We start from the raw sequence: 57,671 nt of genomic DNA, 5'->3' as shown, positions 1-57,671 counted from the left end.
TGTTCGATGACTTCATCTTCATTTTCTTTTTTCTTCAATGAGCCATTTGGTTGCTTGGCACCTTCTTTATTCTCAGTTTCCCCATCTGCCTCTTCCGTTTGTCCAAGCCCTTGCAAGATACCTCCAATGGCTTGCACTGATTCCCCAACAATCGTTAATGCATCCTCTACGTTTTCCTCACCAATAAATGCCCTTGTACCTCCAATGGCCGATATAATATTTCCACCAGCTTGAAACCATGCTCCTGTAATTTCTAAACTTCTTGAACTCATAATTTTTCATCCACCCTAAACAAATCACCCTATAATTTATTATGATATTCGGGGTCCTTGCCTATTGTTTATATACAAGTTCAATCAAATAAAAAAGCATTGAAATCTCTCATTTCAATGCTTTTTTATTATTTGTGAAAGAAATTTGGAGTAAGAATATCGTTTGGATAAGGCTTATGATAAATATGAGTCGTCGCCGGTGACAATGGTGGAGTCAGCCAGACCCAATTCCCTGTTACAACACGGCCACAAGCAGCTTCCTGCTTTTCAAATTGCTGAAATTGTTGTGCTGCTGTATGATGATCCACAATACTTACTCCATTCTTTTTGAAAGAATATAAAACAGCTACATTTAATTCAACTAATGCTTTATCTTTCCATAATGTACTATTTCTAGACGTATCCACATTCATTATTTCCGCAACAACTGGCAGTAAATTATAACGATCATGATCTGCCAAGTTACGAGCCCCTATTTCTGTTCCCATATACCAGCCATTGAAAGGAGCAGCTGTATAAGAAATGCCCCCAATTTCTAGGCGCATATCTGAAATCATTGGTACTCCATACCATTTTACGCCTAAAGATGCAAATTGATATTCTGGATGCTCAATCTCAACCTCTTTTATCTCGTATTTAGGAATTTCTCTATATACAGGTTCTCGTCCGTCAATAGAAAATACAAGTGGCAATACATCAAAATTTGTACTTTCTCCCTTCCAACCAAGCTCCTGGCAAAACGCTGTAAATGGAACTGAATGAGAATCACCAACCATTCCCATTTCTGTTTCATATCCCGCATAACGAATCAACTGATGGTTATAAATTCGAATACTATTTTTTTCGCCATTATACTGCTTAAAGATTGTAATTGTCGGCTTAATTTTCCCATTATTCGTTGCATATCGAATATGATGAATCAGTGCGTTATATACACCTTCCTCATCATTCACTTCACGAGCATCTAATATATGCATTTTATTCCAAAATAATCTTCCAATACATCGATTACTATTTCTCCATGCCATCCGTGCACCATGAACAAGTTCATCAAAAGTGTGTTCATACGTTCCTGTCATTTCTATTTCCGATACAATTTGGGTGAGACGTTCTTCTATTTGCTGATCTTTGCCTAGTTCTTCATAACAAGTTGTAATAAACTTCCTTGCTTCATCTATTAATTCTTTCATTTTATTCATAAATAATCTCCTTCTACTCCAACAAGACGCTACTACTTTACAGTATAAGCAAAAAGGAGTGTAGTAACAAACCTTTAGAAGATGGTCTATATAAAAGCAACTAAAAAACAGCATAAACCCTTTCTTTTTAGGCAGAAGAGAGCATTCGGTCATGCATAGAGGTGATCAGAACATCTTCCTACTCCACGCCAAGTGAAAACAGAAAGAAAAAACGAGTGCAGTTCACCTTTTTCTTCATAGCAACGACTTATATATCAAAAGATCAAAGTGGCTTTATATACCTTTTCCATTACAGTTCATATTTTCAGAAGATTAATATAATTATACGTTTTATTGTTGACTTATGGAAAAAATAGGTGTAATTTTGTGTTAGGTAAATTATTTTCACCTTATGCAACTTTTTTAAAAAAGGAGGTGAACCATATGTCTTCATTTTATGTGCCTAAACTTTCATATAACTATGATGAGCTAGAACCATATATTGATAGTGATACTTTGGTACTTCATCAATGAAAAGTATTTACAAGCAATTCAATCACAAAAACATTAATTATGCGTAGAAGGTAAATTTGGTAATATAAAAGTAGTATCGTCGAAATCCTCCAAAATCCCCCGGATTGCCACCGGGGGATTTATGAACAAACATCAAATTACTTCAATATAGTTTTTCAATATATTATGTATATCTACCTTTAATTCTTTAAACTGAAATCCTAGCTCTTTCGCTCTCGTATTATCTATCGTACAATTTGTCATTCCATTATACGGAGCCATGTTCTCTCCCTTCGCTCCGATACAAGCTTTCCTTCCTGTATTCTCTTCTACAAAACGGATAACTTCTCTCATGGAAATAACGCCATTACTACATGCGTTAATTGTGCCACTTACATCTATCGTACTTAGCCAAGCTAGAAACTCTCCTGCCTCTTTTTCATGGATAAAAGACATTTCTCCTTCTATATCCTCTACTACAAAAGACTTTTCCATTACAATATTTTCAACATAAAATTGCAGTCTCTTTGTATAATCATTTTCACCAATAACAACCGGAAAACGTACTACAATTACAGGAAATGTTGCATATTTAAATAAAACGGCCTCTGCTAATCTTTTTCCTTCACTGTAAGAAAAATCTTTCCTATCTCCATAAACAATCGGATACTGATATGGATTGAAATCCTCTTCTTTTAAAGATAGCGCTGGTTCATATACAGCCATTGAGGATATAACGATATACTTCTTTACTTTATTATGCAGTACATTTCCTATAATTTTCGCTGCATTAGGACTATAGCATAGGTTATCATATACAACTTCATAACTTTCCCCTACTAACGCTTCCTGAAGTGCCCCTTCATCTTCTCGATCTACAACAATCCTTTTAACAGCACTGCCAAACGAATCTTTCGTAATTCCTCGCGTTGCAATTGTCACATCATTTCCGGCTTCCAAAAGGCTTTCAACTAATCGTTTTCCAAAAAATCTAGTTCCGCCTAGTACTAATACCTTTTTCATATTCACCATTCCCTAATTATTTTAATTTCTTATGATGACTGAATTACTACGTGTTATCTTTATTATACTCGTTAATGTATGTAAAAAGCAGGGAGTCTCCTTATGGATTCCCTGCTTCTCAAATCAAAACAATTATCATACTCGATATTTAAAAATGCAGTAGCAAAAATATAAAACAGAAAGTACTGAGACATAAGTCCATATCTGATATGCCACCGGAGTTCCCCATACCCCCATGAAATAAAGAAGAGAAGGAAGCGTAAGCGTTACCCATGATTGTACAAATGCTATTCTGCCAAGATATTGATTTATATTCTTTTTTTGTACATTTAGTACAAAGAATAAGTACCAAAGAAGCGCCCACATAAACCAAGTCAGTGCGTTAACAATGTCTTGAAATTGAACAAATGACACAACCATATAAAATAATGCAACAATGGCCACCCATAAACAAAACCATCCTAGCCCATTACCACTCATTCCTGTAATAAAGGTGATACCCACATATAAATACGTCAAGCCAAATAGAAACGTAGCTGCATATGAATACACCGTCCAGTTACTTTGATCGGAAATCATAATGAGATAAAACGGAATTACAATTTGTAGCACCCCTACAAATAAGTTAAAAACACCCGCACTTTTTTCTTCTGCCTTCCCTAATATAACAAGGCTATTTAAAAATAGTGCTGCACCTGAAAGTAATAATCCAACATAACCCATATATTTTGATGTGAAAAGTCCCTCCTTTCCACAAACTATCCTCCTCATATCATAAAATTATATTAGTAGTATTCTTCTTCTTATTTTGAACGGAATACATAAAATCAAAGTAATATATCAATAACTTGTGCCTCTATATTTCGTGAAAAATAAGTCAGACTTCCTACTTCTAAAGTTGAAATAATACAAAATATAAATATAATCCAACAATATTTAAAACGCTTTCAATAAAATGTATCTCTTTCGATGAAACAAATAGATTCTCCTACTATAACACTTACCTTGAAAACGATAACATCATCATAACAGTATTACTCCAAAAAATAAATGAGGAAAATTATGTAAACAAAGTCAAAACCTATTTCTATTAAAAAGACCACATATCTCACGATATGTAGTCCTTATATAGATAGAATATATTCATTTTTTCTTAAATTACATAACAATATACACATACAAAGTGAGCCAGACTACCTAATAACACAAAAATATGAAAAATTTCATGATGCCCCATATATTTAAATTCTAACCATTTTGGTTTAGCTCCATAAATAAATCCACCAATCGTGTAAAAAACACCACCAAGTACTAAAAATAAAATACCCTCTATACTTAGATTTTCCGATAATGGTGGGAAAAATAAAACAATTAACCATCCCATCATAAGATAAATTGCTGTTGATAACCACCTTGGACAGTTAAACCAAAACATTTTAAAAATAATACCACACAAAGCAGTTACATACACTAACCCAAATAATAATAAACCATTTGCATATTCTAATGTAATTAAACAAAAAGGTGCATATGTGCCTGCAATTAAGATGAAAATCATCGAATGATCCAGTTTTCTAAAGAAATAAATAACACGCTCGCTTGCTACAACACTGTGGTACACGGCCGAAGCTGCATAAAGTACCATCATCCCTACTCCAAATAGAATAACAGCTGAAATTGTAGAAACAGATGGCATTTTTACAGAGACCTTAACAAGCATAGCTAGCAAAGCAATAAATGATAAAATAGCGCCTCCTAGATGGGTAAACGCATTAACCGGTTCTCTTACATAAGCATTCATATTAACAACCCCTTATATAATTACATGTAGTTTTAATAACTACATGTAATTATATATACAATTCACCTAGAGGTCAACATTTACATTTTATTTGTTTCGTAATACCATATTTAAAGATAAATTGTACATTATTCTTATAAAGGTGAGGGTTTATATGGAAAACATACAGAACTTACTCGAAACACTACACTTAGAAAAAAATATTACACTTGAAGATATCCCTAATGTAGATTTATACGTAGATCAAGTGGTTCAATTATTTGAAAATAACTACGGTGATACAACACGAACAGAAGATGAAAAAGTACTTACAAAAACAATGATTAATAACTACGCAAAGGGAAAATTATTTATCCCTATAAAAAATAAGAAATACTCAAGAGAACATATGATTTTAATTAGTTTAATTTATCAATTGAAAGGAGCTCTCTCAATTAATGATATTAAAAGTTCTTTAGCGAACCTCAACGAGAGACTAATAAACGAGGATACTTTCGAGCTAGATACCCTCTATAAGGATTATCTTGAACTTACAGAAACAAATGTTGAGAATTTTAAAAGGGATGTAGATAACCGAGTAGCTGAAGTAACCACTGTTGCTTCATGTAAAGATAAAGAGTTAGAAAAATTTTTACTGCTAACTTCATTTGTAACAATGAGCAATATGTATAGACGTTTGGCAGAGAAATTAGTTGATGACTTGAAAGAATCTTAACCATAAAAAAAACTACCCACTTGTTAGAGTGGGTAGTTCTTTTACTTAATTGCCTCATGAACCTTTAACCGCTTACCTTTTATCGTTGTATTTTTCATTACTTTTAAAACAAGTGGACCTTTACCATTTAATATATCAACATAAGAAACATTATCTTGTATCGTAATAATTCCTATATCATCCGCTGTGACACCTGGAATTTTAGCAATCGTACCGACAAAATCTACTGCACGAATCTTCTTTTTCTTTCCACCATTAAAGTACAACTTCATAATATCTTTATTTAAACCTGCACTTTTCTCTTTTTTCATAATTGGTTTCGTGTTTATTTTCTCTTCAAAGGCTGCCTTTTTCTTTGCAACACCCTCTTTTGACGGAGCTTCTATTTTCTGAATTTCAAAACCAATATATTCTTCAATTTCTGCTAGAAATCTCTCTTCATATGGCGTTACAAATGTAATTGCTTTCCCACTATTACCAGCACGCCCCGTCCTTCCTGTCCGGTGTACATAATTTTCCTTTTCTAATGGAATATCATAGTTAATGACATGGGTAATATTTTCAATATCAATTCCTCTCGCTGCCACATCTGTCGCTACTAAATAACGGAATTTCCCTCTTTTAAAATCATTCATTACCGCAAAGCGATCTTCTTGTATCATACCGCCATGAAGTTTATCACAAGGGTAACCAGAACGTTTTAACTGTCTAAATACATGGTCTACATTTTCTTGTGTACGGCAGAAAATAATACAGCTATCTGGATTTTCGACAGTTGTGATATCTTTCAGAAGCGAAAACTTCTCTTCTTCTCTTACCTCTAAAAGCCTATGTTCAATTTTATCTGTCGTAATGCCAGATGCCTTTATCTCAATATTGATGGGTGATTTCATATATGTGCTTGATAAATTCTCAACGTCCTCTGGTAATGTCGCAGAAAATAACATTGTCATCCGATTTGTAGGTAATTCATCAATAATTGCCTCTACTTGATCAATAAAGCCCATATTTAACATTTCATCTGCCTCATCAATCACTAAATACTTTAATTTCTCTAAGCATAGGGTACCTTTTTCAATATGATCTAACACGCGTCCAGGAGTTCCGACAACAATATGTGTTTTTTGCTTTAATTCTAATTTTTGTCGTGCAAACGGTGATTTTCCGTAAACAGCTGTTGCCTTAATTCGTTTAAATCTTCCTATATTCGTGATGTCCTCTTTCACTTGCACAGCAAGCTCCCTCGTTGGCGTAAGTATTAATGCTTGCGGCTTATTTTCTTCCCATTTGACCATTTCACAAAGTGGAATCCCAAAAGAAGCTGTCTTTCCACTTCCAGTTTGCGACTTCACAACAAGGTCTTTCTTTTCTAGTGCAACTGGAATTACTTTTCCTTGCACTTCTGTTGGATTCTCATACTTTAAACTAGTAAGTGCTCTTATAATTTCCTTACTCAATGCATACTCTTTAAAACTTTTTCCACTCATGTACTAACCTCATTTTGTTATGTATTTTCTTTTATTTATTATTTAACCATAATCTAAATATTATATTTATCATTGCTCGCACTTCATTATACTGAAATTATGTCCCTAATCAAAAGCCATGTTCACCATTTGATAAAAATGAAGTTAATATAGTTATATGGACACAACTTTAGTTAAGTCCTTACAATGGATTTCAAGGAGGGAGTATCCGTATAACAAATAAAAAGGTTAATGAATAATTTAAATATGCCATTCCGGGCAATCTGTTAAAAAACTAAATAGCGAGTATGTTGTATCAGAAGTAACAATTTATACACGGATTTAAAAAAGTAAACCTTTACAAAACCCATCCAACTTACATTAATCATACCAATATTATGATGATTCCCTATGAAGGAAGTTTATCATCCTATGCACTTCAGGAAGCAATCCTAATATCCAACAAATAACTCAGTGAACTACCCACCACTTAACAACCTTACAATCTGTTTGAAGCAGGGACTTCTTTTCGGAAAATATGCTAAACTTCAGTGAATGCCCCCTTTAACACTCTTATGAGTTGTTTGAAGAAGGGGACTGAAGGTGCTGTTAAAATTATTAACGTTAATAACGAAATAAGAGGCCATTCAACACGTAATAATGTTGAACAGCCTCTTCTCCGGCAACCTATATAAATACTAAACTTATGAAATGCTTACAGTTCTTTTCTCCTCGGAAAGGTTATCTTTTTTCTCATAAGCCATCCTTATATCTTCTTCCTCAATATTCACTGTTTCTTTCACTATATAAATTGGACGATTTTTACTCTCATCATAAATACGCGCAATATATTGCCCAACAATACCGAGCCCTAGTAATTGAATACCACTGAAGAATGTAATAGCTACCATGATAGATGCCCAACCTGTTTGGATATCTTCCCCAATTACCTTAATTACAAAGGAATATAGCAATACTGCTATGGAAATAAAAACTGATAACAAACCTAGTGTCATTACAATTCTTAGTGGTTTCGTAGAGAAAGCAAAAATCCCATCTGATGCAAATTTAATCATTTTCTTTAATGGGTATTTTGTTTCACCAGCAAAACGCTCCTCGCGTTCATACTCTACATATGTTTGACGGAATCCAATCCAAGACATCATGCCTCGTACAAATCGATTTCGTTCTGTCATTTTCTTAAACACATCTGCTACCTTGCGATCAATGATTCGGAAATCACCTGTATCTTTTGGAATATCAATATCAGACATATAGTTTAAGAAACGATAGAAATATTTTGCTGTTAAAAGCTTAAACCACGTCTCACCCTTACGTTGTTTTCTTTTTGCATAAACAACTTCATAGCCTTCTTGCCATTTTGCAATTAGTTCAAGAATTACCTCTGGCGGATCTTGTAAATCTGCATCGATAATAACAATTGCATCTCCACTTGCACAGTCAATACCTGCTGTTACAGCGGTTTGATGACCAAAGTTACGTGCGAAGTTCACGACCTTTGCACGATCATCCCCGGCGGCAATTTCTTTTAAAATATCCATTGTACGGTCTGTACTACCATCATTTACAAAAATGAATTCATAGTTAATATTGTTTTGAACCATAACAGATTTCAATCGATTATAACACTCTTGTGCAACTTCTTCTTCAAAATACATAGGAACTACAACTGAAATTAGCTCTTTCATTCTTTATATCCACCTATTTCCACATCATAAAATAACCTCTATATTTATGACATACAAATTTATTTTAATACATATCTTATAAAATTATCCTTTGTTGTATTTGGTTATTAAGGATTCTATGTTATCACTATAATCTTTTAATAACGCTTTACCCATAGAATAAAATACAAAACAGTTTAATGTTGCTATGAACATTGCCATATTATTCTCACGTGAATAAAGAACAAATATTAAATTTAAAGAGATTGCAAAGGTTAATCCAAGGGTTATGCCTGTCCATTTTATATCATATAATAATACAAATATCACAAAAATTAATGTTGGGAAACTATATCTCTCATGCATTTGAGTAGGTAACATATAAAATGCAAAACATATAAATGTTGAAGCTTTCAATAACACCACTGTACTGCATTTACGGTTAAAGAAAACATACAGCCATGCCAAGAATACTGCTACAGCTAGAATCAATAATCCAACCCTCTTTAAACTTAAATGTGGCAAGATAATAATTGAGTCACTTACATCAGGTGTGATTCCAATTATATAATACCAAATATTCATTGCATTTAAAGTTACGGTTGGAAAAGTTCCTACTGCACTTAAATACCCTTGCTGTAACATATCATAAAATGTACCATGAACTACAAAATAAACCCCAAATATTAATAGTGGTATACAAAATCCAAGTATATACTTAAACAGTGGTTTAAATTCTCTTTTTTCCCACATTACCTTTAGGAAATAAATAGCAAAAACAGGAGCAATTACAATAGATTGAAATTTTGCTAGTAATGCTATAGCGAAAATAACACCAGATAATAGCGGATTAGAAACAAGTAATAATATTGAACAAACCATTAGTATAGCATGTAACATGTCTATTTGACCCCAAATAGGTCCATCTAGTAATACTGCAGGATTTAATGCCAAAAATGTTACCAATATCGCTCTTATAAAAGGATTTTCTATTTTTTTAGAAGCTATAGCCAAGATAATTATAGCCACCATATCAAATAAAATAGGTGGTATACGAACTAAAACATCACCAGCTACTGCCTGTAAATTAAAAGCAGCTAGTACTTTTCCATATATACCTAAAATCGCTAAAAAGAATGGTGGGTAATTTACACCATAACCGTATCCATAAACATCGGCTAGACCGTATTTCCCAACGGTTTCCATCCAGTTAACAAAAAAGTCTTGATCCCCAAGAAATCCTGGTAAGTTTGAAGCTAAATATATGCGTATTAAAAACGAAAATACAATTAATATAAGGAAATAGAAATGAAGCCAACTTAAATTTTTTAAGCGAAAGCCTCCTTCTCTACTACTTAATATATTCATATTTCCCCTCCTTTTTTTATATTTCATCACGATATTATTAATTAAAATCACAATTTAAAATGATATCATACGATTTAAATACCGTCAATTTTTACCAATCAAAAGAAAAAATGGGATAATATAAATTCTAATTATTCATACTTAATAATGTTTAAAAATAAAATGTAAATTGATAGGGTTGGCCTCATTTACCGTTAATTATTAGTTGAACCAATTGGACTTTTTTGAATAAATAAAAAAGGGCTATCTTCTCTCTAGAGTAGATAGCCCCTTTTTATTTATAGATTCATATCCCTTTAAATTCCCCTACATTATATCTACATAAGAAACTTTATCTTGCATTAGAATAATTCCGATATTTATACAGCTTCCCTTGTCTCTTTTAGCATTTTCATATTAGAAACCGCTTCTTCATGCTTCATTTCATCAAATTCATTTTCACTCTTTGCAACAACGATTGTAGCAATTCCATTGCCAATTAAGTTTACGATTGCTCTTCCCTCACTCATAAAACGATCAACACCAAGAAGTAATGCTAATCCTTCTAAAGGAATAACCTTTAGTGCCGCTAACGTAGATGCTAATACAATAAACCCACTTCCTGTTACGCCAGCAGCGCCTTTAGACGTTAACATAAGTACTAAAATAATTGTAATTTGCTGTCCGATTGTTAAATCAACACCAAATACTTGCGCTAAAAAGACAACTGCCATGGATAAATAAATAGATGTACCATCCAGATTAAAAGAATAACCAGTCGGAATGACAAGGCCAACAACAGATTTTGAACAGCCATATCGTTCCATCTTATTCATCATTCTCGGAAGTACGGATTCCGAAGAACTTGTTCCTAATACAATTAATATTTCATCTCGAATAAACTTTAAATAATTCCATAAGCTAAATCCGTATATCTTACAAATAATATTTAAAACAACAAACACGAATAGGAACATCGTAATATATACTGACATCATCAATTTTCCAAGTGGTACGAGTGAAGCCAGCCCAAAATGACCAATTGTATAAGCCATTGCTCCAAACGCACCAAGCGGAGCGGCTTTCATTACATAGCCAATAATTTTAAAGAATACGTGTGAAAGTTTGTCTAAGAAATCAATCACTGAATTTCCTTTTTCACCAAGCGCAGCTAAACCTACCCCAAATAGAATTGAAAAGAATAACACTTGTAAAATGTCACCCTTAGCAAACGCATCAACCATATTAGAAGGGACGATGTGAGTAACAAAATCAATCCAATTAATACCCTGTCCCCCGCCTTGTGTATATTTAGATACATCTCCTTTGGCAAGTTCATTAAAGTTAAGACCTGAACCTGGTTTCATAACATTTACAACGATTAATCCAACAATAAGTGCGAATGTTGTCACAACCTCAAAGTAAATAAAAGCTTTTCCACCGACCTTACCAACCTTCTTCATATCTCCCATTTTGGCAATACCAAGTACAATTGTTAAAAAAATAATTGGTGCGATTACCATTTTTACAGCATTAATAAATGTATCACCTATCGGCTTCATTTCCTTCCCAACACTTGGCCACATAAGCCCGACCAATACGCCTAGCACAATAGCTGTTAATACTTGAAAGGTTAAATTTTTAAATAATCGTTTCACCTTCATTTCTCCTCTCCTTTTTGAAAGCTTTCTCATCCTTATGTTTTTACATAATGATAGCGTTTTCAATAAGAGGTGAGAAGTTTATGGTCATAACGAATATTTTGGTCATTTTGGTCTCACTTTTTTACTTCACGATATACATAACGATTGACTGGCCTTCCAACTCCCCCATACTGTACTGCCAAACGAATGAATCCCTCTTTTTCCAAATAATCTAAGTAACGCCGAGCCGTAACTCTAGCTATCCCAATCGCACTAGCTACCTCTTCTGCAGAACGAGATTCATCTTGTTTTTTTACATACGCCTCAATTTCATTTAATGTAAATTCATTTAATCCCTTTGGCAAATTGCTTACTTTCTTCTTAGAACGTCCAGCATATAATAATACATCCAGTTGTTCTTGTGAAATTGCCCCGGATTCCTTCAAACTCATTCTATATTGTCGATACTTTTCTAAAGCTTGCTGAATTCTGTATAACTTAAAAGGCTTAATAATATAATCCATTGCCCCATTTTGAAGCATGAGTTTAATTGTTTCCCTATCCTTTGCAGCTGAAACAACGATTACATCTGTTTCTAACTCTTGTTTTCGAAATTCCTGCAATACCTTAATACCATTCTTTTTCGGCATAAAAATATCTAAAATAACAAGATCTGGATTTATTTTTTTTGCAAGATGGACTCCCTCCTCACCATTATTAGCGACAGCAACTACTTGAAATCCCTTTACGCTTCTAATAAATTCTTTATTTACTTCTTGAACCATTGGATCGTCTTCCACTAATAGTACCTTGATCTCCTCTTTATAGTTCATACAATTCCGCCTCCATCTTCATTGGAAAAGTAATGATAAAAGAAGTTCCTTCACCTTGAAAAGATGAAATGTTAATTTCCCCTCTTCCCTTTTCAATAATTTGCTTTACTAAGAAAAGTCCATAACCTGTCCCGCTAATTTTATTTACAGTAAACCCTTTCTCATACACTTTTGGTAAATGCTCTTCTTTTATTCCGCATCCATTATCCTCAATCAATATCGCACATACATCTTCAGACTGTTCAATACTAATATCAATTCTTTTATTCTTTACATCCGTTTGTTCAAATGATCCAAACGCATTTTCAATTAAGTTACCTAGTAATACAACAAAATCATGTTGATCTAATTGATAAGGAAATTCTTCTAAATAACTATTTTGATCAATTACAACTTGTATCCCTAATTCCTTTCCGCGGCTTATCTTGCTCAAAAGAAGACCTGCAATCGCATCATTTTTTATCGTTTCATTTAAAAAATTTGTTACACTACCCTGTTCTTCTGAAGTGTGGAAAGCAAGTTGTAATGCCTGATCTGCTTTACCAAGTTGAATTAAACCTGCTATTGTATGAAGTTTATTCATATGCTCATGGCTTTGTACACGCAGTGCCTCTACAAAGGTTTTCACTCCTGTTAATTCCTCTGCAAGTTTTGTAACTTCAGTACGATCTTGAAAGATTGCCACAGCACCAATTAATTCATTATCTTTCTTGATTGGTATACGATTACTTAAAATTACCTTTCCACTTACTTTTATCTCTTCATTATATACTGCCCGATTCCTCTCCACGATTTCTGGAAGTCTCGTATCCTTTAAAACTGCACGAATAGGCTTCCCTACAACATTTCCCTCTACTCGAAAAACTTGCTTTGCTTTTTCATTAAAAATAGTAATAATTTCTTGATTATCAATTGCAATCACACCCTCATTAATCGAATGAAAGGTTGCTGTTCGTTCTTCTAACATTCGTTTAATTTCATAAGGTTCTAACTGAAACATCTGTTTTTTAATATGATTGGCAAGCATCAACGAACCACTCAAACCAAATATTAAAGTTAATATAACAATAAAAGTAATCTCTTCTGCTAATCCAAGCATAATTTCCCAAAAGTTTGGTATTTTGTTCCCTACTACAACAACACCAATTTGATTTAAATTTTGATCCTTAATAGGCATAAAAGCACGAATTACAGTACCTATCTCTCCTTTTGCTTTTGAAAAGTAAATATGCTCCGCAAATGCTGGTTCTTCGTCCGTCCCTTTTGATGGTCTCCCAATCATTTCTTTTACAGGATGAGAATATCGAATTCGCTCCATATTCATTACTACTATGTATTCTGTTTCATTAATCACTCGAATATTTTCAATAGCTGGATTCAATGTAAACCACCCTGTTGTTTCCTGAAGTGATTTCTTTACATCTGACAGCTCTGCTACCGTCCGCGCCGTATTCATAGATCTAATTCTTAATTCTTTTTCTTCCTTTTGTTGAATATTTGCAATGATAACAATTCCACCTATAAATAGCGAAAAAATAACTACTGCATAGGATAAAATCGTAATTTTCCAGCGGATAGGCATTTGTTTCACTGTCCGTCCCCCTTTCCCCTAAAAGCATCTTTACGAATAAAAATCTTCTCTGTATGCTTACAATAACGACCTACGAGGAGGTTTAAGATGAAAAAAATCGCTATTTTTATACTCCTTTTTATTGTTTTCATTACTAGCGCTTTATTTGTAGGGTTTCACAGTCTTTTTTCCCAAGGTAAACTTGCTTATGACGATGACCAAGAAGGACTAAATAAACAAATTGTTTTCAAGTTTAGTCATGTTGTAGCAGAAAATACACCTAAAGGACTTGCGGCTAGTAAATTTGCTGAGCTTGTTAACGAGAAATCAAATGGAAATATAAAAATAGAAATTTTCCCAAACGGGAGCCTCTATTCTGATATAGAAGAAATCCGTGCTTTAAAAGCTGGACAAGTTCATTTCATTGCCCCTTCTACCTCAAAACTTGGAATGCTCTCTCACGGATGGGGCGTACTGGATCTGCCATTTGCTTTTCCAAGTTATGAAGCCATTCAAGAAGGCTTAAACGGAAAAATTGGGGAACAATTACTTCAATCCTTACAGAAAGATAAAATTAAAGGTCTTGCTCATTGGTCAAATGGCTTTAAGCAAATTACTTCAAATAAAGGGCCCATTCATACACCTAAAGATATACAAGGACAATCCTTTCGCATTATGCAAAGTGATGTAATCCAATCCCAATTTGATTTATTAAAAGTTGATGCGCATCAAGATTCATTTAACTCTACATATAAATTAATTGAAACTGGAAAAGTTGATGGCGAAGAAAATACAATATCAAATATCTACTCTAAAAAATTTTATAACGTTCAAAACTATTTGACAATTAGTAATCATGGGTATTTAGGCTATGTTGTCATGATGGATCAACAAATATGGAATCAACAAACAGAAAAAACGCAGCAAATATTACTTGAAGCAATGAAAGAAACAACAGAATGGAACAACCATCAATCCATCCAAATGAATGAAAAACAACTTGAACTTATTAAACAAAATTCATCCATCCAAATTCATAGACTAACTGATGTAGAAAAGAAAGAATGGGAAAAAGTACTATCTCCCACATACGAAGACCTTGCTCCTACAATTGGAGAACAATTGGTAAATGATTTAAAAGAATTGAAAAATAAATATCAATTTCCTGAAGAAAATAAATAACAAAAAAGAGTATCAAAAATACTCTTTTTTGTTATTTCGCTATTATATTTCAAAATATTATTCGGCATTACCACTTAAATTTTAATAATATATCTTTTTAAATACGAACATTTTACCTATAAAACAATAATTAATTCGGTATTATCTATAATAATTTAAAATTTAACCCCTATATTTGATAAATATACATGAAAACCTTTGACTTAATGAAAAAAATGATGTACATTATCTTTTGGACGAACATTTTTTTAAGTTTAAAATAAAATATTCGTATTTAGGGGTGTAATTCGTGGAAAAAGTATTCGACTATGAAGATATTCAATTAATTCCTGCAAAATGTATAGTAAATAGCCGTTCTGAGTGTGATACAAGTGTCACTTTAGGAAAACATACATTTAAATTACCTGTCGTACCTGCAAACATGCAAACAATTATAGATGAAAAGATCGCTGTATATTTAGCTGAAAATAAATATTTCTATATCATGCATCGTTTTGAGCCAGAAAAACGTATCTCTTTCATTAAAGATATGCACTTACGTGGATTAATCGCATCCATTAGTGTTGGCGTTAAAGAAGAAGAGTATGAATTTGTACAACAATTAGCTGCTGAGCAGCTTTGTCCTGAATATATTACAATAGATATCGCACATGGTCATTCCAATGCGGTAATAAAAATGATTCAACATATTAAACAACATTTACCTGAAAGCTTTGTTATTGCAGGAAATGTTGGAACTCCAGAGGCAGTAAGAGAGCTAGAAAATGCTGGTGCTGATGCAACAAAAGTAGGAATCGGACCTGGTAAAGTATGCATCACGAAAATTAAAACAGGCTTTGGAACTGGTGGCTGGCAATTAGCTGCACTTCGCTGGTGTGCAAAAGCTGCAAGTAAACCAATTATTGCTGACGGCGGTATTCGTACTCATGGTGATGTAGCGAAATCCATTAAATTTGGCGCGACTATGGTTATGATTGGTTCATTATTTGCTGGTCATGAAGAATCTCCAGGAGAAACAATTGAGAAAGACGGAAAGCTTTACAAGGAATACTTTGGCTCAGCTTCAGAATTCCAAAAAGGCGAAAAGAAAAACGTAGAAGGTAAAAAAATGTTTGTCGAACATAAAGGATCTTTAGAAGATACATTAATTGAAATGGAACAAGATCTTCAATCTTCTATTTCTTATGCTGGTGGAACGAAATTAGAAGCAATTCGCACTGTAGATTATGTTGTCGTGAAAAACTCAATCTTTAATGGTGATAAAGTATATTAAGCTTTATTTACTTTTTAAATGTAATGAATATTGATTCGTATATAAAAAATGAGCAAGGTACTTTATTTTGTACTTGCTCATTTTTTTCTTATGATATAAATTTCCGATATACATGTGTAACTTGAACAATCTCAAATTCTAATAATTTGTATAAGGCCTCTTTATTATTTCATATATTGCTCAACTAATTCATAGCATCTTTCTTTTGTAGTTTTTGCTAAAGATTCTGTATAACCTACTTGTGCTAATGTTCCTTCTCCTTCAGATACGTATACTTCTTTAGCTTTACGATCTCGGTATGATATCCAATCACGTTGTTTTTCCTTTAATGTATTCATTTCATTAGCGGATAGTTGTGTTTTTAATACACCGTAAATATCATTTAATGCATCATCCCATGCTTTATACTTTTTACCCGCTCCTTCTTTCATCTTAGACGTGATTCCTTCTGCATACAGGTAATCTAAACTACTTAAACTCCCTTCAATATTATTTAACTTACTTAAGTATTCACTCTTCTTACCTTTATTAGTTTCTTCAACTCTTTTTCTTAGTGTTTCCTCTCTCTGTTTCACTTCTTCTGCCCTTTGTTTTGCTTCTTGTTCTCTTTGTTTCGCTTCTTCTGCTTTTTCTTTTTCTAATTGTGCTATATCTTGGGCCATTTGAGTAATTTGTTCCGTTGCTTTTTGATAATATATTTTCAACTCTTCATTATCTTTTGTTTCTTCTACAACTGCATTTAGTATTTCTTTTGCTTCTAAAAATTTTTGATTATTTTTTAATCCCTCTACTTTTGCAAATTGACTATTATACTTTTCTATTTTTTCCTTTTTGACCACTATAGATTCTCGTTGCCCTTTCGCTTGTTTATTTAACGTTTTAGAGCCACCCTCTATTTCCTCAATTTCTTCCAACAAGGTATTTGCCTCATCTAACTTTGCCTCTTTCACAGCTTTCAAGGCTTCCATCATTTTATTTGTTTGCGTGATTAGTACTTTTACTTTTTCATCTTCTTTTTGCTCTCCTAGCGCTAATTCAAACGAAGCTAGTGCCTTATCATATTCTTTATTTGCTAGTGCTAACTCTCCTTGCTTAATTGCCTTTTCGGATGTTTTATCATTACTACATCCTACTATCAAAAGAGATATCATTCCTAAAGTTGCTATTAATTTTTTCACATTAATTCCCCCCAAACTGCTTATATTCTCCCTTTAAAATTTACTGAAGAGAAGACTTGTTTCATGATAATTCAAATAAAAATATCTATCCCTAACAATTAAAATTCTCAATAAATTTATATATAGATTAAATGATTATGTATATATTTTCAAATTAATAAGCAATTATCATCCTCAAGAAATCAAAGAAGCTAGGAGAGGAATCGACTGCTCGTAAAGGACTAATCGGTGTGAACTAATGATCAATGGGGAAGAAAGAATCCCCCACTGATTAAAGCTTCACTTTATCCACCTATTTTCCAAATCTCTTACGGTATCCGCATTTTCTACATAGTTCTTCTACTGCTACCCTACGTGAAAATCCATCTACAATATTTTTCGCTCTATCTCTTTCAATAATTTCAGAGAATGGGGCCTCATTAATATTTCCAAGGTTAATAATTCCCTCACCATCTAAACAACAAGGAATAACAGTTCCGTTTGCTAAAATACCTGCTTGATTTCGAAGACCATGACAGAAGCCCTTTCCATCATCCTCTTCTTCATGCAAAGCCGGCCACTGAAATTCATAATCTTGGTTAATAAAGATGCGATCCGCAAGTTTTACACCACTTCCTGGTGTAATCTTCTCTTCAATTTTGTATGGTAAATCAAATTCTTTCTCAATAATTTCTAATAACTGTCTATTTCGTTGTATTTCAAGATTCGTTTTATTGTCTTGTGTAAGGTTCCATAGTCTTAGTGACACAATTAATTCCGATTGACTCGTTGCTTCTTTAATAAAGGAGAGGATACTTCTTACATATCCTTCTTTATCTTCAGATCCCGGATGACCGTCAAAACTATGAAGCGAGAAATTCATCTGTCTTAGTGCAGGTTTATTTAATAATTTATGCCTCTTTTTATTAATTAACGTTCCATTGGTTGTAATATTAACTTTAAATCCTTTTTCATGACTTAAATCTAACAATTGATCTATTTTAGGATGGAGCAGCGGCTCACCTTTTACATGTAAATAAATGTAGTCTGTGTGAGGTTTAATTTGGTCTAATCTCTTAGAAAAATCCTCCACAGAAAGAAATTGCTTCTGTCGTTCTGTTGGTGGACAAAAGCTGCATGCGAGATTACATACACTAGTAATCTCTAGATAAAACTTCTTAAACTTTTTCAACCTCAATTCCCCACTTCTTTAACTACTTAGAACACAATGAAAAATTGTTCTATCAATATTACAGCACAATTTTTTATAAATAGAAACAAACTTATTCAAGGAAACTAATTTTACCATTTTCTCTGTTTAGAAGAACATAATTGTATTGTTCATATTCCACTACAACCTAAACAATAATTCGTTCAATTATTACGAAGCATTAAAAAGACCATCGGGGATTATTTTCCAATGGTCTTCTTAATAGGAATAATCTAATAGATAACTATAGTATTGTAGAAATTTTAATAAAAAATATTCTTACGTATATCGAATTTTCCTAATCGTTATAACACATCTAACAGATAGTTCCTTTTATTTATGATAAGGTTCACCACGATTAATCCGAAACGCCCGATATACTTGCTCTAAAAGTACCAATCTCATCAACTGATGCGGTAATGTCATTTTTGAGAATGAAAGTGATTCGTTAGAGCGCTTCATCACTTCCGAACTAAGCCCTAGTGATCCCCCAATAACAAATGCTATTTTACTTTTTCCATACGTAGCAAGACGATCAAGATTCGCTGCAAATTCTTCTGATGATTTTTGTTTTCCTTCAATTGCTAATGCAATCACATGCGTATCATCTGAAATTTTATCTAGTATACGTATACCTTCTTTTTCTTTTACAATTAACATTTCTGCTTCACTTAAATTTTCCGGTGCCTTTTCATCCGGTAATTCAATCACTTCTACTTTTGCGTACGCAGAAAGTCGTTTTAAGTATTCTGCAATACCTTGTTTTAAATATTTTTCTTTTAATTTCCCAATCGAAATAATCGAGATATTCACACGTATTCCCCACCTTACAAACACGTTATCCACAAAACTTATCCACATATCCACAACTATTACCCACATATTGTGTGAGAATCTGTGTTCGATACAACATATGTCGCCTTGTTTTGACAAAATTCACACGTTTTTTCTTCTTTCTTGGAGTTATCCACATTGTTGATAACCGGTGCTACTTCGCACTCATCCACAATGATATCTAATGCTAATTCTACATGTTCTAAACAACAAGGTAACTTCATATTTTTCACCTCACTATTCCACAATAGAAAACAGGAGGATAGTCCTCCTGTTTTCTTAATAGTTTTGACTACCTAATTTCACCGTTGTTGTTGCTCGTTTTGTACCACGATAAAACGTCAGGGTCATTTTATCGTCAATTTTTTTATTATATAATACCGTTCGAAATCCGATAATATTATGGACTTGCTTTCCATCAACGGCCACAATTACATCATGTTCCCGAAGTCCTGCATTTGCGCCAGGAGATGGACTTTTCACGTCTAAAATGCAGACACCATCTGTTACACTACTTGGTAAATGCAACGTTTCAGACCAGTAATAATTTGGAATTTCATTTAAAGATCTAAGTTCAACCCCAACATAAGGCCGTCTTACTTTTCCATGCTTTTCAAGCTCATTCATAACAGGCACTGCTCTTGTAACTGGGATAGCAAGTCCAATACCTTCTACTTCTTTTGCTGCAATTTTCATCGAGTTGATTCCAATTAGTTGTCCTGCTGCATTTACAAGTGCGCCGCCACTATTCCCTGGATTAATAGCTGCGTCTGTTTGTAATACTTCTACTTGCCAGTCATAATGTCCATCCTGATCTAAGTCTACAGGAACAATTCTCTCATTTGCAGAAATAATTCCTTGTGTAACAGTTCCTGAGAATTGTAATCCAAGTGGGTTTCCAATTGCAATTACTGCTTCTCCACGACGAACTGTATTAGAATCTCCTATCTCAATGACTTTCTTTACATGTTTCGCATCTATTTCTAAAACCGCTAAATCTGTAACTACATCACTACCTAATACTTTACCAGGTACTTTTTTACCGTCGCTTAAGCTCACCTCAATACGATTTGCCCCTGCGACAACATGATGATTTGTTACGATATGAGCATGACCATTTGTTTTCTTATAAATCACACCTGATCCTGTCCCAGCTTCCGCATCCGCTTCTGAAAAATTATCACGTTGTATGTTAATAATTCCAACAACAGCCTCAGAAGCACGATCAACAGCATCTACAAATCCCGAATGCCCTACTCGCATTGTATTTGTTTGCGATGGTTTAAGTCCATTCCCTTCGCTTGCTTCCGCTTGCTCTATTGTTTGTGAACCAGAATCAGAAAATAAAGGGGCTCCAAATGCAAACAATGAAGCCCCAACAATTGTTCCTGCTATGCTAGAAATAACGATACCTTTGTGCTTCTTTTTACCAGTTCGTTTCATACGAAATTCTTCTTCATCAATAAAGGACATACTTGTTCACCAATCCTCCCGAAAACAACTATATTCTCCTTTATTGTTTACTAAAACCAAGAATTATACGTATTGAATTTTCGTTGGTGCCTTTGGATCCGTATCATGTACCTCAAATGCTTCCCCAACTGCAAAACCTTTCTCTTCTAGCACCTGCGCAACAGACATACGTGCTAGTTCTTTCATATTATTATCTAAACTCAAATGCGCTAAATAAATATGTTTCGTCTCATCTGTGATAACATCAGTCATTGCAAGTGCAGCATCTTCATTAGAAACGTGACCTACATCGCTTAAGATACGTCGCTTTATACTCCATGGATAGCGTCCCATACGAAGCATTTCAACATCATGATTACTTTCAAATACAAAGGCATTTGCTCCTTTAATGATACCTTTCATACGGTCGCTCACATACCCCGTATCTGTAATAAGAGCTAATTTCCTACCATTATGATGAAATGCATAAAACATCGGCTCTGCTGCATCATGAGAAACACCAAATGATTCCACTTCAATATCTCCGAATGTTTTCACATCGCCAATAGAGAAAATAAATTTTTGGTCTGTTGGAATGTTACCAATTAAATGTTCCATAGCATTCCACGTTTTTTCATTTGCATACACAGGTAACTGATATTTACGTGCTAACACACCAAGACCTTTAATATGATCACTATGCTCATGTGTTACAAGAATGCCTGATATATCTTGAATGTCCAATTCAGCTTGCTGAAATAAAGCTTCTGTCGCTTTTCCACTCAAGCCTGCATCAATGAGCAATTTCTGTTTTTCGGTCCCTACATATAGCGCATTTCCTGTACTGCCGCTTGCAAGTACACTAAAATGCAAACTCATTTCTGCTCACTCCATTATTTTTTCTTTTTCATTTTCCTTTTCTTTCTCTAGCTCAATTACTTGTCCCTCAATAGCATTTACAAAATAATCTACTTTTCGATCTGTTTTTAAATTCCATGTCGGAGCAAGCACTTGTATATTAGAAGCTGCAGATGTAACAAGAGTTGCATATCCAATCTGCGCTTCTTTAAAATGCGTATTTTGTTTTATTTCCTTCTTAAAGTATAAATTTTCTAAAGCTGTTTGAGCTGTAATAATCTCTTGCTCTTTTGCTTTTTCATTCTCACCCATCTCTTTTAAATCGGTTAACATTGTTTGTGTATACGAAATAAATTCACCTTTCTCATTTAAATCGACAACAATCATCCCATGATCATTATAAAAGATAGGTTTATCTTTATATTTTTGAAAGAAATAGATTTTCGTTGCTTCTGCTTTACCAAACTCATATTTCTGACCATCTAGCACATAATTTTTCAAGAAATCACTATATTTATCTTTAGACAGTGTTTTTGCATGTAATAATGGTTCTTTTAATTTACTTACAATTGTGTTTCTATCCTGCAAAGTAACTGCTTGGTTTTTTAAGGAACGGATGTCCTCTTCTTTAAATTCCTTATTTTTTGCTGTGATAAAGGAATCTTTCTTTGGTTCTTTTGGTAAATCACCAACTGTAATTTTATCATCTTTTAACTGTTGATCTACCTTTGTTTCTGCCATTAACTCTAATTGGTTACTATCCTGCTTTTGAATGAATTGAAACACGAGGAAGAGGTCTAAAATAAAAAAGGTAACAATAAATATTGTCTTAATCCGATTCCAGTCCAATTAGCTCTCCCTCCTTCTCTTCACTCCACTCAAATACTTGTTGATCTTCACCATAAATCACATACCAAATCGGCTTTAAGCTTCCCGTTACAACCTGCCCATTTGGTCCATTTGGTCCATTTTCTGGTACTAATTTATAGCCAATTCCTATATCTTGAATTAACTTTTTATCTACATCCGAATTTTTTTGTAATGATTCTATAACAGTCCATCCAGCTGGAAGTACTGTCTTTTTATCCTCACCTTTATCAATTACCAAATTAAATAATGGACGCTTATAGCTAATTAATTCTTCCGCTCCCCATACTTGTGTTAATGCGGTCATTCCTTCGCTATTAAATACGGGTAAATCTTCTTCATATAAGCGGAACTTTGTTTTCCCCTTGGAATTTAGATAATCGAATCTATATGCATCTGTTAAGCCGCTATGACTATTAACAAATTCAAAACTTCTTTGCATAAGAATGTTTCCATACATACGTGCACCACTAACCACAGATGAATTTGTATACTTTAACATTCGGTTCTGCTTATTGATTTGCATAAGACGAATACCATCCGTATAAGTTTCTTCTAATTCATTAGAAATAGGAGTCACATAACGCGGGTCACTAAACAGTGCATTTTTAAATGATTCTACAGGTAAATCCCGTGTAAAATATAAAAAACCCTGCATTTCTGTTGAACCATCCGGTAAAAATATTCTTTTTGTATCATTTATATCATACGGAAAATAAGGTCTTGCTAAAGCTAAAAATTGATTTTGTGCATTTACAATTTCACTTAGATTTACACCTGTTAATGTCATTTTATATACTTTATGATGGTTATAAGAAACGAAATTTACATCAATATTTTGATCACGACTTTTAGAAGGATCGATAACAATACGATCAAAATTATACGTATCTAATTTCTTATCTTTAATTGTTAATACGCCCCTAATCGCATCAAACGGAACCTCGGTCGGAAAGACAATTTCAATCTTCCCTTCTCCATGCACATAAGAGAGGAAATCACCTTTAGAGATAGAGTTCGTGATAGTGATATCCTTAAAATCATGAAATTCACCTTTCTCAATAACTCTATATAACAAGTTAATATTCTCTCTCTTTTCACTTGCAAAATGCTTCTTATCCTTATGAACAATCATATAGGATGGGACAATTACATTTGAAACATCTTTTTTTATTGCTTCTGCATTTCCTTGGACAAACTTTGTACTTTGCATCGAATTAGAATCTGGTACGTACGTCCATAAATTAAAAGTAAGAAACAGACTAATGACAACTAGGTTAATAAGAACGATGGTTTTAAAGTTTTCCATATTCATTCCCAATCGTCCTCTTCTTCCTTCGCCATTGGAAGAGTGAAATAAATGGTTGTCCCTTTCCCTTCTTCACTTTTTGCCCAAATAGATCCACCATGCGCCACAATCATTTCCTTAGCAATAGCTAAACCTAGGCCTGTTCCGCCCATCTGTCTTGAACGCGCCTTATCTACACGATAAAAACGTTCGAAAATCTTCTCCACATTTTCTTTTGGAATCCCCATTCCTTGGTCACTCACACTAATTTCTAGCATATCCTCTCGATCACGCAGGCGATATGTTACTGTTCCACCTTCAGGAGAATATTTTAAGGCATTCGAAATAATGTTATATAAAACTTGTGTAATTTTATCAGCATCCATATCAATGAATCGAGATTTCTTAGAAAATGAGCGTTTAAAGATTACATTTTGTTCTTTCGACATTTCAAAACGATCGATAACATTATTAAAGAAATCTGTAAAGTCTACCCATTCTTTCATTAAACGATGTTCTGTACTATCTAACTTAGATAATTGTAACAATGCATTTACAAGTCGAATCATTCTTTCCGTTTCTTCTTGTGTAACTGTTAAAAATTGTGGTGCAATATTCGGGTCTTGCCATGCACCATCACTAAGTGCCTCTAAATAGCTACGCATCGTTGTTAACGGTGTCCGTAGTTCATGTGACACGTTCGCCACAAACTCACGGCGCTCACGATCAATACGCTCTTGTTCTGTCACATCATATAATACAGCGATTAAACCATTTGCTTTACCTGTTTCCTTTTGAATAACAGAAAAACTAGCTCGCAGAATATACGGTTCATTTCTCGTACTAAAATCTAATAACACAGAATCTGGTTCTTCATATAAATGATCGAGTGTAAATTCCTCTTGAATACCTAATACTTCTAAAACAGACTGATCTAATGCCGTTTCACGTGAAACGTTTAACATCTTTTCTGCAGGATCATTTAATAAAATAATATCTCCTTTTCGATCAGTAGCGATTACTCCATCTGTCATATGAGATAAAACAGAAGAGAGCTTACGTCTCTCACTTTCAGTCGAAGAACGTGCTTGTTGTAATTTTTTTGATAAATTATTAAACGCTAGTGCTAATTGACCAATTTCATCATGACTATGGACTTTTACTTTACGAGAGTAATTTCCCTTTGCCATTTCAATTGCTTGTCTACGCATATCTGAAATTGGCCTTGTAATTGTTTGAGCTAATAAAATTCCTAAAACTGCTGTTACTAATAAAGCAATTACTGTCCCGGTTGCAAAAATTTGATTGATATCCTTCATCTGCTTATAAACATCTTCCATAGAAGCAACGATATGAATAACACCAATTATTTTCCCCTTATCGCCTTCAATTGGGGTTGCCATAACTTGAACACGATGGCCAGTACTTCCATCCTTCTCAATCTTTCCTTCAGCCTTTTTTTGCACAAGGGCCCTTTGCACTGATATGTCCGTTATTGTTTTCCCTACCATACCTTGTTTAGATAGATTAGATATTGCTAGTAGGCGCCTGTCCGGGTCAATAACACGTACTTCTTGAATATCCTTTTTCCGGTCTAAAGCAAAATCAGTAATTGATGTTTGAAGCGCCTTTTCTAAAGGTATATCTGTTTTTCCACGCTCTTTTGTAAACTCCTGCTTCAAATTATAGGACAATAGATTCGTTTGCTGCGTTAATGAATCTTTAAAACTTTGTACGAGACTTTTCTCAAGTTCACGAACAAAATATACACCAATAACCTGCATTGCTATTAAAATTAATAGCATATATATGAGCACAAACTTCAAATGAATCGATTGAAAAAAACCAACTTTCTTCATATACTACTCCTGCTCTGGATCACGCAAGTAATAGCCTACTCCACGTCTTGTTACAATTAAAGTTGGGTGACTTGGGTTATCTTCAATTTTTTCACGCAAACGACGTACTGTCACATCTACTGTACGTACATCTCCAAAATAATCGTAGCCCCAAACCGTTTGTAATAAATGTTCACGTGTCATAACTTGTCCTAAATGCTTCGCCAAGTAATGAAGCAGTTCAAATTCACGATGCGTAAGTTCAATGCTTTCTTCCCTTTTTGTTACACTGTAGGCATTTGGATTAATAACGATTGGTCCAATAATCATTTCTGTGTTTTCTTCTTTTTCAGCTGCCCCGCCTTGTTGATGGCGACGTAAGTTTGCTTTTACACGTGCCAATAATTCACGAGTACTAAACGGTTTTGTTACATAATCGTCTGCACCAAGCTCAAGCCCTAATACTTTATCGATTTCAGAGTCTTTTGCAGTCAGCATAATAATCGGCATTTCAGAGCTTTTTCGTATTTCACGACAAACTTCCAATCCGTCTTTTCCCGGTAACATAATATCTAATAAAACCATATCTGGTTGTTCTTCATTTGCCTTTTCAATGGCTTCATCTCCATCATGCGCCATTACAATTTCAAAGCCTTCTTTTTCTAAGTTAAATTTTAAAATATCTGCAATCGGTTTTTCATCGTCAACGACTAAGATTTTCTTTCCCATCATCGTTTCTTTCCTCCTAATAAAAATATGGTCAATCATCCTCAAACATTCACAGCTATTTGTATGGTACATAACCAAACAATTTTATCCTTCGTTTGAGTATTTTCTCCTCTATTCTCATAGAATCACGTATGATTCACATATGAATGGAACATGTACCATCTACAGAAAAACCCCTAGCTTCAACTGCTAGAGGCTCCTCATTCTATTGTAAAATAACTACTCTCATTTGTAAAATTGAACAAATAAAAAGGATATTAAGTGGGCCCACTTAATATCCTGAGAGTGGCTCGGGACGGAATCGAACCGCCGACACGAGGATTTTCAGTCCTCTGCTCTACCGACTGAGCTACCGAGCCAAAACATATATATAAAACCACTAATGGTGGTATAAACAAAAGTGGCGGTCCCGACCGGGGTCGAACCGGCGATCTCCTGCGTGACAGGCAGGCATGTTAACCACTACACCACGGGACCACAAAACATATATAAAAGACATGACCCGTACGGGATTCGAACCCGTGTTACCGCCGTGAAAGGGCGGTGTCTTAACCACTTGACCAACGGGCCACGAAAAATAAAATGGTGAGCCATGAAGGACTCGAACCTTCGACCCTCTGATTAAAAGTCAGATGCTCTACCAACTGAGCTAATGGCTCATACTCACCAACGTCATATTTTCGTGACGACAAGGGTTATCATAACATAATAACTTTTATTTTTGCAATACCTTTTTTATATTTTTTTATAAAAGACAAGAAAAAACTCATGTGAACATGAGTTTTTTCTTACATAAACCAATTTTATATCAATTAACCACCGTATACGTTACGAACGATGTTTGTTTGATTACGATCTGGACCAACAGAGAACATAGATAATTGGATACCTGTTAATTGAGACACACGCTCTACATAATGTCTTGCATTTTCAGGAAGCTCTTCTAATGATTTTACACCAGTAATATCTTCTGTCCAACCTGGAAGTTCTTCATATACAGGCTCACATTTCGCTAAAATGTTTAAGTTTGCTGGCACTTCATCCAGAACTTCTCCGTTATATTTATAAGCGATACAGATTTTCACAGTTGGAATACCTGTTAATACGTCGATAGAGTTTAAAGATAGATCTGTTAAACCACTTACGCGGCGTGCGTGTCTTACAACAACGCTATCAAACCAACCTACGCGGCGTGGACGACCAGTTGTTGTACCATATTCACGACCAACTTCGCGAATTTGATGACCAATTTCATCATTAAGCTCAGTAGGGAATGGACCGTCACCAACACGGCTTGTATATGCTTTACATACACCTACTACGCGATTAATTTTAGAAGGGCCAACTCCAGAACCGATTGTTACACCACCAGCAACTGGGTTAGAAGATGTAACGAATGGGTACGTACCTTGGTCGATATCAAGCATTACGCCTTGTGCACCTTCAAATAATACGCGGCGTCCTTCATCTAATGCATCATTTAATACAACAGATGTATCGCATACGTATTGCGCGATTTGTTGACCATACTCGAAGTACTCTTCGAAAATTTCTTCTGCATTAAATCCTTCTGCATCATACATTTTTTCAAACAGACGGTTTTTTTCTGCTAAATTGCGTTCAAGCTTCTCTTTAAATGCTTCGCGATCTAAAAGATCAGCCATACGAATACCAACGCGAGCAGCTTTATCCATATATGCAGGACCGATACCTTTTTTCGTTGTACCGATTTTGTTATCACCTTTACGCTCTTCTTCTAACTCATCTTGTTTTAAATGATAAGGTAAAATAACATGCGCACGATTACTAATACGTAGATTATCAGTGCTTACACCACGATCGTGTAAGTATTTTAATTCTACAAGTAATGCTTTTGGATCTACTACCATACCGTTTCCGATAACACAAATTTTTTCTTTATAGAAAATACCAGATGGAATTAAGTGTAATTTATACTTAACACCGCCGAAAACAATTGTATGTCCTGCGTTGTTTCCGCCTTGATATCTTGCAACTACTTCCGCATGTTCAGAAAGGAAATCAGTAATTTTACCTTTTCCTTCATCGCCCCACTGTGTTCCTACAACTACTACTGAAGACATTATTCAAGCACCTCCGCAATTTTCAAACGAACTTTTCAAACAATATAATTGTACCAAAATGAAAAGAGAAGTCAATTTAAAAACGAACATTTTTTTATGTTTTATCCATTTCGTTCGTAAGAATTATTTATTTCCACGATGTAAGCCCTATCTTTTGTTCATAAAAAAAGAAACACATCTTATTATAAGAAATGTGTTTCTTTTTTATACTTCTACTATGCCGGCGGTGCATGTCCATCATCAAAACGCCGCTCTAAGTTTACGAATTTGTTAAACTCCTTCACGAATGCGAGTTCTACAGAACCTACTGGACCATTACGTTGCTTTGCAATAATAATTTCAATCGTGTTTTTATTTTCTGTTTCACGATCATAGTAATCTTCACGATACAAGAATGCAACAATATCGGCATCCTGCTCAATACTTCCTGATTCACGAATATCAGACATCATCGGACGTTTATCTTGACGGGATTCAACACCACGAGATAGCTGAGATAAGGCAATAACTGGTACTTGTAGCTCACGCGCAATTCCTTTTAATGTACGGGAAATTTCAGATACTTCCTGCTGACGGTTTTCACCAGATTTCCCACTACCTTGAATAAGCTGTAAGTAATCAATTAAAATCATCCCAAGTCCCTGCTCTTGTTTTAGCCTGCGGCATTTCGCACGAATCTCACTAACACGAATTCCCGGCGTATCATCAATATATATTCCGGCATTCGAAAGACTTCCCATTGCCATTGTCAACTTCGCCCAATCATCTGAAGTTAACGAGCCCGTACGAAGCCTTTGTGCATCAATATTTCCTTCTGCACAAAGCATACGCATAACAAGCTGATCAGCACCCATCTCTAAACTGAAAATCGCGACGTTTTCATCTGTTTTAGTCGCCACATTCTGCGCGATATTCAGCGAAAATGCCGTTTTTCCCACTGAAGGACGGGCTGCCACGATGATTAAATCGTTACGCTGAAATCCCGCTGTCATCTTATCTAATTCCGTAAATCCAGTCGGTATCCCCGTAACTTCACCTTTTTGATTATGCAAAAGTTCAATTTTATCATAAGCATCTACAAGAACATCCTTGATATTTTGGAATGCTTTTGCATTTGTTTGATGTGATACTTCTAATATTTTTTTCTCCGCTTCATTTAGCAAGCCTTCTACATCATCTTCACGTTCATAACCATCTGATACAATGTGAGTTGCTGTTCGAATCAAACGACGCAAAAGTGCTTTTTCTGCAATAATACGTGCATAATACTCTACGTTAGCAGCTGTCGGAACAGCTTCTGCTAATTCAGCTAAATAAGAAACACCACCAACCTCTTCTAACAAACCTTGGTCGGCAAGTGCTGCTGTTGCAGTAACTAAATCAATTGGTTCTCCTTTATCAGATAGTTCAAGCATAACACCAAAAATCTTTTGGTGTGCTGTCCGATAAAAAGATTCAGGTAGCAGCAGTTCTGAAGCCGAAGTTAATGCATCTTGATCAAGGAAAATCGCCCCTAGAACTGCTTGTTCGGCCTCTATATTATGCGGAGGGGTACGATCAGTAAATACATCACTCATACGCAATCCTCCTTGTCTAACTTATTTTTATTGTTCACTAACATGAACCTTTACTGTTGCTGTTACTTGTGGATGTAATTTTACAATTACGTTTGTATATCCTAATGCACGAATTGCATCGTCCATTTCAAATTTACGTTTATCAAGCTTAATATTATGAGCTTTTTGCATTGCATCTACAATTTGTTTACTTGTAATAGAGCCGAATAAACGACCACCTTCACCAGATTTTGCTTTTAGCTCCACTGTTAATTTCTCTAAAGTTTCTTTTAATTTTTTAGCATTTTCAAGTTCAGCTGCTGCGTCTTTTTCTTCTTTGCGCTTTTGCGCTTCTAATGTTTTCATGCTACTGTTAGTTGCCTCAGCAGCTAATCCTTGTTTTAATAAGAAGTTATTTGCGTAACCGTCCGGTACGTTTTTTACTTCTCCTTTTTTCCCTTTACCTTTTACGTCTTTTAGAAAAATTACTTTCATGATTGTTTGCCTCCCTGTAAATAGTCATCAATAACAGATTGAAGTTTATCTTCAGCTGCATCGACCGTTATATTTTTCATCTGTGTAGCGGCATTTGTTAAATGCCCGCCGCCACCTAAGTTTTCCATAATTAGCTGTACGTTCACTTCACCTAAAGAACGTCCACTAATTCCAATAAAGCTTTCCCCACGTTTTGCAATAACAAAAGATGCAATTACCCCTGTCATTGTCAGCAACGTATCAGCTGATTGCGCAATTAATACTTGATCGTAATATTCATCACCATCTACTTTGGCAATCGCAATTCCATTTTTATAAATGTAGGCATTTTGAATCGTTTTTGCAACTCTTAAATACTGAGCCATATCTTCTTTCAGTAATTCTTGCACAAGAACCGTATCCGCTCCATGCGAACGTAGGTAAGAAGCTGCATCAAATGTACGAGCACCTGTCCGGAAAGTAAAGCTTTTTGTATCTACTATAATACCAGCCAGTAATGCTGTCGCCTCTAACATTGTCATTTTTAAACGTTTCGGCTGATATTCAAGGAGCTCGGTTACAAGCTCAGCTGTCGAAGATGCATATGGCTCCATGTATACAAGGAGAGGATCCTCAATAAATTCTTCACCACGTCGATGATGGTCAATTACAACCACATTTTCGATCTTATGCAAAAGCTTTTCCTCCATCACCATGGAAGGTTTATGCGTATCAACAACTACAAGCAATGAATCATCTGTTGCAAATTCCATGGCCTGCTGCGGCGTAATAAAATGAGACCACAATTCCTCATTTTGTTTCACTTTATCCATCAAACGTTTAATACCCTTATCAGAATCATTCTCATCTAATACAATGTACCCTTCACGCTCGTTTAACTGCGCTACTTTTAAAATTCCAATGGCCGCTCCAATTGCATCCATATCAGGAGCCCTATGGCCCATGATAATAACATTACTGCTCTCTAGTACTAAATCTTTTAATGCATGTGAGATAACCCTTGCACGTACACGCGTACGTTTTTCAACCGGATTTGTTTTACCACCATAAAACTTCACTTTGCCTGTTGCTTGTTTAATCGCAACTTGGTCTCCACCTCGTCCTAAAGCAAGGTCTAAACCCGATTGAGCCATCGCGCCAAGCTCTGATAAAGATAAGTCGCCCGACCCTACACCAACGCTTAGTGTAAGTGGAATATTTCGTTTTGATGTTTCTTCACGTACTTGATCTAAAATATCAAACTTCCCTTTCTCCATTTGAGCCAAAATACTTTCATTTAACACAATGAAAAAGCGCTCTGATGAAGCTCGTTTTAGATATGCACCATATTTGAGGGCCCACTCATTTAAACGTGATGTCACTAAGCTCGTAATGTTCGTACGTAATTGATCATCCAACCCTTGTGTAACTTCATCATAATTGTCCAAATAAATAATCGCGAGAACTGTACGCTGATCCTCATACATTTTTTCAATTTCTGTTTGCTCTGTTACATCAAAAAAGTAAATTAACTTTTCCTCTTTCCTTACAAACACACGAAACTTACGATTATTTAAAGATACAATATCATCAGCTGTTTCTCCTTTAATAAAAAGAAGTAAGTTTTCTGACACATCATACAAATGCCACCCCGCTAAGGAATGTTGCCCCAAACAAGAAGACAAATAAGGATTTGCCCAATCAATTCCATAATCCTTATTGTATAACAAAATACCAATTGGCATTTGATTAAATGCCTCATTACTGACTTTTTTTACTCTTGTAATCATATCCGTTGTGTATTTTTCAAAATTCCTCTGAAAGGCTAACTCAGACCGAATTACCAAAAAAAGTACAATACAAAAAATAAAAAAAGTGGCCATTCCCATTATCCAGTGAAAGTAACCAAGAATGGCAATAAGCACAAACATGAAAAAAGCCAATACATAAACAGGATATAAAAACCTCTGTTTCTTATAAAATTCAGGCATGTATCCAACTCCTATAAAGTAAAACTAACATAAATAGGGAATTATTCCATTCCTATCAATGTTTAGTTGAACAGATTAAACGCCCCAAAGTTAAACTTCCACTAAAAGCTTACGTCACATAATAAACTTTATATAAATACAAATTGAAAAACCTTATTTTTCAGATGGGAGAGAGCATCCAGCCATGCATAGAAGCGGTCAGATATCCTTCCTGTCCCATGCCAAGTTAAAACAAACAGAGAAAACGAGTGCAAATCACCTTTGTTTTCATAGCAGTAACTTATATGCGCAAAACCTAAAGTACGATTGATGATGGGAGTTTCACTGATTTCATCCCACGTTCTCACTTATTTTGATTGTATTTTAGAACGTAATGAAAAGCCTAAATCAATTATACCTAAGATTGTCACTAGAGGAAACAACATCGGGATCACCATACACACGACAAAAATGAGAATAGGAATCGCCTTTGCATAACCCTTTGCATATGCAAAAAAGGCTATAAATGCAAAGCCTTGGAATAAAAGAAGCAATGAAAAGATGGCATATAAATTCGAAAATGCCATATATACATATGAACCTGATTCGACTTTCATAAATGTTGAAAGCAAAATAAATACAACATAATACCAAACTATACTTTTTGGTAATCGGATATTTCTAAACTTAGGCCATGGTGCTATAGTATACTTCAATCTCTTTAAAACATTACCTGCTATTAATACTGTAATCCAAGAATATATTAAAGAAACCATTACAAGCAAACTTGGCAAAAGAATTCGAATCATATCACTGAATTGTCCTAACAAATCTTTTTGCTCTTGGCTAATTGGCGCACCTGCTGCCTTCATTATTTTTTCACTTTGCTCCATTCCTTGTTTGAACATATCTTGCATTTGCTTAAGAAAATCTATATTAAAAAATTGTATACTTACAACATAAACAAGTACAAAATTAAGCAGATATACAAGCATTCCTACCAATAATATTTCTATCGGTCCTTTTTTCTTCTTATACATATATCCTAAAGAAATGCCTATTACGCCTGACATGAATGTATTCACAAGACTAAGTGGTGAACTAATAATAATAGTAACAAGAATTGATGCTCCAAAAAGCATACATGTACTAGAAAACGGGTATCTTACCATAAACAATAAAAAGGGTAATGGTAGTGCAAATATTGCAACCATACTTATAACAGGTACATACAAGAATGTTAAAAGTAAAACCGCATATACCGCTAACAAAACTGCTCCTTCTGTAATAAGCCTTGTACGCTTCATTTTTTACCTCTCTTTCTGAAAAGAAAAGCATAGCAAAATGCACAGTAGAGTCTCACTCTACTGTGCATTTCATACGCTATTATTCACCAACATATGGTAAAAGTGCCATTTGACGAGCACGTTTAATTGCAACTGTAAGTTTGCGTTGGTATTTTGCGCTTGTTCCTGTTACACGACGAGGTAAAATTTTACCACGCTCAGAAACGAAACGTTTTAATAAATCAACATCTTTATAGTCGATGCGAGTGATGCCGTTAGAAGTGAAGAAACACACCTTACGACGTTTCGCACGTCCACCTTTGCGTCCTGCCATGTCTATTTCCCTCCATTCTTTGTTAAAAATAACCGATCTATACCATTAGAATGGTAAATCGTCGTCCGAAATATCAATCGGTTGACCTACATTTGAAAATGGATCGTCATTCTTCGTAAATCCAGAGTTACCTGAGTTACCCGAATTACTAGATTGACCAAATGGGTTAGAGCCTTGGTTACCGTAACCAGCTCCTGATGGTTGCTGATTGAATGAACCGCGTTGCTCCCCACCGCTATTACGCGGCTCTAAAAATTGTACGCTCTCCGCAAGAACTTCTGTTACATATACACGTTTACCATCTTGTCCCTCATAATTACGAGTTTGAAGACGCCCATCTACGCCTGCTAAGCTACCTTTTTTCAAATAATTTGCCACGTTTTCTGCTTGTTTACGCCATATTACACAATTAATAAAGTCAGCTTCACGCTCACCTTGTTGATTCGCAAATGCGCGATTCACAGCTAACGTAAAAGTAGCTACCGCAACACCATTGGGCGTGTAACGTAAGTCAGGGTCCTTAGTTAAACGACCAACGAGGATAACACGATTCATCAATCGAACCACTCTCCCTATATATCTTAATTATTATTCTTCTTCTTTAACAACGATGTGACGAATGATATCTTCGTTGATCTTAGCTAAACGATCAAATTCTTTAACAGCTTCTGCGTTAGAATTTACGTTTAAGATCATGTAGAAACCGTCACGTAAGTCGTTGATTTCGTAAGCTAAACGACGCTTACCCCACTCTTTCGTGTTAATGATTTCTGCACCATTGTTAGTTAAAACGCCTGCGAAGCGCTCAACTAAAGCTTTTTGAGCTTCTTCCTCCATGTTTGGACGGATGATGTACATGATTTCGTACTTTTTCATTACACTTTCACCTCCTTTTGGTCTAAACGGCCCATAATGGGCAAGGAGCAATTAATTATATAGTAATTACTCACGAGTTTAGATTATATCATAGTAAGTTAGATGAATCAACTAACCAATAAATAAAAAACTTGGCAAACATATGATACGTTCACCAAGTTGATATCTTTATTTTTCCTAGGAAATATTGAATTACACATTAAAGCGGAAATGCATAACATCTCCATCTTTTACGATGTACTCTTTTCCTTCTAAACGTACTTTTCCTGCTTCTTTAGCGGCTGTCATAGAACCTTTTTCCATTAAATCATCGTATGAAACTGTTTCAGCACGAATAAATCCACGTTCAAAGTCTGTATGAATAACCCCAGCACATTGAGGTGCCTTCATGCCTTGTTTGAATGTCCATGCACGTACTTCTTGTACACCAGCTGTGAAATAAGTAGCTAATCCTAATAAGTCGTAAGCAGCACGAATTAACTGGTCTAAACCCGATTCTTCAATCCCTAACTCTTCAAGGAATACTTTTTTCTCTTCCTCGTCTAGCTCAGCAATTTCCGATTCAATTTTTGCACAAACAACAATCACTTGTGAGTTTTCATTTGCTGCAAATTCTTTTACCATCTTTACATATTCGTTTTCAGATGGATCCATAATATCCTCTTCACTTACGTTGGCTACGTAAAGCATTTCTTTTGTCGTCAATAAGTGAAGGCCTTTAACGATTTTCATTTGTTCGTCTGTAAATTCAACAGTACGAGCCGGTTTACCTGCCTCGAATGCTTCTTTTAAACGAACTAAAATCTCGTGTTCGTATACTGCTTCTTTGTCCTTTTGTCTTGCTAATTTTGCTACACGTTCAATACGCTTATCAACAGATTCTAAATCTGCTAAAATTAGCTCTAAATTAATCGTTTCAATATCATCAATTGGATCTACTTTTCCTGAAACGTGTGTAATATTTTCATCTTCAAAACAACGAACAACTTGGCAAATTGCATCCACTTGGCGAATATGAGATAAGAATTTGTTTCCTAGTCCTTCACCTTTACTTGCACCCTTTACGATACCTGCAATATCAGTAAATTCGAATACAGTTGGAACAGTTTTTTTCGGTTCTACTAGTTCCGTTAATTTATTTAAGCGCTCATCTGGTACTTCTACAATCCCTACGTTCGGATCAATTGTACAGAATGGATAGTTTGCAGATTCTGCCCCCGCTTGTGTAATTGCATTAAATAATGTTGATTTCCCTACGTTTGGTAAACCAACAATCCCAGCCGTTAATCCCATATTTTTCACTCCTATGTCTCAATCTTCCATCATTATAGATAGTAACGAATAAAATGACAAGTTCCCTAAAAGTTCAAAAAAGTAACAGCCACCTAAAGCAGCTGTTACTTTTTCTCTATTCTTCATGCTTTACAAGAACTTTTTTCACTTTGCGATCAAACTCTCTTCGAGGAATCATTACCGAATGGCCACATCCCTCGCACTTAATGCGGATGTCCATTCCCATACGAATAATTTTCCAACGATTTGCACCACACGGATGGGCCTTTTTCATCTCCACAACATCGTACAAGTTATATTGCTTTTGTTCCACTCTCCAAACTCCCCCTCGTCATTAATTTGCTTTTTGATTAACCATCTCTTTACGATTATATAAAACCATATGTGGATATGGAATTTCAATGCCGTGTAAATCAAGACGATTTTTAATTTCTTTACGAAGTGCTCTAGCAATAGGTGCATGCTGCATCGGTTCCACTTCAGCAATTACACGGAGCACAACTTCAGATGCACCTAGGGTTTGAACACCTAATAATTGTGGTGTTGCTACCATTTGCTCATATTTTTCTGGTAATTCTTCTAATAACTCTTCAATTATTCGCTCTGCTCTTGCTATATCACTTTCATAAGAAATCGATACATCGACAAATGCTACACTATTACTAACAGAAAAGTTTGTTACTTGTGCAATACTACCATTTGGCAAAATATGAATTTCTCCCGTCCAGCTTTTTATCTTTGTTGTACGTAATCCAATTTCTAAAACTACACCTTCAAATTGACCGATGCGAACATAATCACCAACAGAAAATTGATCTTCTAATAAAATAAATAACCCTGTAATGACATCTTTTACTAAACTTTGAGCACCAAAACCGACTGCTAAACCGATTACCCCAGCTCCAGCTAATAAACCTGATGCATTAATATTAAATACGCCTAAAATTGCGATTAACATAATAAACATAACAACGTATGCTACAATATTTTCAAGCAGCTTAGCTACTGTAACCGTACGTCGCTCTGAAATTTGAATTGGCGAGCGACTTCCCATACGAAACGCATTTCTAACAATTGCTCTTGCGATACGTACTACGATTACTCCTGCTACTAAAATAATTAAAATCTTTAGCGTTACAATCCCAATATACTCCCAGCGATTTGAGTCCATTAAGTATTGTTTTAAGGTATCAAACCATTTACTTAATACGTCCATATCATTCTACCTCTCCAACAAAATTTTCTTTTTCATTCATCCTTTATTGTATCAGAAGTTTTCTCTATTTCTGAAAAAATTTTATTACCTTATTTGCGTTTGTTTGCTTTGATCTAGGTATAAAATGGAGTGAATATATATATACTAGTACTATTATTTCCGGTTTTATAAATGGCTTGCAAAAATATAGAACTTATAATTTTCCATATTACGAAATAAAATCTATACCTAAAAACTTTACAGTGAATCGTAAAATTTATCAAAAGGATGGATGATTCATGAATATAGGAAATTTCCGCTTGCCTTTTTTTGAAAAAAAATCGCAGAATGTTATGCATCACGATTTAGAAGCTTGTACAACAATTAGTGATTTTCTCTTCTCACACATACCTATCCATGAAACGCAACCCCTCAGCATAATTTGTATTGGAACAGATCGTTCAACTGGTGATGCACTTGGCCCATTAGTCGGATCTAAATTAGAACAAATGAACATTCAAAATTTCCACGTATTTGGCACACTCGATGAACCCATTCATGCGCTAAACCTAGAAGAAAATATCCAGAATATACAAACTTCATTACCTGATTCTTTTATTATTGCAATCGATGCTTGCCTTGGGAAATCTCAAAACATTGGTTCCATTACTGTTGGTGAAGGACCTAGTAAACCTGGAGCAGCAATGAATAAAAAGTTACCTGCAATTGGTGATCTACATATACATGGTATCGTAAACTTAAATGGTTTCATGGAATTTTTTGTGTTACAAAATACAAGATTAAGTCTCGTTATGAAAATGGCAGGTATTATTGCCCAAAGCATAAAGGAAACAGATCAAAAATTATCCGTATTAAAAAAAGCAAACCATCTATAAATAAAAAGATGGTTTGCTTTTTAGTTTCCCCTAGATAACAATTCTAAAATACGATTTAAATCTTCTTTATTGAAGAATTCTATTTCAATTTTTCCTTTTTCTTTCTTTGTTTCTTTGATTTTTACACCTGTTCCAAATTTTTCCCTTAACAATGTTTCACGCTCTTCAAAAAATATATTTCGTTCTTGCTTCACTTTCTTTGTTTCACGTGAAACTCGCTGATGAATCTGTTGGACAATTTGCTCTAACTGCCTAACATTTAATCCTTCCTTTTCAATACGCTTCAATAAAGATTTTAGCTGTTCTTCGTCTTTGATTGTAAGCAATGTCCGTCCATGTGCCATAGATAGATTTCCATCTGCAATCATTTCTTGAACAAATGAAGGAAGGGTAAGCAAACGAACATAATTAGCAATGTATGGCCTACTTTTTCCAAGACGCTTTGCTAATTGCTCTTGCGTTACATTTAGCTCGTCCATTAGCATTTGATATGCCAAAGCTTCTTCCATTGGATTTAAATCTTCACGTTGTAGATTTTCCAACAAGGCAAATTCCATCATTTGCTGTTCATTTAATTCTCGAACAACAGTTGGAACTGTTTCAAGATGTGCCTCTTTTGCAGCACGGTATCTTCTTTCACCAGCAACAATTTCATATCCTTTAATACTTTTCCTTACGATTAAAGGTTGTAAGATGCCATGTTCTTTAATAGACGCTGCCAATTCTTGAATTGCTTCTTTTTGAAAACTTTTACGCGGTTGATAGGGGTTTGGCCTTAATTCAGTCAGTGCAATTTCTTGAATTTTCTCTTCTTCTTTCACATCTAAATCTGGAAAGAACGCATTAATCCCTCTTCCTAATCCTTTAGCCACCAGCAATCACTTCCTCTGCTAAATCTATATATACTTCTGCACCTCTTGATTTAGCATCATACTGCATAATAGGTTTCCCATGACTTGGTGCTTCACTCAAACGAACATTGCGAGGGATAATAGAGCGATATACTTTATCTCGGAAATATTTCTTCACTTCATCTATAACCTGAATGCCTAAGTTTGTACGTGCATCTAACATCGTTAATAGTACACCTTGAATTGCTAAATTTTTATTTAAATGCTTTTGTACAAGTCGAACTGTATTCAATAATTGACTCAACCCTTCCAGTGCGTAGTATTCACACTGAACAGGAATAATAACGGAATCCGCTGCCGTTAGCGCATTAATTGTTAATAAGCCTAAAGATGGAGGACAATCAATAATAATATAATCATATTCATTACGAATTGGCTGCAAAGCCCTTTGTAAACGAACTTCCCGGGAAATGGTTGGTACCAGTTCAATCTCAGCACCTGCCAATTGAATTGTAGCAGGTAGAACATCTAAGTTTTCAGTTGCAGTTTTCTGGATAACCCCTTGAACTTCTGCATCTTCCACAAGGACATTATAAATACATTGATCTAATTCCGACTTTTCAATTCCTACACCAGTTGTTGCGTTCCCCTGAGCATCAATGTCAATAAGCAGCACTTTTTTCCCTACCTGTGCCAATCCAGCTCCTAGGTTAACAGACGTTGTTGTTTTTCCTACACCGCCTTTTTGATTAGCAATAGCAATGATTTTTCCCATGATGTCACCTACTTTCAACCTTTCTGTCTTATTCTAAAAATAATTATGTTTATTGTAACATGAAATAAAAATTTTTCTTTTGCATCCTTATTAAACTTCAAAATTTATTCTAAAACTCCTTCTTCATAAAAAAGAAAAATATAGGAAAAAAGATCTCCCCCAAAAGGGTGAGATCTATATCACATACAAATTATTTCTTTTTAGGAATTTTAATTGTGATCTGATAATACTCATCAAATTCTTCTTCTTCAGAATTGACATTCAGTCCACTATTTGCAACCATTTGTAATGATTGCCTAATTGTATTCATCGCAATTCTCATATCACGACTTACCGCTTTTTGTTTTGCCTTACGCTTTGGTTTTACTTCCTCCAATAGCTTAGCAATACGTTCCTCAGTCTGTTTTACATTTAATTGCTTTTCTATAATTTCTTGTAAAATCTTCAACTGCAATTCTTCATTTTTTAAAGGAATCAGAGCACGAGCGTGACGTTCTGTAATACTCTTTTCTAACAATGCTTGTTTAATTTCCTCTGGCAACTTTAATAGTCGCAACTTATTTGCGATTGTTGATTGTCCTTTTCCGAGCCTCTGTGCCAATGCCTCTTGTGTTAAATTATGTAACTCAATTAGCTTTTGATAAGCAACAGCTTCTTCAATTGCTGTTAACTCTTCACGTTGCAAGTTCTCAATTAGAGCGACCGAAGCCGTTTCCGTATCATTTAAGTTTTTAATAATAGCCGGAACTTTTTCCCAACCTAATTTCGTTGCAGCACGAAAACGTCTTTCCCCGGCAATAATTTCATACTTATCGGCTTCATATTGCCTTATAACAATTGGTTGAATAAGTCCATGTGTGCGAATGGTTAAGGCAAGTTCGTCAATTCGCGCATCATCAAAAACTGTACGTGGTTGATAACGATTAGGAATGATATTAGCTATCGGAATTTCTTGTATTTCTTCATGTATCTTTTTATCTATCTCTTCATGGCTTTCGTCTTGTAATTCGAATTCGCTCTCTTTATCTCCAAAGCCAAATAAACGAGAAAACGTATTTTTCATACATATTCCACCACCTTTGGGCCTATTGAATGTCCTACACAGAAATGTTTCCTATGAAACATTTACGTTTTCATTTATATAATTTAATCTTACGTCTAATAAGATTTATTTTTCAATAGGTAATTTATTGGGTGTCCCTGGTTTACGCGGATATTTCTTTGGTGTTTTGCGCTTTTTCATAATTGATAAAATGTTACGTTCACTTTCTTCAAATGGTAATTGGAAAGTAGAAATCTCTTTTAACTCACCACCAAGTACTTCTAAAGCATACTTACCATTTTCAATTTCTTCATTGGCAGCTGCACCTTTCATTGCGATAAATGTCCCACCTACTTTTACAAGTGGCAAACATAGCTCGCTTAGTACAGAGAGGCGTGCTACCGCACGCGCCATCACAATATCAAATGATTCACGTACACCCTCTTTTTTCCCGAATGTTTCAGCACGATCGTGGCAGAACGCAACATCACTTAACTCTAATTTTTGCGCTAAATGATTTAAAAAATTGATGCGTTTTTGTAATGAATCTACAATTGTTATTTTTAAATGCGGGAAACAAATTTTTAATGGAATACTTGGAAATCCTGCTCCTGCACCGACATCACAAATGGAAAATGGTTTTGAAAAGTCATAATAAAAAGCAGCTGTAATCGAGTCAAAAAAGTGCTTTAGATACACTTCCTCTTTCTCTGTAATAGCTGTTAAATTCATTTTCTCATTCCATTCCACTAATGTTTCAAAGTAGATTTCAAATTGTTCTAATTGCCTAGGAGAAAGGATAATTCCTCTTTCTCCTAGCATAGATTGAAATTGTTCTATGTTCATCTTGCCATATCTCCTTACTTATTTATTGGTTCGATACTCGCGCAATTTTTCCTTGTTCGATATACACAAGTAAAATGGAAATATCAGCTGGATTTACTCCGGAAATACGGGAGGCTTGCCCCATAGACAGAGGACGAACATCTTTTAATTTTTGTCTCGCTTCAGAAGCGATTCCAGAAATCGCATCGTAATCAATGTCGACCGGAATTTTTTTGCTTTCCATTTTCTTCATACGTTCTACTTGTTGTAAGGATTTTTCAATATATCCTTCATACTTAATTTGAATTTCTACCTGCTCTGCGATTTCATCGTGTATTTCCACTTCGCTTGGCGCAAGCGCACGAATATGTTCATACGTCATTTCCGGACGACGTAGTAAGTCACTTGCACGTATTCCATCCTTTAATTCACTTCCACCAACACTGCGAATTAATTCTTGCACCTCGGGGCGCGGTTTAATAATAATGCTTTCTAAACGCAATTTTTCTTGATCAATCTGTTCCTTTTTCGAACTAAAACGCTCATAGCGTTCTTCTGGAATTAAGCCGATTTCATGACCAATTTCCGTTAGACGAAGATCCGCATTATCATGACGTAATAATAAACGATATTCAGCTCGGGATGTTAAAAGGCGATATGGTTCGTTCGTTCCTTTTGTCACAAGGTCATCAATTAAAACACCAATATAAGCATCTGAACGACCTAAAATGACCTCTTTTTTCCCTAAAGAGCGGCACGCTGCGTTAATTCCAGCCATAATTCCTTGCCCTGCTGCTTCTTCATAACCAGACGTACCGTTAATTTGACCCGCTGTATATAAATTTTTAATTTTTTTCGTTTCAAGTGTCGGCCATAGCTGCGTTGGTACAATTGCATCATACTCAATTGCATAACCTGTGCGCATCATCTCAACATTCTCTAAACCAGGAATCGTTTTAAGCATTTCACGTTGTACGTCTTCTGGTAAGCTTGTTGACAGGCCTTGTACGTATACTTCCTGTGTATTACGTCCTTCCGGCTCTAAGAAAATTTGGTGGCGTGGTTTATCGTTAAATCGCACCACTTTATCTTCAATGGAAGGACAGTAGCGTGGACCTGTTCCTTTAATCATACCAGAATACATAGCTGAACGATGCAAGTTTCGATCAATTAAACGATGTGTCTCTTCACTTGTATACGTTAGCCAACATGGAATTTGATCCATAATAAATTTTGTAGTTTCAAAAGAAAACGCACGTGGTTTTTCATCACCCGGTTGAATTTCTGTTTTACTATAATCAATTGTATTGCTATTTACACGAGGAGGCGTACCTGTTTTAAATCTGACAAGGTCAAAGCCAAGTTCCTCTAAATGCTCTGATAATGTGATAGAAGGTTGCTGATTATTCGGACCACTTGAGTATTTTAAATCACCCATGATAATCTCACCACGTAAGAATGTACCAGTTGTAATTACAACTGTTTTTGCTGTATATTCAGCTCCTGATTGCGTAATTACGCCTTTACATACCTCATCCTCAACGATTAGGCGTTCTACCATTCCTTGACGTAATGTTAAGTTTGGTGTTTCTTCAATTGTTTTCTTTAATTCGTGTTGATATGAAAATTTATCCGCTTGTGCACGCAGAGCGCGTACAGCTGGACCTTTCCCCGTATTCAACATACGCATTTGGATGTGTGTTTTATCAATATTACGTCCCATTTCGCCGCCTAATGCATCAATTTCACGTACAACAATCCCTTTTGCTGGTCCACCAACAGAAGGGTTACACGGCATAAAAGCAACCATATCTAAATTAATTGTTAACATTAATGTTTTCGAGCCCATTCGTGCTGCTGCAAGACCAGCTTCACATCCTGCATGACCTGCACCGATTACTATGACATCGTAAGAACCGGCATTGTATCCCATTATTTATTCCTCCTAAGATCATCTATCCTTCTAAAATACCTATGTGTTATTTTCCTAAACAAAATTGAGAAAACAATTGATCAATTAGACTTTCATGGACAGTATCACCAGTAATTTCACCAAGTATTTCCCACGTTCTTGTTAGATCAATTTGCACCATATCAATCGGAACACCGTTCTCTATTGCATCAATAGCATCTCCAATTGTCTTTTCCGCTTGTGTTAATAAACCGATATGCCTTGCATTAGAAACATACGTCATATCTGCTGACTCAATTGTTCCTTCAAAGAATAAATCTGCTATAGCCTTTTCTAGCTCATCTACACCTTTTTCTTCAATTAGCGACGTTGTAATGATACGATTTTTACCCGCTAATTCTGTAACACGCTCTATATCAATTTGCTTTGGTAAATCTGTTTTATTTACAATAACAATAAAGTCTTTTCCTTGCACCGCACGGAATAATTCTTCATCTTCAGGCGTTAATGCTTCACTATAATTTACTACAATTAGAACTAAATCTGCTTGCTCCATCATCTCTTTTGAGCGCTCTACGCCAATTCGTTCAACAACATCTTCTGTTTCACGGATCCCGGCAGTATCAATAAGTTTCAATGGTACACCACGTACATTAACATACTCTTCAATTACATCACGCGTTGTTCCTGCTATATCCGTTACAATAGCCTTTTTCTCTTGAACAAGACTATTTAATAACGAAGATTTTCCAACGTTAGGTCTTCCGATAATTGCTGTAGCAATTCCTTCTCGTAAAATTTTCCCTTGCTTAGATGTCTCCAATATTTTTTTAATTTCTCCGCGAACATTTGTAGCTTTGTCAATTAAAATATTGTGTGTCATTTCTTCGACATCATCGTATTCTGGATAATCTATATTCACTTCTACATGAGCTAATGTTTCTAAAATTTCTTGACGAAGTCGACCAATTAATTTGGATAATCGTCCTTCCATCTGATTAATTGCTACACTCATCGCTCGATCCGTTTTCGCACGAATTAAATCCATTACAGCTTCCGCTTGCGATAAGTCAATACGCCCATTTAAAAACGCGCGCTTTGTAAATTCACCAGGCTCTGCCAAACGTACTCCTTGAGCCAAAATAAGTTGTAATACTTTATTTACAGAGACAAGACCACCGTGACAATTGATTTCTACAATATTTTCACGCGTAAATGTCTTTGGCGCCCGCATAATTGATACCATTACCTCTTCGATTACTTGATCTGTATCTAAATCAACAATATGACCGTAGTGAATCGTATGAGAAGAAACTGTCGTTAAATCTTTCCCTTTAAAAATGCGATTGACCTTTTCAATCGCATCCTCTCCACTTACTCGAACAATGGCAATTGCCCCTTCCCCAAGTGCCGTGGAAATTGCAGCAATTGTATCAAAATCCATGTCCTTTCACCTCACTTGTTTATTTCTCTATATTTCAACATGATTTTTACCTTCACTAAACTATTAGGATACCATAACGAACCTATCTACAAAAGAATAATAACTCATTTTATTATGTCCTCATGTGAAAAACACTAAACTTATTCACAGTGGATAAGTTTAGTGTTTTTCAGTTATCCACAATTCACTTTTTTTCATACTGCCACAAAAAAACCGGCACTCATATGAGTAACCGGTTATTTGGAAGATATTACAACATGTCTGTGTGGTTCTTTACCTTCAGAAGTTGTAATTACATTTGGATGATTAGATAGTGCTTGATGAATAATTTTTCTCTCAAAAGAGGGCATAGGTTCTAACACAACATTTTTTTTCGTTACCATTACTTGTTTTGCTAACCGATAAGAGAGCGATTCTAATGTATCTTTTCTCTTACTACGATAGTTTTCGGCATCAATTGTGACGCCGATATATTGCTTTGTACTACGATTTGCAACAAGCTTTGTTAAATATTGTAAAGAGTTTAATGTATGCCCTCTTTTTCCGATCAATATCCCTACATCTTTCCCAGAAAGTGTAAATTCAATTTCTCGACCTTTTACATTTTTCGTAATCATCACATCCACACCCATTTCCTGAACAACACTTTGGAGGTATTGCTCCGCTTCTTGGATAGGATCTTTTTTCACTACAACTTCCACGATAGCTGGACGATTCCCTATAAAACCTAGAAATCCTCTCTTACCCTCATCAATCACATTCACATCTACTTGGTCCCTTGAAACTTTTAATTGTCTTAAAGCATCTTGTACTGCCAGCTCGACTGTTTGTCCTTTAGCAGTAATTATACTCACTTGCTTGATCCTCCCGCCTTACTAGCCTTAATTTCTGGCCCTTTGATCATATACATTTGAGCGATACCAAAGATGTTACCAACTACCCAGTATAGAGATAATGCTGCCGGGAAGTTAATTGCAAATATTAAAATCATAATTGGCATAAGCCATAGCATCATTGCCATTTGTGGATTCTGTCCAGCAGTTCCTGCCATAGCAACCTTTTGTTGAATAAACGTTGTGATTGCCGCAACAACTGGAAGGATATAGTACGGATCTGCCTGTCCTAAATCAAACCATAAGAATGTATGTTTACTAATCTCTTCCGTTCTCATAATTGCATGATAAAATGCAAATAAAATTGGCATTTGAACAAAGATTGGTAAACAACCAGCTAACGGGTTTACACCATTCTTTTGATACAACTGCATCATCTCTTGTTGCAGTTTTTGTTGTGTTGCTTGATCTTTAGAGCTATATTTCTCTTTTAATTTCACCATTTCTGGTTGTAGTGCTTGCATTGCCTTCGTACTCTTCGTTTGTTTAATCATTAATGGTAATAATGCAAAACGAATAATAAGAGTCGTAACAACAATCGCTAAACCATAATTACTACCAAATAAGTTTGCAAAATATGTGATTAACTGAGAAAGCGGGTATACGAAATATTCATTCCAAATCCCTGTGCTTTTCGGTGTAATCGGCTGATTCACTTCACTACAGCCCGCAGTGATCGCCATTAAAGCAATAACCATAGCTAGTAAGCCTATCTTCTTTTTCACAGCCTGCTCCTCCTTGTTTCGGTATGTATATAGTGTAATTCATTTCCCTTTTCCTACGCTACTTGTTTGTAATTTTAATACCAGAGCGCTTAAAGGCATGAATTAAGCTTTTCTTTAATTGTTCATATGTCATATCTGCACAAGGCTTCCTTGCTATTATAACAAAATCTTTTCCAGAATCTATCTCATCTTTCAATTCTGCAATCGATTGGCGAATCATACGCTTAATTCGATTACGCACTACTGCATTTCCTAACTTTTTGCTAACGGAAAGACCAATACGAAAGTATGGTTGCTCTGCTTTATCAAGCTGATATACCACAAACTGACGATTTGCATTTGATTTTCCATTTTGAAAAACAGCCTGAAATTCATCATTTTTTTTTATACGATTCTTTTTCTTCATATCAATTGACACTCCTGTATTTCATCAGCGGAAATTCATTATTACTAGAAAAAAAGACCACTGAACGATCAGTGGTCTACGCAGATAATACTTTTCTTCCTTTACGACGACGAGCTGCTAGCACTTTACGTCCGTTCGCTGTGCTCATACGGCTGCGGAAACCATGTACTTTGCTGCGCTTACGTTTATTTGGTTGGTAAGTTCTTTTCATTATATGACACCTCCCTGAGGAATATCTGTTAAAGACAGTCTTATAAATTATAGTTAATCAACTAGGAAAATGTCAATGGTTCTCCAAATTTTCATCAAATATTCATTTTGAACCTATTCACAATTTTTTTCACAGCCGTTTTATTTATTTGTGGATAACGAATTTTTCACTTTTTTATATCCACAAATTATTTTTTCACTTTTACACAGTATATCGTATTGTGGACAAGTTTATTCCACAAGGTATTGATTTTGTGGATAACTTTCTGAAATTCATTGCTATCGCTATCTTTTTTTGATATTATAGTTGTGTTTTCACCTTGAACAAGTTTTCCACATCTGTATTTTATCCACAAATTGTGCATAACATGTGGACAGTTATACTCACATGTGGGTAAATAGTTGTCCACATCTGTATTTTTTGTCGAAAACTCTATCTCGTATACAAACGACGTTTTTAGGTTTTAAAATACGTTTCGTATAAATATACATTATCTATTTTTAAGGTTGTACAATCGTTGCACAACCTTATTCTTTTACCATCTTTGTAAAGGAGGGACACCCTTGGAAAATATCTCTGATTTATGGAATAGTGCTTTGAAAGAACTAGAAAAAAAGGTTAGTAAACCAAGTTATGAGACATGGTTGAAATCAACCAAGGCACACGCTTTAAAAAAAGATGTATTAACGATTACAGCTCCAAATGAATTTGCTCGTGACTGGCTAGAATCCCATTATTCGGAGCTCATTTCAGAAACACTCTATGATCTAACAGGAGCAAAATTAGAAATTCGCTTTATTATTCCCCAAAGTCAAACTGAAGAGGAGATTGACTTTCCTCCTGCTAAAAAGAAAAGAATAAATGATGAGTCTAATCACTTACCACAGAGCATGTTAAATCCAAAATATACATTTGATACATTTGTTATTGGCTCTGGGAACCGTTTTGCTCATGCAGCTTCATTAGCAGTTGCTGAAGCACCAGCAAAAGCATATAACCCACTATTTATTTATGGAGGAGTCGGACTTGGAAAAACGCACTTAATGCATGCAATTGGACATTATGTCATTGAGCATAATCCGAATGCCAAAGTCGTTTATTTATCATCAGAAAAATTTACAAATGAGTTTATTAACTCCATCCGTGATAATAAAGCAGTCGATTTCCGTAATAAATATCGTAATGTCGATGTCTTACTTATAGATGATATTCAATTTCTTGCTGGGAAAGAACAAACACAAGAAGAATTCTTCCATACATTTAATGCATTACATGAGGAAAGCAAGCAAATTGTAATCTCAAGTGACAGACCGCCAAAAGAGATTCCGACATTAGAAGATCGCCTTCGTTCCCGTTTTGAGTGGGGGCTTATTACAGATATTACGCCGCCAGATTTAGAAACAAGAATTGCGATTTTACGAAAAAAGGCGAAAGCGGAAGGCCTTGATATTCCAAATGAGGTCATGCTCTATATTGCAAATCAAATTGACTCGAACATTCGTGAATTAGAAGGTGCACTTATTCGAGTTGTTGCTTATTCATCTCTAATAAATAAAGACATCAATGCCGATTTAGCTGCTGAAGCACTTAAAGATATTATTCCAAATTCTAAACCAAAAATTATTTCTATTTACGATATTCAAAAAGCAGTCGGGGATGTTTTTCAAGTTAAATTAGAGGATTTTAAAGCAAAAAAACGCACAAAATCAGTCGCATTTCCTCGCCAAATCGCAATGTATCTATCACGTGAGTTAACAGATTCATCTTTACCTAAAATTGGCGAAGAATTTGGCGGACGTGACCATACAACCGTCATTCATGCGCACGAAAAAATTTCAAAACTATTAAAAACTGATACACAACTTCAAAAACAAGTTGAAGAAATTAATGATATTTTAAAGTAGTAGCTGAATAGTGTGAATAACTTTGCTGGTTTTACACACAGTCTATCCACATGTAGATAGACTGTTTTTCCGTCTTTAAATAGAGTTATCCACATATCCACAAGCCCTATTACTATTACTACTATTTTTTATCTTTATTTAATAAATAAAATTCTATACTTGCCGGAGGTTTTCGCTATGCGTTTTACAATTCAAAAAGACTACCTTGTAAGAAGTGTACAAGATGTAATGAAGGCCGTTTCCTCTCGTACAACAATTCCCATTCTTACAGGAATTAAAGTTGTAGCAACTGAAGAAGGTGTTACATTAACAGGAAGTGACGCTGATATTTCGATTGAATCTTTTATCCCAGTTGAAGAAAACGGAAAAGAAATTGTTGAAATTGCACAATCAGGGAGTATTGTTTTACAAGCAAAATATTTTAGTGAGATCGTAAAAAAATTACCAAAAGACACAGTAGAAATTTCTGTGGAAAATCATTTTATGACAAAAATAAAATCTGGAAAATCAGAATTTAATTTAAATGGTTTAGATTCTGCTGAATATCCATTATTACCGCAAATTGAAGAACATCATGTATTTCAGATTCCTACAGATCTACTAAAACACATGATTCGTCAAACCGTATTTGCTGTTTCAACTTCAGAAACTCGTCCGATCTTGACAGGTGTAAACTGGAAAGTATATAACAGCGAGCTGACTTGTATTGCAACAGATAGTCACAGACTAGCACTTCGTAAAGCGAAGATTGAAGGGCATACAATTTCTGATGAGTTTCAAGCAAATGTTGTTATACCTGGTAAAAGTTTAAATGAACTGAGCAAAATTTTAGATGAGTCTGAAGAAATGGTAGATATCGTTATTACGGAGTATCAAGTATTATTCCGAACGAAACATTTATTATTCTTCTCAAGATTGTTAGAAGGGAATTACCCAGATACAACACGTCTAATCCCGGCAGAAAGCAAAACGGACATCTTTGTAAATACAAAAGAATTTTTACAAGCAATTGATCGTGCTTCTTTATTGGCAAGGGATGGTCGCAATAATGTTGTGAAATTATCAACGTTAGAAGAGCAAATGCTAGAGCTTTCTTCAAATTCACCAGAGATCGGGAAAGTAGTAGAGGAAGTTCAATGTGAGAAAGTAGAAGGGGAAGAATTAAAAATCTCCTTTAGTGCAAAATATATGATGGACGCATTAAAAGCATTAGACAGTACAGAAATTAAAATTAGTTTTACTGGGGCTATGAGACCGTTCTTAATTCGTACAGTAAATGATGATTCCATCATCCAATTAATTTTACCAGTTCGTACTTACTAAGTGAGAGGTGAGGGTTGCTAGTTTTAATATGCTAGTGACCCTTATTTGATTTTAGAGGATGTGCAAAAAGTTCGGTACTCATGTAGTTCCAGCTACAATCCGTACTTTTACGGGTATTACTTTCCTAATGCTAGTTTATTTAGTACAATGAAAGAATGAACACTTTCAGAAAGTGAGCGATTTTATGAAACGTATTAAAATTTCAACTGAGTACATTACACTAGGACAATTTTTAAAATTAGCTGATGTGATTGATACAGGCGGTGCTGTTAAATGGTTCTTACAAGAGTACGAAGTGTATGTGAATCAAGAACTGGAAAATAGAAGAGGCCGAAAGTTGTATGCAAATGATATTGTTGAAATTCCGGGAAACGGAACATTTCAAGTTCAAGCATAAAGGGGGAGCCCTTTGTATATTACAGAATTACAATTAAAAAATTATCGCAATTATGAATATCTAGATCTTTCCTTTGAGGATAAAGTGAATGTAATTATTGGTGAAAATGCCCAAGGGAAAACGAATTTGATGGAAGCTATTTATGTATTAGCGATGGCCAAGTCTCATCGAACTTCGAACGATCGTGAACTTATCCAGTGGGATGAGGATTATGGTAAAATAAAAGGTAGGTTAAAAAAGCGAAACAGTTCCTTGTCTTTAGAATTAAATATTTCTAAAAAAGGGAAAAAGGCAAAATTAAATCAACTAGAACAACAAAAGTTAAGCCAATATATTGGTGAAATGAATGTTGTTATGTTTGCCCCAGAAGATTTAAATCTTGTAAAAGGAAGCCCTCAAATACGAAGACGCTTTTTAGATATGGAACTTGGGCAAATAGCTCCTGTCTATTTGTATGAATTAAGTCAATATCAAAAAGTGCTCACGCAGCGAAATCACTTGCTTAAGAAAATGCAAGGGAATAGTAAAAATGAGGAGACGATGTTGGATGTATTTACACTCCAACTCATTGAACATGGTACAAAAATTTTGCAAAAACGTTTTGAATTTCTACATTTACTACAAGAATGGGCTGCTCCCATTCATCGTGGTATTAGTAGGGGGTTAGAGGAACTAGAAATAGTTTATAAACCAAGCGTAGATGTATCAGAATCAATGGATTTGTCGAAAATAAAAGAAGTATACTATGAAAGTTTTCAATCTGTGAAACAACGTGAAATTTTCCGTGGTACAACTTTAATTGGTCCTCATCGTGACGATTTGCAATTCTTCGTTAATGGTAAAAATGTTCAAGTCTTTGGTTCTCAAGGACAACAACGAACAACCGCACTTTCCCTAAAGTTAGCTGAAATTGAATTGATTTATTCAGAGGTTAAGGAATATCCAATCCTCTTATTAGATGATGTATTATCAGAATTAGATGATTATCGTCAATCACATCTGTTAAATACAATTCAAGGAAAAGTGCAAACATTTGTGACAACGACGAGTGTCGACGGAATTGAACACGAAACATTAAAGCAAGCGAAAACAATTCATGTAAAAAGCGGCACGGTAGATTGTGAAATAGACAGAACGTAGTTTCTGTTTAAATGGAAAAGTAGGTGATCTTTGTGTCAATGGAACAAAAGCAAATGCAAGAGAATTCATATGATGAAAGTCAAATACAAGTACTTGAGGGACTAGAAGCAGTTCGAAAACGTCCGGGTATGTATATTGGATCTACAAGTGGAAAAGGTCTTCATCACCTTGTATGGGAAATTGTAGATAATAGTATTGACGAAGCGTTAGCAGGATACTGTGATGAAATTAACGTTGCTATTGAAGAAGACAATAGTATTCGTGTAACAGATAATGGTCGTGGTATTCCAGTAGGTATACAGGAAAAAATGGGACGTCCTGCTGTCGAGGTTATTATGACCGTACTTCACGCTGGTGGTAAATTTGGCGGTGGCGGTTATAAAGTTTCCGGTGGTTTGCATGGTGTAGGTGCATCTGTTGTAAATGCTCTATCAACAGAGTTAGAAGTATTTGTACATCGTGAAGGCAAAATTCATTATCAAAAGTATGAACGAGGTATCCCGGTTGCAGATTTAAAGGTAATCGGTGAAACTGATCGTACAGGAACGATAACTCGTTTTAAGCCAGATCCAGAAATATTCAAAGAAACGACAGAATACGATTTTGATACATTAGCAACTCGTATGCGTGAATTAGCATTTTTAAATCGTAATATTAAATTAACAATTGAAGATAAGCGTGAGAATAAACAAAAGAAAGAATTCCATTATGAAGGTGGAATTAAATCTTATGTTGAACATTTAAATCGTTCAAAACAACCAATCCACGAAGAACCTGTATATGTAGAGGGCTCAAAAGATGGAATTCAGGTTGAAGTTTCCCTTCAATATAATGAAGGTTATACAAACCACATTTATTCATTTACGAATAATATTCATACGTATGAAGGTGGTACACATGAAGTTGGTTTCAAGACGGCATTAACACGTGTGATAAATGATTATGGACGGAAAAATAACATCTTAAAAGATGCAGACAGTAACCTAACAGGTGAAGATGTACGTGAAGGATTAACAGCAATTGTCTCTATCAAACATCCAAATCCGCAGTTTGAAGGACAAACGAAAACAAAACTTGGAAATAGTGAAGCGAGAACGATTACAGAGTCTGTTTTCTCAGAAGCGTTCGAAAAGTTTTTACTTGAGAATCCAAATGTTGCCCGTAAGATTGTAGAAAAAGGAACAATGGCAGCACGCGCGCGTGTAGCAGCGAAGAAAGCGCGTGAATTAACACGCCGAAAGAGTGCGCTAGAAGTATCTAGTTTGCCAGGGAAACTTGCGGACTGTTCTTCCAAAGATCCTTCGATTAGTGAAATTTACATCGTAGAGGGTGACTCCGCGGGAGGTTCTGCAAAACAAGGACGTGATCGTCACTTCCAGGCGATTTTACCACTTAAGGGTAAAATTATTAATGTCGAAAAGGCACGATTAGATAAAATCTTATCTAATGACGAGGTGCGTACGATTATTACGGCGATTGGTACAAATATCGGTGGGGATTTTGACATTGCAAAAGCTCGTTATCACAAAGTTATTATCATGACCGATGCCGATGTCGATGGTGCGCATATTCGTACTCTATTATTAACGTTCTTCTATCGTTATATGCGTCAAATCATTGAACATGGGTATGTATATATTGCACAACCACCATTGTTTAAAGTGCAACAAGGGAAAAAGATTCAATATGCTTACAATGAAAAAGAGCTTGAAAAGATATTAGCAGAATTACCAGCTCAACCAAAACCAGGAATCCAACGTTATAAAGGTCTTGGAGAAATGAATCCAGCTCAATTATGGGAGACGACAATGGACCCAGAGGTACGTTCATTACTTCAAGTTTCGCTGCAAGATGCAATTGAAGCAGATGAAACATTTGAAATTTTAATGGGTGATAAAGTAGAGCCACGACGCAACTTTATCCAAGAAAATGCAAAATACGTGAAAAACCTTGATATTTAAGTAAGTAATGACAGGAATCTGAGTGTTCCTGTCTTCTACATATAAATCAATGTATATGTAACGGAAATGTAAGAGGAGGTGCTGGTTGATGTCAGACAATCAACAACAAGCACGAATTCGAGAGGTTAATATTAGTCATGAAATGCGTACCTCATTTTTAGATTACGCGATGAGTGTTATTGTATCTCGTGCACTACCAGATGTTCGTGATGGATTAAAACCTGTGCATCGCAGGGTTTTATACGCAATGAATGATTTAGGAATTACAGCTGATAAAGCATATAAAAAATCAGCGCGTATTGTCGGTGAAGTAATTGGTAAGTATCACCCACACGGTGATTCAGCTGTTTACGAGACAATGGTACGTATGGCGCAAGACTTTAGTCAACGTTATATGCTTGTTGATGGTCATGGTAACTTCGGTTCTATCGACGGTGATTCAGCAGCGGCAATGCGTTATACCGAAGCAAGAATGTCTAAGATTTCTATGGAACTATTGCGTGATATTACGAAAAATACAATAGATTACCAAGATAACTATGATGGTTCTGAAAGAGAACCAATTGTATTACCTGCGCGCTTCCCTAACTTGTTAGTGAATGGTACAACAGGTATTGCGGTTGGTATGGCAACAAATATTCCACCGCACCAGCTTGGGGAAGTAATTGATGGCGTATTAGCATTGAGTCATAATCCTGATATTACAATTGCAGAGTTAATGGAGTGTATTCCAGGCCCTGATTTCCCTACAGCGGGTCTTATCTTGGGAAGAAGTGGAATTCGAAGAGCGTATGAAACGGGTCGCGGCTCAATCACACTACGTGCAAAAGTTGAAATCGAGGAAAAAGCAAACGGAAAACAAGCAATTATTGTAACCGAGTTACCTTATCAAGTTAATAAGGCGCGATTAATTGAAAAAATTGCAGAGTTAGTTCGTGATAAAAAAATTGAAGGTATTACAGATTTACGTGATGAATCAGATCGAAATGGTATGCGTGTTGTTATGGAAGTACGTCGGGATGCAAATGCGAACGTACTATTAAATAATTTATATAAACATACGGCACTCCAAACAAGTTTCGGTATTAATATGCTATCGCTTGTGGATGGAGAGCCACAGGTATTAAATTTAAAACAGACGCTATATCATTATTTAGAGCATCAAAAAGTAGTAATTCGTAGACGTACTGCTTATGAATTAGAAAAGGCAGAAGCACGTGCACATATTTTAGAAGGATTACGAATTGCTTTAGATCATCTTGATGAAGTAATTACTTTAATACGTAGTTCCAAAACTGCTGATATCGCTAAGCAAGGATTAATGGAACGTTTCGGTTTAAGTGAGAAACAAGCACAAGCAATTTTGGATATGCGTTTGCAACGTTTAACAGGATTAGAACGTGAAAAAATTGAACAAGAATACCAAGACTTAATGAAATTAATTGCGGAATTAAAAGCAATTCTAGCAGATGAAGAAAAAGTTCTTGAAATTATTCGTGAAGAATTAACGGAAGTAAAAGAGCGATTTAATGATAAGAGACGAACAGAAATTACGATTGGCGGTTTGGAATCTATTGAGGATGAAGATTTAATCCCAGAGCAAAATATTGCTATCACACTTACTCATAATGGATACATTAAACGATTACCAGCTTCTACGTATAAAACGCAGAACCGTGGGGGACGCGGTGTACAAGGAATGGGTACAAATGATGATGACTTCGTTGAGCACTTATTAACGACGTCTACACATGATCATATTCTATTCTTCACAAACAAAGGTAAAGTATACCGTACAAAAGGATATGAAATTCCAGAGTATAGCCGTACGGCAAAAGGTATACCGATTATTAACTTGTTAGAAGTAGATAAAGGTGAGTGGGTCAATGCTATTATTCCAATTCGTGAATTTGGTGATGATCAATTCCTGTTCTTCACAACAAAACAAGGTATTTCTAAGAGAACACCTCTTTCATCATTTGCAAATATACGTACGAATGGTTTAATTGCAATTTCTCTTCGTGAAGAAGATGAAGTAATTTCTGTACGCTTAACATCTGGCGATAAGGATATTATTGTTGGAACAAGTAACGGTATGTTAATCCGTTTCAATGAGCAAGATGTGCGTTCTATGGGGCGTAATGCAGCAGGTGTAAAAGCAATTACACTAGGTGATGAAGATCAAGTTGTAGGCATGGAAATTGTTGAAGAAAATATGAATGTTTTGATTGTAACGAAGAATGGTTACGGAAAACGCACACCAGTCGAGGAGTACCGTTTACAAAGTCGAGGCGGTAAAGGTCTAAAAACATGTAACATTACAGATAAGAATGGTAAGTTAGTAGCTGTTAAATCTGTAACAGGCGAAGAAGATATCATGTTAATTACAGCTGCGGGTGTTATTATTCGTATGCCAGTCGATCAAATATCTCAAATGGGACGTAACACGCAAGGAGTTCGTCTAATTCGTTTAGAGAATGAACAAGAAGTAGCAACAGTAGCAAAAGCACAAAAAGAAGACGATGAAGAAGGAAACGAAGAAATTTCTGAAGAATAAGAGTGGGGATTTTCCCACTCTTATTTTTTTTAGAATAATACTTGCGTAGAGTAGAAAAAGTCTATATAATAGGCAGATTCAGCAAATGAGAGATACAAGTTATCTAAAAAAACTTGTTGACGAAAATGATATATTATGTTATATTATAAAAGTCGCTGAAACGCGATGTTGAACTTTGAAAACTAAACGAAACAAACAACGTGAAACGTCAATTTTTATTTTAGATGCTAGACAAACTTTATTGGAGAGTTTGATCCTGGCTCAGGATGAACGCTGGCGGCGTGCCTAATACATGCAAGTCGAGCGAACCGATTAAGAGCTTGCTCTTATGAAGTTAGCGGCGGACGGGTGAGTAACACGTGGGTAACCTGCCCATAAGACTGGGATAACTCCGGGAAACCGGGGCTAATACCGGATAATATTTTGCGCCTCATGGCGCGAAATTGAAAGGCGGCTTCGGCTGTCACTTATGGATGGACCCGCGTCGCATTAGCTAGTTGGTGAGGTAACGGCTCACCAAGGCGACGATGCGTAGCCGACCTGAGAGGGTGATCGGCCACACTGGGACTGAGACACGGCCCAGACT

The 57,671-nt window shown here is 35.3% G+C and carries 51 protein-coding genes, 4 tRNA genes, 1 rRNA gene and 2 pseudogenes (1 of these 58 running past the window's edge); 12 read left to right on the top strand and 46 right to left on the bottom strand.

What is annotated here, in order from left to right; translation table 11 throughout:
* Together KFD70_RS09130 and KFD70_RS09125 are read right to left on the bottom strand one after the other, a co-directional pair.
* Nucleotides 1–272, bottom strand: the start of a protein-coding gene (locus tag KFD70_RS09130; protein ID WP_336451450.1) for a DUF6944 family repetitive protein. 508 nt of this gene lie to the left of the window's left edge; the window shows 272 of its 780 coding nt (coding positions 1–272); the start codon lies at nt 270–272; its stop codon lies off the left edge, out of view.
* A gap of 128 nt (nt 273–400) precedes the next feature.
* Nucleotides 401–1,471, bottom strand: a complete 1,071-nt coding sequence (locus KFD70_RS09125) for a nitric oxide synthase oxygenase (protein WP_336451449.1) — start codon at nt 1,469–1,471, stop codon at nt 401–403.
* Between the two features lie 423 nt (nt 1,472–1,894).
* Here KFD70_RS09125 and KFD70_RS09120 point away from each other — a divergent pair.
* A pseudogene (locus tag KFD70_RS09120) lies at nt 1,895–1,978 on the top strand (superoxide dismutase); the annotation flags it as partial.
* A gap of 138 nt (nt 1,979–2,116) precedes the next feature.
* On the opposite strand, the gene KFD70_RS09115 reads toward KFD70_RS09120, so the two are convergent.
* From KFD70_RS09115 to trhA, 3 genes are all read right to left on the bottom strand, one after another.
* The gene (locus KFD70_RS09115) at nt 2,117–2,986 is read right to left on the bottom strand and encodes an NAD-dependent epimerase/dehydratase family protein (protein WP_336451448.1); all 870 of its coding nucleotides are present in this window, start codon (nt 2,984–2,986) and stop codon (nt 2,117–2,119) included.
* Nucleotides 2,987–3,121: 135 nt separating this feature from the next.
* The gene (locus KFD70_RS09110; protein ID WP_336451704.1) at nt 3,122–3,709 is read right to left on the bottom strand and encodes an AmiS/UreI family transporter; all 588 of its coding nucleotides are present in this window, start codon (nt 3,707–3,709) and stop codon (nt 3,122–3,124) included.
* A gap of 430 nt (nt 3,710–4,139) precedes the next feature.
* Entirely contained in the window at nt 4,140–4,787 is a 648-nt protein-coding gene (gene trhA, locus KFD70_RS09105; RefSeq protein ID WP_336451447.1) for a PAQR family membrane homeostasis protein TrhA, read from the bottom strand.
* A 154-nt stretch (nt 4,788–4,941) separates the two neighbouring features.
* Here trhA and KFD70_RS09100 point away from each other — a divergent pair, with 154 nt between their 5' ends.
* On the top strand, nt 4,942–5,502 hold the full coding sequence (locus KFD70_RS09100; RefSeq protein WP_431613142.1) for a DUF1836 domain-containing protein: 561 nt from the start codon (nt 4,942–4,944) through the stop codon (nt 5,500–5,502).
* A gap of 41 nt (nt 5,503–5,543) precedes the next feature.
* Here the strand turns inward: KFD70_RS09100 and KFD70_RS09095 are convergent, their stop codons facing one another.
* The 6 genes from KFD70_RS09095 to KFD70_RS09070 all read right to left on the bottom strand — a co-directional run bounded on the left by KFD70_RS09095 (nt 5,544) and on the right by KFD70_RS09070 (nt 14,061).
* Nucleotides 5,544–6,989, bottom strand: a complete 1,446-nt coding sequence (locus KFD70_RS09095) for a DEAD/DEAH box helicase (RefSeq protein WP_431613141.1) — start codon at nt 6,987–6,989, stop codon at nt 5,544–5,546.
* Between the two features lie 683 nt (nt 6,990–7,672).
* Nucleotides 7,673–8,677, bottom strand: a complete 1,005-nt coding sequence (locus tag KFD70_RS09090; protein ID WP_336451444.1) for a glycosyltransferase family 2 protein — start codon at nt 8,675–8,677, stop codon at nt 7,673–7,675.
* Between the two features lie 84 nt (nt 8,678–8,761).
* Complete coding sequence (locus KFD70_RS09085) at nt 8,762–10,024, bottom strand: hypothetical protein (protein ID WP_431613140.1); 1,263 nt, start codon at nt 10,022–10,024, stop codon at nt 8,762–8,764.
* Between the two features lie 359 nt (nt 10,025–10,383).
* A complete protein-coding gene (gene dctP / locus KFD70_RS09080; RefSeq protein WP_431613139.1) occupies nt 10,384–11,667 on the bottom strand; it encodes a C4-dicarboxylate transporter DctP in 1,284 nt (427 codons plus the stop codon).
* 113 nt (nt 11,668–11,780) lie between these two features.
* The gene (locus KFD70_RS09075; RefSeq protein ID WP_431613138.1) at nt 11,781–12,479 is read right to left on the bottom strand and encodes a response regulator; all 699 of its coding nucleotides are present in this window, start codon (nt 12,477–12,479) and stop codon (nt 11,781–11,783) included.
* Nucleotides 12,469–14,061, bottom strand: coding sequence for an ATP-binding protein (locus KFD70_RS09070; RefSeq protein WP_336451703.1), 1,593 nt, complete (start codon nt 14,059–14,061; stop codon nt 12,469–12,471). The genes KFD70_RS09075 and KFD70_RS09070 overlap by 11 nt, the downstream gene beginning before the upstream one ends.
* A 96-nt stretch (nt 14,062–14,157) precedes the next feature.
* Between KFD70_RS09070 and KFD70_RS09065 the strand changes: the two genes are divergently transcribed.
* Both KFD70_RS09065 and guaC read left to right on the top strand, forming a co-directional pair.
* Nucleotides 14,158–15,231 carry a DctP family TRAP transporter solute-binding subunit gene (locus KFD70_RS09065; protein WP_431613137.1) on the top strand — a complete coding sequence of 358 codons (1,074 nt, stop codon included), beginning with the start codon at nt 14,158–14,160 and terminating at the stop codon, nt 15,229–15,231.
* 289 nt (nt 15,232–15,520) lie between these two features.
* A complete protein-coding gene (guaC, locus tag KFD70_RS09060; protein ID WP_431613136.1) occupies nt 15,521–16,504 on the top strand; it encodes a GMP reductase in 984 nt (327 codons plus the stop codon).
* A gap of 164 nt (nt 16,505–16,668) precedes the next feature.
* Here guaC and KFD70_RS09055 read toward each other — a convergent pair whose 3' ends face one another.
* The 25 genes and pseudogenes from KFD70_RS09055 to KFD70_RS08935 all read right to left on the bottom strand — a co-directional run bounded on the left by KFD70_RS09055 (nt 16,669) and on the right by KFD70_RS08935 (nt 37,844).
* Nucleotides 16,669–17,682, bottom strand: a complete 1,014-nt coding sequence (locus KFD70_RS09055) for a lysozyme inhibitor LprI family protein (RefSeq protein ID WP_431613135.1) — start codon at nt 17,680–17,682, stop codon at nt 16,669–16,671.
* Between the two features lie 292 nt (nt 17,683–17,974).
* Nucleotides 17,975–18,853, bottom strand: coding sequence for a radical SAM/SPASM domain-containing protein (locus tag KFD70_RS09050; protein WP_336451437.1), 879 nt, complete (start codon nt 18,851–18,853; stop codon nt 17,975–17,977).
* Between the two features lie 351 nt (nt 18,854–19,204).
* On the bottom strand, nt 19,205–19,684 hold the full coding sequence (gene rlmH, locus KFD70_RS09045) for a 23S rRNA (pseudouridine(1915)-N(3))-methyltransferase RlmH (protein ID WP_098336916.1): 480 nt from the start codon (nt 19,682–19,684) through the stop codon (nt 19,205–19,207).
* 59 nt (nt 19,685–19,743) lie between these two features.
* Nucleotides 19,744–19,929 carry a CxxH/CxxC protein gene (locus tag KFD70_RS09040; protein ID WP_174100912.1) on the bottom strand — a complete coding sequence of 62 codons (186 nt, stop codon included), beginning with the start codon at nt 19,927–19,929 and terminating at the stop codon, nt 19,744–19,746.
* 55 nt (nt 19,930–19,984) lie between these two features.
* A complete protein-coding gene (locus KFD70_RS09035) occupies nt 19,985–21,178 on the bottom strand; it encodes a S1C family serine protease (RefSeq protein WP_336451436.1) in 1,194 nt (397 codons plus the stop codon).
* A 63-nt stretch (nt 21,179–21,241) separates the two neighbouring features.
* The gene (locus KFD70_RS09030; RefSeq protein WP_336451435.1) at nt 21,242–22,036 is read right to left on the bottom strand and encodes an MBL fold metallo-hydrolase; all 795 of its coding nucleotides are present in this window, start codon (nt 22,034–22,036) and stop codon (nt 21,242–21,244) included.
* Nucleotides 22,020–22,864 (bottom strand): annotated as a pseudogene (locus KFD70_RS09025) (two-component system regulatory protein YycI). The gene KFD70_RS09030 and the pseudogene KFD70_RS09025 overlap by 17 nt, the downstream one beginning before the upstream one ends.
* Entirely contained in the window at nt 22,845–24,197 is a 1,353-nt protein-coding gene (locus KFD70_RS09020; protein WP_336451434.1) for a YycH family regulatory protein, read from the bottom strand. Before KFD70_RS09020 ends, KFD70_RS09025 begins: the two are co-directional and overlap by 20 nt.
* Nucleotides 24,194–26,029 carry a cell wall metabolism sensor histidine kinase WalK gene (walK, locus tag KFD70_RS09015; RefSeq protein ID WP_336451433.1) on the bottom strand — a complete coding sequence of 612 codons (1,836 nt, stop codon included), beginning with the start codon at nt 26,027–26,029 and terminating at the stop codon, nt 24,194–24,196. Before walK ends, KFD70_RS09020 begins: the two co-directional genes overlap by 4 nt.
* A 3-nt stretch (nt 26,030–26,032) precedes the next feature.
* The gene (walR, locus tag KFD70_RS09010; RefSeq protein ID WP_336451432.1) at nt 26,033–26,740 is read right to left on the bottom strand and encodes a cell wall metabolism DNA-binding response regulator WalR; all 708 of its coding nucleotides are present in this window, start codon (nt 26,738–26,740) and stop codon (nt 26,033–26,035) included.
* A 283-nt stretch (nt 26,741–27,023) separates the two neighbouring features.
* Nucleotides 27,024–27,096 (bottom strand) — tRNA-Phe (locus KFD70_RS09005).
* Between the two features lie 42 nt (nt 27,097–27,138).
* Nucleotides 27,139–27,214, bottom strand: a tRNA-Asp gene (locus KFD70_RS09000).
* 21 nt (nt 27,215–27,235) lie between these two features.
* Nucleotides 27,236–27,307 (bottom strand) — tRNA-Glu (locus KFD70_RS08995).
* A gap of 13 nt (nt 27,308–27,320) precedes the next feature.
* Nucleotides 27,321–27,396: transfer RNA gene (locus KFD70_RS08990), tRNA-Lys, on the bottom strand.
* Nucleotides 27,397–27,549: 153 nt separating this feature from the next.
* Nucleotides 27,550–28,839, bottom strand: coding sequence for an adenylosuccinate synthase (locus KFD70_RS08985; protein WP_336451431.1), 1,290 nt, complete (start codon nt 28,837–28,839; stop codon nt 27,550–27,552).
* Between the two features lie 215 nt (nt 28,840–29,054).
* Nucleotides 29,055–30,416 carry a replicative DNA helicase gene (gene dnaB, locus KFD70_RS08980; RefSeq protein ID WP_336451430.1) on the bottom strand — a complete coding sequence of 454 codons (1,362 nt, stop codon included), beginning with the start codon at nt 30,414–30,416 and terminating at the stop codon, nt 29,055–29,057.
* A gap of 27 nt (nt 30,417–30,443) precedes the next feature.
* Complete coding sequence (gene rplI, locus KFD70_RS08975; RefSeq protein ID WP_207995707.1) at nt 30,444–30,890, bottom strand: 50S ribosomal protein L9; 447 nt, start codon at nt 30,888–30,890, stop codon at nt 30,444–30,446.
* Nucleotides 30,887–32,860, bottom strand: coding sequence for a DHH family phosphoesterase (locus KFD70_RS08970; RefSeq protein WP_336451429.1), 1,974 nt, complete (start codon nt 32,858–32,860; stop codon nt 30,887–30,889). Before KFD70_RS08970 ends, rplI begins: the two co-directional genes overlap by 4 nt.
* 347 nt (nt 32,861–33,207) lie before the next feature.
* Nucleotides 33,208–34,146, bottom strand: a complete 939-nt coding sequence (locus KFD70_RS08965; RefSeq protein WP_431613134.1) for a YybS family protein — start codon at nt 34,144–34,146, stop codon at nt 33,208–33,210.
* Between the two features lie 79 nt (nt 34,147–34,225).
* Nucleotides 34,226–34,459, bottom strand: coding sequence for a 30S ribosomal protein S18 (rpsR, locus tag KFD70_RS08960; RefSeq protein ID WP_000918874.1), 234 nt, complete (start codon nt 34,457–34,459; stop codon nt 34,226–34,228).
* A gap of 45 nt (nt 34,460–34,504) precedes the next feature.
* Complete coding sequence (ssb, locus tag KFD70_RS08955; protein ID WP_336451427.1) at nt 34,505–35,017, bottom strand: single-stranded DNA-binding protein; 513 nt, start codon at nt 35,015–35,017, stop codon at nt 34,505–34,507.
* Between the two features lie 30 nt (nt 35,018–35,047).
* Complete coding sequence (gene rpsF, locus KFD70_RS08950; RefSeq protein WP_336451426.1) at nt 35,048–35,335, bottom strand: 30S ribosomal protein S6; 288 nt, start codon at nt 35,333–35,335, stop codon at nt 35,048–35,050.
* Nucleotides 35,336–35,527: 192 nt separating this feature from the next.
* A complete protein-coding gene (ychF, locus tag KFD70_RS08945; RefSeq protein ID WP_336451425.1) occupies nt 35,528–36,628 on the bottom strand; it encodes a redox-regulated ATPase YchF in 1,101 nt (366 codons plus the stop codon).
* Between the two features lie 115 nt (nt 36,629–36,743).
* Nucleotides 36,744–36,941 (bottom strand): DUF951 domain-containing protein, encoded by a 198-nt coding sequence (locus tag KFD70_RS08940; RefSeq protein ID WP_033673542.1) that lies wholly within the window; start codon nt 36,939–36,941, stop codon nt 36,744–36,746.
* Between the two features lie 21 nt (nt 36,942–36,962).
* Complete coding sequence (locus KFD70_RS08935; protein ID WP_336451424.1) at nt 36,963–37,844, bottom strand: mechanosensitive ion channel family protein; 882 nt, start codon at nt 37,842–37,844, stop codon at nt 36,963–36,965.
* A gap of 278 nt (nt 37,845–38,122) precedes the next feature.
* Between KFD70_RS08935 and yyaC the strand changes: the two genes are divergently transcribed.
* Nucleotides 38,123–38,719: a spore protease YyaC gene (yyaC, locus tag KFD70_RS08930; protein WP_336451423.1), complete on the top strand. Its 597-nt coding sequence runs from the start codon at nt 38,123–38,125 to the stop codon at nt 38,717–38,719.
* A 20-nt stretch (nt 38,720–38,739) separates the two neighbouring features.
* On the opposite strand, the gene KFD70_RS08925 is transcribed toward yyaC, so the two are convergent.
* The 10 genes from KFD70_RS08925 to rpmH form a co-directional block, all read right to left on the bottom strand.
* The gene (locus tag KFD70_RS08925; protein WP_336451422.1) at nt 38,740–39,591 is read right to left on the bottom strand and encodes a ParB/RepB/Spo0J family partition protein; all 852 of its coding nucleotides are present in this window, start codon (nt 39,589–39,591) and stop codon (nt 38,740–38,742) included.
* Complete coding sequence (soj, locus tag KFD70_RS08920; RefSeq protein WP_000516112.1) at nt 39,584–40,345, bottom strand: sporulation initiation inhibitor protein Soj; 762 nt, start codon at nt 40,343–40,345, stop codon at nt 39,584–39,586. The genes KFD70_RS08925 and soj overlap by 8 nt, the downstream gene beginning before the upstream one ends.
* Nucleotides 40,346–40,535: 190 nt before the next feature.
* Nucleotides 40,536–41,408 (bottom strand): nucleoid occlusion protein, encoded by an 873-nt coding sequence (gene noc, locus KFD70_RS08915; protein ID WP_336451421.1) that lies wholly within the window; start codon nt 41,406–41,408, stop codon nt 40,536–40,538.
* Between the two features lie 105 nt (nt 41,409–41,513).
* Nucleotides 41,514–42,233 carry a 16S rRNA (guanine(527)-N(7))-methyltransferase RsmG gene (gene rsmG / locus KFD70_RS08910; RefSeq protein WP_336451420.1) on the bottom strand — a complete coding sequence of 240 codons (720 nt, stop codon included), beginning with the start codon at nt 42,231–42,233 and terminating at the stop codon, nt 41,514–41,516.
* Nucleotides 42,234–42,255: 22 nt separating this feature from the next.
* Complete coding sequence (gene mnmG, locus KFD70_RS08905) at nt 42,256–44,145, bottom strand: tRNA uridine-5-carboxymethylaminomethyl(34) synthesis enzyme MnmG (protein ID WP_336451419.1); 1,890 nt, start codon at nt 44,143–44,145, stop codon at nt 42,256–42,258.
* 46 nt (nt 44,146–44,191) lie between these two features.
* Entirely contained in the window at nt 44,192–45,568 is a 1,377-nt protein-coding gene (mnmE, locus tag KFD70_RS08900) for a tRNA uridine-5-carboxymethylaminomethyl(34) synthesis GTPase MnmE (RefSeq protein WP_336451418.1), read from the bottom strand.
* Nucleotides 45,569–45,804: 236 nt separating this feature from the next.
* Nucleotides 45,805–46,422: an RNA-binding cell elongation regulator Jag/EloR gene (jag, locus tag KFD70_RS08895; RefSeq protein WP_336451417.1), complete on the bottom strand. Its 618-nt coding sequence runs from the start codon at nt 46,420–46,422 to the stop codon at nt 45,805–45,807.
* Nucleotides 46,419–47,186 carry a YidC family membrane integrase SpoIIIJ gene (spoIIIJ, locus tag KFD70_RS08890; RefSeq protein ID WP_207995719.1) on the bottom strand — a complete coding sequence of 256 codons (768 nt, stop codon included), beginning with the start codon at nt 47,184–47,186 and terminating at the stop codon, nt 46,419–46,421. The genes jag and spoIIIJ overlap by 4 nt, the downstream gene beginning before the upstream one ends.
* 58 nt (nt 47,187–47,244) lie before the next feature.
* On the bottom strand, nt 47,245–47,592 hold the full coding sequence (gene rnpA, locus KFD70_RS08885) for a ribonuclease P protein component (protein WP_336451416.1): 348 nt from the start codon (nt 47,590–47,592) through the stop codon (nt 47,245–47,247).
* Nucleotides 47,593–47,668: 76 nt separating this feature from the next.
* Nucleotides 47,669–47,803 (bottom strand): 50S ribosomal protein L34, encoded by a 135-nt coding sequence (rpmH, locus tag KFD70_RS08880; protein ID WP_000831901.1) that lies wholly within the window; start codon nt 47,801–47,803, stop codon nt 47,669–47,671.
* A gap of 563 nt (nt 47,804–48,366) precedes the next feature.
* Here rpmH and dnaA point away from each other — a divergent pair.
* The 7 genes from dnaA to KFD70_RS08845 form a co-directional block, all read left to right on the top strand.
* Entirely contained in the window at nt 48,367–49,707 is a 1,341-nt protein-coding gene (gene dnaA / locus KFD70_RS08875; RefSeq protein WP_174100935.1) for a chromosomal replication initiator protein DnaA, read from the top strand.
* A 177-nt stretch (nt 49,708–49,884) separates the two neighbouring features.
* A complete protein-coding gene (gene dnaN, locus KFD70_RS08870) occupies nt 49,885–51,030 on the top strand; it encodes a DNA polymerase III subunit beta (protein WP_336451415.1) in 1,146 nt (381 codons plus the stop codon).
* A gap of 184 nt (nt 51,031–51,214) precedes the next feature.
* The gene (gene yaaA, locus KFD70_RS08865) at nt 51,215–51,427 is read left to right on the top strand and encodes a S4 domain-containing protein YaaA (protein WP_003194149.1); all 213 of its coding nucleotides are present in this window, start codon (nt 51,215–51,217) and stop codon (nt 51,425–51,427) included.
* 12 nt (nt 51,428–51,439) lie between these two features.
* On the top strand, nt 51,440–52,567 hold the full coding sequence (recF, locus tag KFD70_RS08860; RefSeq protein ID WP_336451414.1) for a DNA replication/repair protein RecF: 1,128 nt from the start codon (nt 51,440–51,442) through the stop codon (nt 52,565–52,567).
* Nucleotides 52,568–52,605: 38 nt separating this feature from the next.
* Nucleotides 52,606–54,528, top strand: a complete 1,923-nt coding sequence (gyrB, locus tag KFD70_RS08855; protein ID WP_431613133.1) for a DNA topoisomerase (ATP-hydrolyzing) subunit B — start codon at nt 52,606–52,608, stop codon at nt 54,526–54,528.
* Nucleotides 54,529–54,616: 88 nt separating this feature from the next.
* The gene (gyrA, locus tag KFD70_RS08850; RefSeq protein WP_336451412.1) at nt 54,617–57,085 is read left to right on the top strand and encodes a DNA gyrase subunit A; all 2,469 of its coding nucleotides are present in this window, start codon (nt 54,617–54,619) and stop codon (nt 57,083–57,085) included.
* 238 nt (nt 57,086–57,323) lie between these two features.
* Nucleotides 57,324–57,671, top strand: a 16S ribosomal RNA gene (locus KFD70_RS08845); the annotation flags it as partial.

It is taken from the genome of Bacillus pfraonensis (assembly GCF_050768835.1).
Classification (GTDB): domain Bacteria; phylum Bacillota; class Bacilli; order Bacillales; family Bacillaceae_G; genus Bacillus_A; species Bacillus_A pfraonensis.
Note: the sequence above shows the minus strand (reverse complement) of the source record. Positions and strands in the feature narration are given on the sequence as shown.

What these genes read in the sequence shown, in the direction of transcription:
- KFD70_RS09125 (WP_336451449.1), bottom strand. Translation starts at nt 1,471, where the DNA reads ATGAATAAAATGAAAGAATTAATAGATGAAGCAAGGAAGTTTATTACA.
- KFD70_RS09115 (WP_336451448.1), bottom strand. Translation starts at nt 2,986, where the DNA reads ATGAAAAAGGTATTAGTACTAGGCGGAACTAGATTTTTTGGAAAACGA.
- KFD70_RS09110 (WP_336451704.1), bottom strand. Translation starts at nt 3,709, where the DNA reads ATGGGTTATGTTGGATTATTACTTTCAGGTGCAGCACTATTTTTAAAT.
- trhA (WP_336451447.1), bottom strand. Translation starts at nt 4,787, where the DNA reads ATGAATGCTTATGTAAGAGAACCGGTTAATGCGTTTACCCATCTAGGA.
- KFD70_RS09100 (WP_431613142.1), top strand. Translation starts at nt 4,942, where the DNA reads ATGGAAAACATACAGAACTTACTCGAAACACTACACTTAGAAAAAAAT.
- KFD70_RS09095 (WP_431613141.1), bottom strand. Translation starts at nt 6,989, where the DNA reads ATGAGTGGAAAAAGTTTTAAAGAGTATGCATTGAGTAAGGAAATTATA.
- KFD70_RS09090 (WP_336451444.1), bottom strand. Translation starts at nt 8,677, where the DNA reads ATGAAAGAGCTAATTTCAGTTGTAGTTCCTATGTATTTTGAAGAAGAA.
- KFD70_RS09085 (WP_431613140.1), bottom strand. Translation starts at nt 10,024, where the DNA reads ATGAATATATTAAGTAGTAGAGAAGGAGGCTTTCGCTTAAAAAATTTA.
- dctP (WP_431613139.1), bottom strand. Translation starts at nt 11,667, where the DNA reads ATGAAGGTGAAACGATTATTTAAAAATTTAACCTTTCAAGTATTAACA.
- KFD70_RS09075 (WP_431613138.1), bottom strand. Translation starts at nt 12,479, where the DNA reads ATGAACTATAAAGAGGAGATCAAGGTACTATTAGTGGAAGACGATCCA.
- KFD70_RS09070 (WP_336451703.1), bottom strand. Translation starts at nt 14,061, where the DNA reads ATGCCTATCCGCTGGAAAATTACGATTTTATCCTATGCAGTAGTTATT.
- KFD70_RS09065 (WP_431613137.1), top strand. Translation starts at nt 14,158, where the DNA reads ATGAAAAAAATCGCTATTTTTATACTCCTTTTTATTGTTTTCATTACT.
- KFD70_RS09040 (WP_174100912.1), bottom strand. Translation starts at nt 19,929, where the DNA reads ATGAAGTTACCTTGTTGTTTAGAACATGTAGAATTAGCATTAGATATC.
- KFD70_RS09035 (WP_336451436.1), bottom strand. Translation starts at nt 21,178, where the DNA reads ATGTCCTTTATTGATGAAGAAGAATTTCGTATGAAACGAACTGGTAAA.
- KFD70_RS09030 (WP_336451435.1), bottom strand. Translation starts at nt 22,036, where the DNA reads ATGAGTTTGCATTTTAGTGTACTTGCAAGCGGCAGTACAGGAAATGCG.
- KFD70_RS09020 (WP_336451434.1), bottom strand. Translation starts at nt 24,197, where the DNA reads ATGAATATGGAAAACTTTAAAACCATCGTTCTTATTAACCTAGTTGTC.
- walK (WP_336451433.1), bottom strand. Translation starts at nt 26,029, where the DNA reads ATGAAGAAAGTTGGTTTTTTTCAATCGATTCATTTGAAGTTTGTGCTC.
- walR (WP_336451432.1), bottom strand. Translation starts at nt 26,740, where the DNA reads ATGATGGGAAAGAAAATCTTAGTCGTTGACGATGAAAAACCGATTGCA.
- KFD70_RS08985 (WP_336451431.1), bottom strand. Translation starts at nt 28,839, where the DNA reads ATGTCTTCAGTAGTAGTTGTAGGAACACAGTGGGGCGATGAAGGAAAA.
- dnaB (WP_336451430.1), bottom strand. Translation starts at nt 30,416, where the DNA reads ATGAGTGATGTATTTACTGATCGTACCCCTCCGCATAATATAGAGGCC.
- rplI (WP_207995707.1), bottom strand. Translation starts at nt 30,890, where the DNA reads ATGAAAGTAATTTTTCTAAAAGACGTAAAAGGTAAAGGGAAAAAAGGA.
- KFD70_RS08970 (WP_336451429.1), bottom strand. Translation starts at nt 32,860, where the DNA reads ATGCCTGAATTTTATAAGAAACAGAGGTTTTTATATCCTGTTTATGTA.
- KFD70_RS08965 (WP_431613134.1), bottom strand. Translation starts at nt 34,146, where the DNA reads ATGAAGCGTACAAGGCTTATTACAGAAGGAGCAGTTTTGTTAGCGGTA.
- rpsR (WP_000918874.1), bottom strand. Translation starts at nt 34,459, where the DNA reads ATGGCAGGACGCAAAGGTGGACGTGCGAAACGTCGTAAGGTGTGTTTC.
- rpsF (WP_336451426.1), bottom strand. Translation starts at nt 35,335, where the DNA reads ATGAAAAAGTACGAAATCATGTACATCATCCGTCCAAACATGGAGGAA.
- ychF (WP_336451425.1), bottom strand. Translation starts at nt 36,628, where the DNA reads ATGGGATTAACGGCTGGGATTGTTGGTTTACCAAACGTAGGGAAATCA.
- KFD70_RS08935 (WP_336451424.1), bottom strand. Translation starts at nt 37,844, where the DNA reads ATGGACGTATTAAGTAAATGGTTTGATACCTTAAAACAATACTTAATG.
- yyaC (WP_336451423.1), top strand. Translation starts at nt 38,123, where the DNA reads ATGAATATAGGAAATTTCCGCTTGCCTTTTTTTGAAAAAAAATCGCAG.
- soj (WP_000516112.1), bottom strand. Translation starts at nt 40,345, where the DNA reads ATGGGAAAAATCATTGCTATTGCTAATCAAAAAGGCGGTGTAGGAAAA.
- noc (WP_336451421.1), bottom strand. Translation starts at nt 41,408, where the DNA reads ATGAAAAATACGTTTTCTCGTTTATTTGGCTTTGGAGATAAAGAGAGC.
- rsmG (WP_336451420.1), bottom strand. Translation starts at nt 42,233, where the DNA reads ATGAACATAGAACAATTTCAATCTATGCTAGGAGAAAGAGGAATTATC.
- mnmG (WP_336451419.1), bottom strand. Translation starts at nt 44,145, where the DNA reads ATGGGATACAATGCCGGTTCTTACGATGTCATAGTAATCGGTGCAGGT.
- mnmE (WP_336451418.1), bottom strand. Translation starts at nt 45,568, where the DNA reads ATGGATTTTGATACAATTGCTGCAATTTCCACGGCACTTGGGGAAGGG.
- rnpA (WP_336451416.1), bottom strand. Translation starts at nt 47,592, where the DNA reads ATGAAGAAAAAGAATCGTATAAAAAAAAATGATGAATTTCAGGCTGTT.
- rpmH (WP_000831901.1), bottom strand. Translation starts at nt 47,803, where the DNA reads ATGAAAAGAACTTACCAACCAAATAAACGTAAGCGCAGCAAAGTACAT.
- dnaN (WP_336451415.1), top strand. Translation starts at nt 49,885, where the DNA reads ATGCGTTTTACAATTCAAAAAGACTACCTTGTAAGAAGTGTACAAGAT.
- yaaA (WP_003194149.1), top strand. Translation starts at nt 51,215, where the DNA reads ATGAAACGTATTAAAATTTCAACTGAGTACATTACACTAGGACAATTT.
- gyrB (WP_431613133.1), top strand. Translation starts at nt 52,606, where the DNA reads ATGGAACAAAAGCAAATGCAAGAGAATTCATATGATGAAAGTCAAATA.
- gyrA (WP_336451412.1), top strand. Translation starts at nt 54,617, where the DNA reads ATGTCAGACAATCAACAACAAGCACGAATTCGAGAGGTTAATATTAGT.